We start from the raw sequence: 57671 nt of genomic DNA, 5'->3' as shown, positions 1-57671 counted from the left end.
GGCTACGAGATGCATGTGGCTGCAATGAAAATGGCACACCCCGGGGTGTGGGAACAGAATATAGCCGGAATTATTGAGGGAATCTCATTGTCGAATGGAAATCCTCCTTCTTTTCCGATTATTCTATCACAAAATGGGCAAACCCTCCACAATCACGTTCATTCCAATATATTGGACGAAGGCAGACTTTTATTGGTTGATGCCGGATCGCAAACCAGTAATTACTATGCTTCTGACTTTACAAGAACTTCTCCTGTTGGCGGTAAGTTTAGCCAAAAGCAACGCGAGATTTATGAAATTGTTTTAGCGGCAAATAATCGAGCAACTGAGTTGTCAAAACCGGGAGTCAGTTATTTGTCAGTTCATCTTGAAGCAGCCAAAGTGATTGCTGACGGACTGAAACAGCTTGGAATAATGAAGGGAGATGTTGATGAGGCTGTTCAGGCGGGAGCTCATGCTTTGTTTATGCCACACGGGCTTGGGCATATGATGGGACTTGACGTACATGATATGGAGGATTTAGGGCAAATTTATGTTGGTTACGACCATGAAATCAGGCCAGTGAATCAATTTGGAACTTCGGCTTTGCGCCTTGGGCGCCGACTCCAGGAAGGTTTTGTGATCACCAATGAGCCGGGTATTTATTTTATTCCGGCATTGATCGAAAAATGGAAATCAGAAAAAATAAATGCTGATTTTATCAACTTTAATCGATTGGATGATTATTATAATTTTGGAGGAATAAGATTAGAAGATGATTTATTGATTACCGCTGATGGAGCTGAATTAATTGGAGATCGGATTCCAATTAATCCAGGAGAGGTTGAGAAGATTGTTTGTGAAGGAGCTAAATGATGTAATACTGTACATAAGTCTCTAGTTTATAGCGATTCTATTTTTTTGAAGAAGCCCACAAATCATTGAAATTTTAGTATCTTGTAGTGATTTTTGGCTTGTTTGTGTATGAAAGAAAAAAATAGATTGGCTTACCGGGAGACACTTCAACAAGTTCTGAAAAGTCGGGTTGAAATTGGTAAGATAGAGTATGTCAGGGATTTATTGGCAGCAATGTCGTCAATTATCTGCATTCTGAATGACTATAATCAAGTGGTTTTTTCGAATGACGAGATGTTTGAAAAGTACAACCTTGACCTTGAGAAACATATTTTAGGTGTGCGGCCCGGAGAGATTTTTAAATGCGTGAATGCTGTGAATAATACGGGCGGCTGCGGGACAACTGAAAAATGTCAGTACTGTGGAGCCAAAACAGCATTTGATGATGCTTGGGGAACTAAAGCGAAAATTGTACGCGAGTGTCGAATTGCTTGCAAAGACAATGGTATTTCTCATCAGTTGGATTTTGAGATAACAGCCACCCCAATTCATTTTGATAAAGAATACCTGATTGTTTCGATCAATGATATTACTGAAAAGAAACGAAAAGCCTTACTTGAGCGAATATTCTTTCATGATGTGCTTAATATTGCCGGAGGGTTGAGCGGAGTGCTCGAAGTTCTTCCCATGCTGGAAGAAAAGGAGAAGGAAGAATATCTGGATATTGCTCGTTTGCTGTCCGAACAAATTGTTGATGAAATAAAAAGTCAGCAGCAAATGATAAAAGCAGAAGCCGGAGAACTGCAGTTAGAGAAAAAAGAGGTTAGCATTCAGAATTTAATGAATGAAGTAGCTAGTCAGATTCGATTCAATGATGTTGCTCGGAATAAAAAAATTGATCTTGTTAATGAGGCTGTTAATGAGTTTATTAACACTGATCGTACAGTCTTAATCAGGGTGTTGATCAATATGGTGAAGAATGCGATGGAAGCCATAAAAGAGGGCGAACACATTGTATTGAAAGCTGAAGATTTAAACAGTTCTATTCGTTTTAGTGTTCACAATAAGACCTATATTCCCAGAGAAATCCAAATGCAAATTTTCCAAAGGTCGTATTCAACTAAAGGAAAAAACCGGGGGCTTGGTACTTATAGTATGAAATTACTTGGCGAACGCTACTTAAATGGCAATGTCGGCTTTACCTCGACACACGAAGGAGGCACTTCCTTTTATATCGATTTGAAGCCTGATCATTAGCGACGGTTTGGTTTTTCGGACGAAGCTCTCAGGATCAACCGTAGCGATTGATCGAAAGTGAAGTATTTCCACAGCCAATTGATGAAGATAACCAAACGGTTTTTTACTCCTACAATCGACATCAGGTGAACGAACATCCAGGTGAGCCAAGCCAAAGATCCGCTGAACCGAAAGAAGGGTAAATCAACTACTGCACGATTACGTCCGATTGTAGCCATCGAACCTTTGTCCTTGTATTCGAACTTTATCCAATCTTTTGATTCTTGTTTGTTGATCAGGTTTTTTGACAACGTTGCTGCTTGCTGTAGTGCAACCTGCGCTACCTGCGGATGCCCCTTGGCATACTTTTCGGTCTCCATGTAGGCAATGTCGCCAATTGCGAAAACATTTTCCATTCCTTCAACCTGATTATAACGGTCTACTTTTATTCGATTGCCCCGAACAAGTTTGTTGGCCTCAATTCCTTCCGGCATTTGCCCTTGAACTCCGGCAGCCCAAATAAGAGTTTCTGTCTGGAAATTTTCATGATCTTTCAGTTCAACGGTTTGCCCATCGTAGTTAACGACTCTATGCGAAAGCATTACTTTAATGCCTAAATCTTCGAGGTATTTTTTTGCTTTTGCCCCCGACTCTTTACTCATACCACCAAGTAGTTGGGGACTCGCTTCAATCAATGAGATCTCCATCGAGCTGAAATCCAGATCAGGATAATCCTTGGGCAGGATGTATTTCTTCATTTCCGCCAGAGCTCCGCATACTTCAACGCCAGTTGGGCCACCGCCAACAACCAGCACACTTAATAGCTGCTTCAATTCTTTGGGATCTCGAATGGTGACTGCTTTTTCAAAGTTCAGTAAAATGCGGTTACGCAAATACAATGCTTCTGATACCGATTTCATGGGAACACCATTTTCTTCAAAGCATTTATTGCCGAAAAAATTGGTTGTAGCTCCGGTTGCAATTACCAAATAATCGTACCACATGGTTCCCAGCGAAGTTTCGATGATCTTCTCTTCTGTGCGAATACGCTCAACGTTAGCAATCCGGATATGCACATTTTTTATTTTCTGAAAAACCTTTCGAAGGGGAAACGAGATTGAACTGGGTTCCAGTCCGGAGGTAGCTACCTGGTAAAACAAGGGTTGAAACTGATGGTAATTATTTCGATCGACCAATACGATTTGAAAGTCATTTTTATAGAGCTTTCGGGCAAGTTTTAGTCCGGCAAATCCGGCACCGATAATGACAACTCGTTTTTTTCCTGTTTCTGGTATATTTACTGGCATTGTACTTTTTTGATTTCAGAACAACGCCTTGTTCATATTGTTGAAGGGAATGCCTTAATTTAAAGGAATTTTAACGCTTTGTTTACAGCGAGTTTCATCCTCTTTAAGCCCTTGTAAAATGAAATTCTTATTAGTCGTTGCTCTGATTTCTACTATTGTTTTTCAATGAATTCATTTGCCTTTTGCAAGGCTAAATCAAAGCTTGGCAAGATCAGGCTGTGGTCAAGTAATTCAACGATTTTATTTTGCTTGAGTTCTTTTAATACTTCGGAACGAACGCCGGAGAGTATCACAACAGTATGGGCTTGGTGCAATTCCTTAATAACATCCTTCAAATTGTGAATACCCGTAGAGTCAATAAATGGCACATGCCGCATTCGAATGATTAGTACCTTCGATTTTTGCCCTGTCGTTTTCAGAGTGGAGCAATACTGCTTGGCTGATGCAAAAAAGAAGGGGCCACTGATCTCGTAAATGGCCAATCCGTCGGGGAGCGAACCGTAATTTTCCAGTACGTCGCTGTCTATTTCATTGGAAGTCTGCGTTCCTGCATCTGCCATTCTTTTCATGAATAAGAGAGCCGAAAGTACGATGCCCACTTCAATGGCATAAGTTAAATCGACTAAAACGGTCAGAAAAAAGGTGACCAGTAGAATCAGGATGTCGAAGCCGGATCCTTTCAGAATAGAGACAAACGATCGCCATTCGCTCATGTTGTAGGCAACAACAATCAGGATTCCTGCCAGACAAGACATCGGAATAAGCTTAGCCCACTGTCCCACAAATAGCATGATCAGTAAAAGAGTGATGGCGTGCACTATGCCTGCAATGGGAGTGCGTCCGCCATTTTTAACGTTTGTTGCCGTACGAGCAATAGCGCCTGTTGCCGGAATGCCGCCAAAAACAGGCGTAATCACATTGGCAATTCCTTGTGCAATTAATTCGGTATTAGAACGGTGGTTGCCACCAGTCATCCCATCAGAGACTACGGCCGAGAGCAAGGATTCAATTCCTCCAAGCAAAGCAATGGTAAGCGCGGGAGCCAGGTAGTTGCTTAATTGGCTCAGCTCAATAGATGGAAATGATAGCTTTATCGTTTTGGGAATGTCGCCAAAAACAGTTTCGATGCTTGAAACCGGCAATTCGAAAAACTGAACCAAGGCAGTAATTAGAATGATGGCGACAAATGAGCCCGGTATTTTTGTGGTTACTTTTTTAAAGAAAATGGTAATGAGTATTGTTGAAGTAGTTAGGCCAATTGCCCACGGATTTGCAAGTTCAAGATGGGTAAAGTAAGTTGTCCATTTCGGAATGAACTCAGCGGGCAGTTTCTCAATGGTCAATCCCAGCGCGTCTTTTATCTGAGTTGTGAAAATCACCAATGCGATACCACTGGTAAAACCAACCACAAGAGGGTGGGGAATAAACTTGAGCAAAGAACCCAAGCGCAATAAGCCAAACAAAATGAGGATGATGCCCGCCATCATTGTTGAAATCATCAGACCATCGAGCCCATGGGTTTGCAGAATGCCAAAAACAATGACAATAAATGCTCCTGTAGGGCCACCAATTTGTACCCGGCTTCCACCAAGAGCCGAAATGATTAGTCCAGCGACAATAGCTGTTATCAATCCTTTTTCGGGTGATACACCCGATGCCACTGCAAAAGCAATGGCTAGCGGAAGTGCCACAATTCCTACAATAATTCCAGCAAAAAGATCTTTCGAAAATTGGTGTTTACTGTACCCTTGCTTCAATACACTGTAAAGCTTGGGATGAAACAAATGCTTCATAAAATGAACCGGATTTAAATTTGAAGCGACAAATGTAAAGACAAATGCCTGTGGTTATTCCCGGGAATCGATATATTTTCTGAAAATCGTGAGTTTATAACATTTGATCAATAAAAGAAGGCCATCGACTCTTCGATGACCTTTCAACTGATGTTGGTAAAAGCGGACTAAAACTTCCCGAATTTAAATACCAATCCTGCAGTTAAACCCTCCAGAATCTCCGGGTCGGTATATAGCATGTTAATAGCTGATGTAAATCGATAGCTTGCCGTGGCTGCCATCCGAAAGTGACGCGTGACATTGAACTCTAATTCAACAGCAGGTTCAAATACCCAGTACACTTCGCTTCGGTCGTTGGTTGACCACCAGTAATCCCAGTTGTTATGATGCTCCACATAGGCAATTCCTCCCAATCCGAATAATACCGGGAATGATAGGTGTACCGGTAGTTTTGATCCAAGGATTGGCTCAATAAATAAACCTCCGTAACCACCAGCTAAATTGTAGTTTAAATTATTATCGAATACATTGTCGTAGTTAATGTCGTTTACAAAGCCGTAACCACCCAGCCCGATGGCAAGCGAGTGGTTGATAATCCACGCGCCACGCGCACCCATAATAATAGCGTCTTTATGATCAATTTCGGTATACGAAACGCTGATTGCACCATATCCGCCATTTGATTTTCTTTTCGAAAAAATGGTTTGAATTTCATCCTTATCTTCATAACGGGTGTAGTCTTGCGCAGCAGCCATTTCTGCGATTATGATCATGCTAAAAAGTATAATTAGTTTGTTCATTGTCTGTCGTTTAATTGTTATTTAAAAGATGTATTTGATGGTAAAGGCAAAATCGAACGGGTGGAGTTGGAAGAAATTTTTTCCAAACAGGTTGAAAAAGGGCTTTGCTTCAATCCCAAATGTGAGTGGGATGTCCATCAGGGTGTATTCTACAGCTACTAGTCCATCCAGTCCGGCTACAGGTCCTGTCTTTTTTTCGTAATAATAAGGGCGGTACAACACGTCATCCGGATCGTAGGCATTCCACTTTTCGTATCCTACATGAGCTCCAAATCCGTAGATAAAAACAACATCATTGGAAAAATCGAATAATCCGTATTGGTGAAACTCTTTCAACCCAGTCAGTTGTATTCCATTTTTCCGGGTGCTTAATAGCGCTTTGTACGACACGTATTCATTGGTAAATGCGCGGTATTCAAACCCTGAAGAATAGCCTCCGCGAATACCAACAGCCTGGTCGTATTGTTGCGAAGAAGCCGAAAGCGAAATCAGTAGCGTTAAACTAATGAATAAAAGTTTTCTCATCTCGTTATGAATTTCTAATTATCATTAATTACCCGACCAGATCCTGATATGCTACTTCTGATTTCAGGGGTATTGATATATCGAAGGCTGCCGCTGCCGGAAATTTTCACATCGATCAAATTTTCAACATCAACAAACAAGACACCGCTGCCGGAGATGGTTGCATGGCAGGTGTTTTGCTCCAATCCATAGGATTCAATTTTTCCGGAGCCGCTAATGAGCAAGTCAGAATGGGCGCAAATGCCGGAAATCGTTATTCGTCCGGAGCCGGAAATGTTGGCACTTAAATCATGAGTATTGATCGCTGTTTCGATTTGGCCCGATCCTGAAAGAGCCAGCTTGAATTCGTTGGATGAGAAATGATCAGTCACAACATAGCCGGAGCCACTTAGAGTTACCCCTTCGAGGTGTGGAGTGGTGATGTAAATGTGCATGGGCAAGCTGTTCTGTAAACTGTGAGTGCCGCGTGTACGTATTTTCAGTTTATCCCCATCAAGATCAGTGACAATGTACGGAAGAAGGTTCGATTCGGCAGTAATTTCAATGGCGTAGTCTTCACCCGATATGATTGTCACATTGTAGGATCCACTAATTTTCACCTCGTTAAACGATGCTGTATAACGATCTTCAGTTACCGCATGTCCGTTGCCAATAATCGAAATATCGTCAATACACGACTGGAAACTAAGCAATACGATAACGATAAACGTCCAGTGGGGAGTTTTAATTGTTTTCATAGTTCTCTGTTTTCTGAATGAATAAAAAGTCTGTTTTCGTTTTCTATTTTTAATGACAAACTTTTTTTGGGAGGGTTGCAAATCGGATAAAAGAATGTTGTTTTTTTTTATGGTTGCCTTCTTGTGAATGCGATTTTATTTCACCTTAATAGGAAGACTGACAGTCTGTTGACAGAAAGATGCAATTGATGTTTGAACGCGAAGTCTTCAATACAAAAGAGCTCCCCATTGCTTAACTCGGGTGAGTGAAAATCAGCAATGCCATTGACTAAAATTTTGTTACGGTTGCACAGATTCTTAATTGCTGAAAATGCTTACTTCTCCGGATACTGCGTTAATGTTAAGCTTTTGATCTTCGGCTGTCTTTTTTCCGAAGTATCCTCTACGTCTGCTGATGTCGTTTTTGTCATCCAGAAGCTCTTGGTCTTCTACTTCCAATTCCCGGCCAAGTAATAAGTCGGCTTTTGTTGTCGTAATTTCAAAGTTGAAAACGCTCTCCGGATTGAAATATAAGCTGACATCGGTGTTTTTCGATTCGATGTAAAGGTCAGCGAAATTGGAGGCAATTTTCTCCATTTCCAGGTCGCCGTAGCTAAACCGAAAGGTACCCCGATCAGTTAATTGATTTAGTCTGAATGAAGTAAAACTCCCTTCAGCTTCAATTTGATCTGCTCTGCGCAATCTGAATTTATCGCGCCTTGAGTCGATGATCAACGACTTGGCTTCAATGATTTCAATTTCCGATGACTTGCTGGAGATACGCAGGTTGTCAGTCGATTTTAAATAGAAGTCGCTGTAATTGGTCGTAATTCGTCCGTTAGGCATGGAGTTGATGGAAGCGTCGGCAAAATTTAACTGGATGTTAGCCTTTTGGGTCAGGTCATGCGCTTTCAGTTTACCATTGCTTAAATCAACTTCAATCGGACCATTGTAATCATCGATATAAATGTCGCCAAACTTATTTTCGATTTTTAGTGGATTGCTTGCCGGTAACCATATCTTGTAGTCAATTTCGATGGTGCCATCAGTCTGTAGAAGAGTTTCTTTAAACTTTAGAAATTCGCTTTCTAACTGACTTTGATTTTTATCTGCAATGGTTCGGATAATGAGGTAGTGTGTACTGCTGGTAAAATCAAAGTCGATGTTGTCCAGTTTTTTATCCAGGCGGCTCATTTTTTTTTCTTCCACTTTCATGGTTACGTCCACCACAACCGAATCTTTATCCCAGGTATACAATTCAATTTTCCCATATTTATTGGTAATCTCAATACTCGTTGTTGGAGTAACTGCAAATCGTTTCTGAATTTCCCGGGTTTCAGAAAACTGGGCCTGAGCTTTTCCCACTCCGGCAAGCAGCAGGAAAATCCATAATATATAGCGACTTGATTTTATCATATCCAGTAACTTTTAGCAATTAATTTGTTCTAAAACCTGATCGACAAGTTTCATCCGAAAGCGGTTATTTTCAATCATGGCTTCAATAACTTCCTTGTTCGAAACATTTTCTTTTAAATCAGTTTTCAGGTTATTGTACATCGATTCCAATTCCTGTAAATCATCTTCTACTTCCATTTGCAACTCCGGAATGAGCTGGTAGCATTTCCTGATTTCTTTCAATTTCCCATCTACCTGCTGAGCGTAATACGCCTCTGCTTCAATCAGCTCTTTCATTTCAGGGTCTACTTCCTGCGCAAACTTGTATTGTTGATCCGGCATCATAATTTGGGTGACAACAACTCCCGAACCGAGAATGGCTAATGCAATTACTGCAGCAATTTTAATCCAGTTCAGGTTTTTGGGTTGTTTTATTGATGGTGTTGATGGCGACGTCAATTGTTTATTCAGCTTCTCCCACACCTCTGGCGAAGGACTGTGAATCTCAAAGTCCTCCCGGTTATTTCTCACAAATTCTTCTAAACGATCTTTCTTCATGCTGTTTTCATTTGCTGATTTCTTAATATGTCCTGTACCCTGCGTTTTGCCCGCATAAACTGCGATTTTGAGGTTGACTCGGTGATACCCAGGATTTGAGCAATTTCACCGTGATCATACCCTTCGAGCAGGTAAAGAGAGAAAACGATCCGACCACCTTCGGGCAACTCCTCCATGGCTTTGAGGATATCTTTGCTGGTGAGCTTTACGGCATCCGATTCTTCCTCAGGTGGACGTTGATCGTAAACTTCATCACAATACACCAAATCAAGTTTTCGCTTATTAATGGCATTAATGCATGTTCGTACAGTAATGGTTTTCAGCCAGGAGCCGAAACTGGATTCGTAGCGAAAACTGTCGAGCTTGGAAAATGCTTGCAGAAAAACCTCCTGAAGCAGATCCTCAGCATCTTCGCGATTATTCATCATGCGGTAGCACACGTTAAACATCGCTTTGGAATACAGCTTGTAAATCTCGAACCGTGCATGGTCGCTACCACGCTTACAGTCCTCGATCAGGTGTTGATGTATGAATGCCGCTTTGCCCAATTTTACTCTGTTTTCGCTATTAGTGACAAAAAAAAAATTGCAGGGTTGCAAGTTGAAGTAAAATTATCACATAAAAATGAAAGAAGCTTATTTTTTGTTGTTGGTACGAATAGTAAACAGAGAAGATACCAACTTTATAGTGACACAGAAGTTAACTAAAACTCAATTTTCTGCTTCGAGATAAAAAAAAATGGAACAGGAAGGAGGGTGAATTAAGAAATATTATTTCCTTTGTTTCATCAAATGAGGTTAAATACAATTCATATCGTCCTTGTAGCGGCAGTCGCGGTCATCGTGAGCAGTTAAGGAAGAGTATGGATCTAAAAGATATATCAGTATAAATTGAAGCCATTCTTTGTAACAGGGAATGGCTTTTTTTATTTAAACAGGCTTATGAGTTTAATACAGGAATTTAATATCGCAGCAGTCGCAGCACTTGTCCGTGTGGATTTGATCACATAGGAGCGGGACTGTATTGCATTGTCAAAATCCCTTTCCGGTGTGGTCATCCGGGGAGGGATTTTTTTGTTTGCCATTTTTAATCTTAAATACACCTAATCATGAACAATCATTTTTTAGAAGAGAAGTTATCCGGGCAATACCGAAACATCCCGGTATCGTTTGTTCGAAGTATTTTAAATGTTGCCGGGAAAAAGGAAATGATCTCTTTTGCCGGCGGCTTGCCAAATCCATCGCTTTTTCCGGTTAATGAGTTGGCTGAATCGGCAAAGGCAGTGATGGCAAAAAGTGGACGCACTATTTTGCAGTATGCCGGTTCGTTGGGCTATTATCCGCTGCGTGAGTGGATTGCCAATCGGTGTCGTGATAAATACAACTTGAATATTACCCCTGAAATGGTTGTTATCACTAACGGTTCTCAACAAGCGATTGACATTCTCGCAAAATTGTTTATAGATAAAGGCGACGGGGTTTTGCTTGAGAAACCAAGTTACTTGGGAGCAATCCAGGCTTTGTCGGCCTATCAGCCACAATTTTGTGAGGTAGACTTGGAAGCCGACGGCGCAAATTTGGAACAAGTCGAGTCGTGCTTCATGAATCGAAACATCAAAATGATGTATGTCGTTCCCAATGCGCAAAATCCTTCTGGAGTCACTTATTCTGAAGAAAAGCGGCGGGATTTGGCGATGTTGCTGAGAAACTACAATCAGTTTTTGGTTGAAGATGACCCCTATAATGAAATCTGGTTCGAGGAGCAGTTTCCAGCGCCGGTTAAAAAATATGCACCGGATCATGTGGCTTGGACCGGGTCTTTTTCAAAAATGGTAGCCCCGGGGTTTCGGAATGGTTGGGTGGTTTTGTCTCCCGACTTGGTTCCCCATTTCGATAAAGCGAAGCAATCAACCGATTTGAATCCCAATAATCTGACACAATACATTTTGCATCATTATTTAACGCATTATGATTTGGAAGAGCATTTGACGCGAATTCAAAAGAGGTATGCAGAGCAATGCCGCTTTATGCACGATATGCTGAAGCGCTACTTGCCCGGAGAAGTACATATAACACTTCCCAAAGGAGGCATGTTTATTTGGTTGACCTTGCCCGAGAGATTAAAAGCAGACGAGTTGATTAAACGCACGATGAAAAGAGGCGTCGTTTTCGTCCCCGGCAACTCGTTTTTCACGAATGGAGAAGGTAGTCAACACATTCGAATGAATTTTACAAATGCTGAATTCCCGAATATCGAAAAAGGCGTGAAAATTATGGCTGAGGAGATGAAGAGCTAATAAACCTGAACGTACACAGCAACAAGTCCTCAAATTGTTATGGGAGGCAGGGCTAATTCGCCAGTAAATAGCGGATCAACGAGGTTTTTCTGTTAGAGTAGCTGATAGTTGGATTTATTACAGAGTCATGAAGAAAATTAGAGCACAGTTTTACTTATAATGATGTTGCTCAAATTCGTATTTATTAGTTGTAGATGATCAAAATTAGAGAGCATGTGCTGTAAGTTCCTGAGTATATAAAAAAGGAAGACTAGGTATGGTGTTTCCTGAACTGGGCAGAGCACATGTCTCATTTTTATATATCTTCGTGGGCGAATAATTTAAGATCCTTCCTTGAAAAACGAACGTCAATGGGAAAGGAGAGATAGGGACGATTGAAAATTTGACGTATTGAAAATTGAAAACGAAGATAACGCCCATTTGACCTATAGTTTCTCTGATTATGCAAGTTTTAATAAGATTTTTGACTTGTATTATCCTCGTCTTTGTGCCTATGTTTTTCAAATTACAAATAATTCAAATGCTTCTGAGGACATTGTCCAGGAAGTTTTCATCAGGCTTTGGAACGGACGGGAGAGAATCGTAATACACGAGCACTTATTGGGCTACCTGTTAAAAGCTTCCCGAAATGCCGCTCTTAACTACTTGAGGAGTGAAGCATCACGAAAAAAAACGATGGAAAGCCTTCCAGTAGATATAGAAATCAATGAATCAAATTTGCTTGAAGAACAAGAGTTTATCGATCTTGTAACAGAATGTATTGAAGAGCTACCCGAAAGAAGCAAACAGGTTTTTTTAATGAGTAGATTTGAAGGTCTAAAACAGAAGGAGATAGCCGATAAATTAGGCGTGTCCATAAAAACGATAAAAAACCAAATTTGGAAATCACTTCAATATCTGAAATCTTGCCTTGAGATAAAAGAAGCTCTATAGTAATTATTTTTTTGCATTTGAATAGGACCATTTGTTATTGGATGTGTCTTTCTGGTAAGTAAGCAATTATGAAGCCCGAAGAAGAAAATAGAAACACAATCATTGATCAGCTAACAGGCGAGAAAAGAGCCGAAGTGGAGTCCGAAAGCCGGATTGGTCAAAATAGCGCTTTAACAAAAATATGGGAAGCCGCTGGTTTTATTTCAACGATGAACAGATTCAATAGTTCAGAAGCCTGGAGAGTCGTAAATCAATCGATTGAAAAACAGAACACCCGGAAGATCAGACTTCAAAAAGCTGTTTATGCTATGTCGGGAGTTGCTGCAGCAATTGTTTTAATGTTGGGATTAGCTGTTTTTACCGGCCAATTTTCAATTACCGAAAACAAAATGAGATTGACCACAGCCTATGGAAGCAGAACTGAGCTTACACTCCCTGATGGCTCTCAAGTAAAGCTAAATTCAGGCTCCAATATTGACTATCACTATAACCGGGTAACTGGCATACGCAAAGTAAACTTTGAGGGTGAAGCTTTTTTTGATGTCGCAAAAAGTAAAAAGCCATTTGTTATACAGACTCCTAAAGGAATGCAATTAAAAGTGTTAGGAACCAGTTTTAACTTATCTGCATATCCTGAAGATAAATATTTCGAAGCAACATTGATTGAGGGAAAGATTGAGCTTTCTAATGCCAATGGCGAAAAACTAATCCTTAAGCCCGGACAAATAGGCTCCTATGACCCTTTGTCGTCACACTTGGTATACAAACAAGGCGACCCGTCACTGGAGATGGGGTGGTTAGACAATAAAATTTACCTGGATAACACATCATTGTCTCGTCTTTCAAGACAGCTTGAACGACGGTTTGATGTGCAAATTTCTATGATTCCAGCCAGTATTGGACAGGAGATACACTATACCGGAGTTCTGGGAGAGCAAACCATTACTGATGTTTTAGAGGCATTGACAGAATTAAATGGCGAAATTCGATATCAAATGAAAGGAAAGAATATAACGATTATGAATAAATAAAAAATACGGAGAATGTTTCAGCATCCTCCGTATCAATCAGTAAATAATGTCTAATGCGGTAACATTAGACGTCTTTATTAACTAAAAGCGAATCAAATTTATGAAAAAAAAATGTGAATTGTGGAGTCCTCGTCAGGGACTCACTAAAAAGATTATGCTTATGGCAAAGCTAACCAGTCTATTGGTTTTGATCTTTAGTTTGCACGTATCAGCGAGTGTGTACTCTCAGAACATGCGATTAAGTCTGGATCTAAAACAAAAATCCATTAAGGAAATTTTACAGAAGATTGAGGGTGAAAGTGAATTCCGCTTTATCTATGAAAATGAAAAGATTGATTTGGATAAGAAAGTCAATATCAATGTATCAAATCAAACGATACAAACGATCTTGGACCATTTGTTTGCAGATCAGTCTGTCGAGTATAAAATAACGGAGAGCAATCTCATCTTAATAAAACCGCAACAGGGGGCAACTATTCAGTCTGTAAAAAGGGTTTCTGGAAAAGTAACTGACTCTTCCAACTTACCACTTCCTGGAGTAACAGTTGTAATAAAAGGCACAACCACTGGGACAGTTACCGACTCGGATGGAAGCTACTCAATTGGAAATGTTCCAACGGATGGCACCTTAATTTTTTCTTTTGTAGGGATGCAAAACCAGGAAATGCCGGTAGCGGGCAAAAACGTCGTTAATATTGTAATGGCAGAAGAAGCGATCGGAATTGAAGAAGTCGTTGCGATTGGTTACGGATCAATGAAAAAAAGTGATCTAACAGGTGCTATCGCAATTGTTGATATGGATGATTTTAGAGATAAGTCGAGTACCTCTTTAACACAGGCTTTGCAAGGTGCAGTTGCCGGTTTAAATGTAGGACAGGTGAATACTGCCGGTGAGGGACCATCCATCTCTATTCGCGGACGCACATCTTTGTCTGGTACTCAAAATCCTTTAATTATTCTCGACGGAGTGATTTTTCGTGGTCGCCTTATCGATATCAATCCAAACGATATCAGTTCAATCGATGTGTTAAAAGACAATAGTGCAACCGCAGTTTATGGTTCTCAGGCGGCAAATGGTGTAATTATTATTACAACAACCCGAAAAGACAGCAAAACAAATGGCCGGCCAATTATTAATTATTCGGCAAAATACTCGTTCGATTCGCCTATTAACGAATTAGAACCGGGAGATTCCGATTATTTTGTTGAAAAAATCGCCGAAAACGAGTGGCGTGAAAGTCGCACCGAAGAGTCGGGTTATATTGAGCCAAAGCCAGACTGGGATGTGAGCCCGTTTTTTAAAACAAATCAACAGAGCGAGAATTATCTGGCAGGAAAGTCAACAGATTGGTACAATTTGCTTACCAACGATAACATGTTCACAAACAGTCATAACCTCAGTTTGGCCAATCAAACCGATTTTAGTAACTATTTTATTTCTGTTGGATATACCGATCAGCAAGGTTATATGATTAATGAAGGTTATGAGCGCATCAATGCACGTATAAACATTGATAGCAAGGTAACCGATTGGCTGACTGTTGGTATTCAGTCTTTTTATTCAACTTCTGATTATTCAGGAGTTTCGCCAAGCACAAGCTCGCGCTATGTGATGCCATTTGAGTCAGCTTACGATGAAAACGGGGAGCTCATTCCGATGTTGGAAAACAATGCGTGGTTAAATCCTTTGGTAGAAGCACAGGCCGACAACGAAGATGTAAGGCAAAACTTATTTGGGAATATTTATGCCGAAATTAAGTTTCCATTCTTAAAAGGCTTAACCTATAAGGTTAATTATGCCAACAACCAAACCATGAGGCGTTATTATATTTTCCGCCCCTGGGATGAAAACTTTCAGGGAAGAGGAAGTAAAGAAAATAATCGTCGTGTAGATGTTTCGTTTGATAACAATTTAAATTATAAACATCGGTTTGGCAACGACCACAGTATCGATGTAACCTTTGTGTATGGTATTGAGGAACGTGAATACGAATATACTATCGGAGTTGGGTCGATTTTTATAAATGATGTATTGGGTTACAATGCCCTGCAGTTTGGAGAAAGCGAATTGCAACAAGCCTATTCCGGAGGGTGGAAAGAATCAAGTCTTTTCTCGATGGGACGCTTTTTCTATAGCTTCAAAAACAAATATATGCTAACCGGTACTTTCCGAAGAGATGGATTTTCGGGTTTTAGCGAAAACAACAAATTTGGTTTCTTCCCATCAGGATCCATCGGCTGGGTTGTTTCAGAGGAACCTTTCTTTACTGGTTGGTCTGATGTAATGAACTATATGAAAGTAAGAGCATCATACGGACAAAGTGGTAACCGCACCGTTGGAAGATACCAAACAATGGCTAAAGTTGGTGGAGGTTATAATTATGTTGATGCCAATGGGGCGAGCATTTATACGCAGGAAATTACCAGTTTGGCTAGTCCTTCGCTAAAATGGGAAACAACAACAGGAATAAATCTTGGACTCGATTTTGGTTTCCTTGATTCAAGAATAAACGGATCAGTTAACTACTATAGCAACAATACTTCAAACCTGTTATATACCGTTGATATTCCGAGTATTGGTCGATTTAATCAGTTTCCTGATAACCTCGGTAAAATTCATAATAGTGGTATTGAGCTATCAATTAGTTCGGTTAATATTCAAAAGAATGATTTCAGTTGGACCAGCGAATTTTCATTTTCACGAAACAGGGACGAACTGAAAGAATTGTTAGGAGCTGATAACGACGGAGACGGAGTTGAAGACGACCTGATATCGGAACGACTGTTTATTGGTCATCCGCTGAATACGATTTATGGGTACGAAATTACAGGTGAAATTTATCAGCTGGGCGACGAAATTCCTTCAGGTTATGATGTGGGAACAAATAAGATCGTTGATCAGGTTGAAGGCGACGGAGGAATCAACCCTGAAAATGATATGGTGATTCTTGGTTATTCTGATCCATCTTATCGTTTCGGAATTAGCAACCGTTTACAATACAAAGATTGGTCTCTGAGCTTTTTCATCAATTCAATCCAGGGAGGAAAAAATTATTATATGCAGGCCAACGATTTAAATTACATTCAGTATGACGACCAGTACAACGAAAGTTATCCGAAAGGTTACGATAATTACTGGTTACCTGAAAACCCGGATGCTGAATACCAGAAGAACTCGCTAAGACAGCCAGGCGATATGAAGGGGCGAACCTATGCACAGCGTAATTTCATTCGACTGCAAGATCTCTCTTTGGGCTATAATTTCAACAGCAGTATTCTGAACAGACTTAATATCGAAAACTTACGCTTATTTGTAAGTGGTAAAAACTTATTAACCATTACTGATTGGCAAGGATGGGATCCGGAAACTGGCCAGAGTGTATCACGTGATGGGCGTCCGGTAATGAGAAGCTATACAATTGGACTGAATATTGAACTTTAAAAATGGACATCGAAATGAAACATAATAGAAACAAATTCGCTATAGCAAGCAAAACCTTTATGAGTAGGTTTGCAATTGTAATCATTCTACTCACTCTTGGTTTTTCTTGCGATGAAGAGGAATACTTAAAGGAGGAGCCGGTAGATTTTTTAGCTCCGTCGAACTCGTATGTAACTTACCAGGATTTTGAAGCAGCAGTATATCACCTGCATGTAATTGTGCGGGACCGACTGTGGGGTGAGAGAGGACGAGACGACAATCCTCGTTTTACCTGGTACGGAACTGATTTGGCATTAACTTACTTTGATACTCAGGGTAATAATGATTTCACAGCTCGTTGGGGAGCCCAGGGAAAACAACTGGATTTGTGGAAGATTTTTTATGAAATAATTTACGATGCCAATGTTATCATTGGTCGTTCCGTTGGTGAAGATAGCGAACTAACTGCCGAAGAGCAGATTGAGATAGAAGCTGAAGCTCGTTTTTTTAGAGGATTTGCTTATATGAAATTAGCCCACCTTTGGGGGGGAGTTCCAATTGTTTTAAATGAAACTTCGGAACCTAAAAAGGATTATGTCCGGGCTACGCGCAAAGAAACTTATGAACAAGCTGCAGCTGATTTGGAATTCGCCGCCACAAATTTATCTGATATTGATGTTGCACCTGAATCCAGAATAAATCGCTTGGCAGCAAGTCATGTGTTAACAGAGGTTTACCTGAGTTTAAAAGAATGGGATAAAGCAATTACTGAATCGTCCAAAGTAATCGATCATCCAGGAACAGCCTTAATGACTCAACGTTTTGGTTCGCGCATGAATGAAACGCCTCATCCTGATTATTTCTGGGCAAGAGGCGATAATAAAGACGTTTACTGGGATTTATTCCGTCAGGGAAACCAAGACCGTTCGGTCGGAAATACCGAATCAATCTGGAATTTACAATACAGTTATAATGTGCCAGGTGGAGGCGATCGCAAATATGAACTGGAGCGTTTTGTAGGGCCTTATATAACGAGGGCGACATTGCGCCAAAGCGACGGAACAACGGCTGCAATATGCGTGTTGCCAAGTACCTATTACATGGGCCGTTCGCAAGGTTATGTGCGCCCCAGTGACTACTTCCTAACCACAGTTTGGGAAAAAAGTGGCTGGGACGAAGATATTCGTAATGCTCCTCATAATATTGTTCGCGACGTGAAAGTAAACAATCCGGGAAGTGAATTCCATGGGAAGTGGGTTTACGCTGATAACCTTCCACTTATAAAAGAAACAAATGTGGACTCCATGCGCTATTTTTATCCGATGATTATGAAACTGACTACTCCGGAAAAACATCCGTTGGAATTTTGGGATCCCGATCAGACAATTCCGGGTACCATGTTAGGATCTGCTGAGCAAACCTGGAGAAAACATTATATGATTCGCTTAGCAGATACTTATTTATTAAGAGCAGAGGCTTTTCTCGGCAAAGACGATTTTGACAATGCTGCAGCCGATATTAATGTTGTTCGCAGCAGGGCTCAAGCTCCGGATGTTGCGCCAGAAGATGTCGATATTGATTACATCATGGACGAACAGCTACGCGAATTACATTATGAAAAACTCAGGATTTTCACCTTGGGAAGACTCGGACAACTCGTTGAACGCAATCGTAAAGTTAACCCGATCGTTGGAGCGAATATCGGCGACCACCAGGATTTATTTGCAATCCACTTCAGTGAAATTCAAAAAAATACTGGAGCCGAATTAGAACAGAATCCTGGCTATTAGATTTACAAGTAACGAATGTATAAAAAGAAGCTTGCCTTTTTGGTAGGCTTCTTTTACTCTTTTTTTTAACACATCGTGCTGCTATTGAATTTCCTTGAATTATCTTGATACTTATACAGAGCCGCCGTCTCTTGTTGAAATAGTTTTCTCAAAAATTATATTTATGACAATGTTTCCCCCCAAAGTCAGCAGGGTACTAAAACCCGGAAATAGCTTGTTCCAATTATTTAGAATAGCTCTATTCGTTGGCCTGCTCATCTGCCAGCTACACGTAAAGTCTCAGAATCTCTGTTCGGAGGAAGACGGTTACCGCATGTGGCTTCGTTATGAACGTGTTGGCGATCAGCAATTATTAGAAAAATACAGAAAGCAAATACAAAAGATATCCTTGAATAATGATTCTCCAACGATGCAGGTGATAAGCGACGAACTTTCTCACGGTTTATCTGGATTGCTCGGTACAGATATTGAAAGGACTTTGGAGGTAAATTCAGATGGAATCTTGATTTTGGGAACCCCTGAAAACTCGAGCTCTATTGCTTCTTTGAATTTACAAGGACAACTCGGTAGTTTGGGTGATGAAGGCTTTTTGATTGAAAATAAGTTGCTTGATGGGAACGAAGCAATAGTCATTGCTGCAAATAGTGATATTGGAGTTTTATACGGTACATTTCATTTCCTTAGAATGTTACAAACCCATCGGGATCTTGATGAAATATCAGTCTATAGCTCTCCACATTGTAAACTTCGCCTTGCCAACCATTGGGATAATATTGATCGTTCAGTTGAGAGAGGTTATGCCGGTTTGTCCTTATGGGAGTGGAGTACTTTGCCCAATTACAAACATCCACGATATACTGATTTTGCACGGATAAGTGCCTCAATTGGTATCAATGGGGTCGCGATCAATAATGTCAATGCAGATACTTGGTTTATTACGGACCATTTCCAGGAGAAGATTACCGTATTGGCTGACATTTTTCGACCCTATGGAATAAAGGTATATATTTCGATCAACTACAGTTCGCCGGTTTCACTTGGTGACTTGAATACCGCCGATCCGCTTAATTCTGAAGTTATCGCTTGGTGGAAAAAGAAAACAGAAGATATTTATTCCCGGATTCCGAATTTAGGAGGGTTTTTGGTGAAAGCTGACTCTGAAGGGCAACCGGGACCAAAAACGTATGGACGTGATCATGCCGAAGGAGCAAATATGCTGGCCGAATTATTAAAGCCTTTTGGAGGAGTCGTTATATGGCGTGCTTTTGTATATGGAGAAAGACAGGCTGATCGGGTGAGAGAGGCTTATGACGAGTTTGTACCGCTTGATGGCAGGTTTATGGACAATGTAGTCCTTCAAATTAAAAACGGCCCGCTTGATTTTATGCCACGCGAGCCATTTTCGCCTCTTCTTGGTGCTTTGCCCAAGACGAATACAATGATCGAATTTCAGGTTACTCAAGAGTATTTGGGTAATGGCAATCATCTGGTTTACAAAGGGGGCATGTTTGAGGAAACACTGGATGCCGACACCTATGCAAGAGGGAAAGGTTCAACGGTGGGTAAAGTGTTGGCCGGAGAGGTATTCGATTACAACACGAGTGGAATGGCAGCAGTCATTAACCCGGGTACCGACCGGAATTGGACCAGGCATCCTTTTGTTCAATCAAGTTGGTATGCTTTTGGCCGTCTGGCATGGGATTACAAATTGAGTAGTGAGCAACTGGCCGAAGAGTGGATTAGACAAACCTTTTCAAATGACAAGGAGGCTATTGACATTATGAAAGATTTGATGCAAGTGTCTAGTGAGGCCGGTGTTAATTATAGAGAGCCTTTAGGCCTTACTCATATCGGAACAGGGTTCCACTACGGCTCTGCACCTTGGTCAAATCGTTCGAAGCGGTTTCATCAGGCCGATAAAGAGGGAATTGGCTATGATAGAACCAAAAGTGGATCAAATGCCGCTGAGCAGTATCATTCGCCACTAAGCGAAGTTTTTAATGACATTGACCGCACTCCTGAAATGTATTTGCTCTGGTTTCACCATGTTGACTGGAACCATCAAATGAAATCAGGACGTACGCTATGGGGTGAACTGGTACATAAGTATTATGAGGGAGTAGAATCAGTGCGGCAGATGCAGGCAGACTGGAAGTCGTTGGAAGGGCTGATCGACCAGCATCGTTTTTTGCACGTGAAATCTTTGCTCGAGATTCAGGAAAAAGATGCGGTGAGGTGGGGTAATTCATGTGTTCTGTATTTCCAAACTTTTGCTGGAAAGCCAATACCTCAAGAATTAGAAAAACCAGAACATGATCTGGATTATTACAAAGACCTTGAATCTGAAATATATGTTCCCTAGCTCCAAACCAATTTTTAAGATAAGAAAGATGACTGTCAAAATAATATACTTAGGTCGATGATCAGGCTGAGTCTGATTCTCAATTTAATCGCTTTTACAAGCATACTACTATCATGCACGGCCTCGGTCCAAAAGTTTGCGATCAGGGAAGGGCTTCAAATATATGTCTATCCTGATGAAGCACCGCCTGTGTATGAAGCAGCAGGCGATTTGCAAAGAGATTTAAAAAACGTCTTTGGCGAGACGCCATCTATTGTGGATCAATTGCCTGAATATGGGGGGGGATCGTAGTCGCAACCGACGATCGGTATTCTGGTATTCATCCAGTCGTTACTGGCTGGGAAGCACACCAGATTTATGCCGATCAAGCGAGGGTTGTATTAAATGGTGCAGGTATGCGAGGTACGATTTATGCTATTTACTCTTTCTCTGAGGAGTTTTTATGAATTAGACCGCTTTGGTTTTGAGCCTCTGAGCTACTATCGAGAAAGGAGAGCGTTGAGATTCCCAATGATTTTCACCGTGTTTATGATTCTCTGGACATAAAATTTCGTGCATGGTTCCCCAATGTTAGAGACTTAATTATCCCGTGGCAGAAACTTTCTGAAGAGAATTACGAAGCGTTTTCATTGAAACCATGTTACGGTTGAAACTGAATATGCTAGAAGGCCGAATTGCTGATTCAAATAGCTTCAAACCACCTTATCCGGCAGGAAAAGAAGCCACAACTGCCAAAAGGCACGGGTTAATGGTGACCGGGCATCATATGTTGGTGCTTGGTTCCAGCTATAACGATTGGGATAAGTACTGGGAGAATGTCAAGCAGCAACCCACTCCGCGGATCAGCATTACGGAAAAGGAAAAACTGTGCGAGTTTTGGAGCTTTCATATTGATTTGGCACAACGAAGTGATTTAGACGTCATCTGGCACGTTGGTTTTCGGGGAAACAGGGATATTCCTTTTTGGGAGTTTTTCCCAAATTCACCGACAGATGATCCCTCCCGAGCCAAATTCATTGAGGATATGGTGAACAAAGAAAAGCTGAACATGGAAAATTTGTTGATTGGTACGCGCATGAACGGATGTTTGGAGTGGAAAGGCTGGAGCAGCGATTGAAGGATTATGAAAAAAACAATAAGCCAGCAGTATCAAGAATAAAGCGGTTGAATGTATGTGAGAGTGACCTGATTTGGACAATCGCTTTTTTGCTTCTGGTGGCGAGATGAAGCAGAAAATAGCTTGTCTTTGCAAAAAGCAATATAAATGAGAAAGACTGAGGTAGGCTGATTAAACGCACGATGAAAAGAGGCGTCGTTTTTGTCCCCGGCAACTCGTTTTTTACGAATGGAGAAGGTAGTCAACACATTCGAATGAATTTTACAAATGCTGAATTCCCGAATATCGAAAAAGGCGTGAAAATTATGGCTGAGGAGATGATAAAAACAGTGCAAGAAATAGTTGTCTGAGTATATGGGATACGGAGGTTTATTAAACCTCTGTATTTTTTTATGTGGTTGAAACCGAAATCATCTGACCTTGAAAGGCACTGGAAGCCTCATTGAATCCTTTGTAATGATGAATTGAATCTTTGAAATCATTAATTAGAATGAGTTCAAATTAGTCTAAAAATTATTTATTTAGTAAAATTATATAGTTAGGCATTTGGAATATCTAAGATCATATGTAAATTAGGAGTGTGAAATCAAAATCGGCATTCTTTTAAATGATTACAATCCCGAAAATTTATCTGTCAGTATTGCTTGTATTTTTTGGTTGCACATTATGTTGGTCGCAGTCTGAATGTGAAGTGCTAGACTATACGACTTCCATACAAGTAAAATCAAACAAATTAGTTAAAAAAGAGTCATTCTTGATTCAGATTAACGATAAACGATCCAATTGGATCGCAGATATAAAAATTCCATTTGATAAAAATGACAAACTGGAGATACTGGAAGCGGTTGTCATGGACCTGAATGGGAACATTATTCGAAAATTAAGGAACCACGAGATTACGACACGAAGTGATATTGCTAGAGGAGCATTTTATGAAGATGACTTTATAAAAGAGTTTGAGCTGAAATGGGATGCTTATCCATACCAAATAAAATATAGCTACCAAAGAATTACTGATCGGTTTTTATATATTGCTAAGTGGTATCCAGGCGTCAATGCAAAGGTCTTCACGCACAACGCGACTTTGGAAGTTGAGGTGCCTGATGGTTTTTCAATGAGAATTGACACGATCGGTGGGTTTATCTTTAGAGAGGAAAAATTGAAGAATGCCACCCGTTTAAAATGGCAGAAGAGTGATATCAGCTCATTCAAAAGTGAATATTTTTCGCCTCCCGGTCAAGAAACTGTTCCACATGTGATTCTAATCCCCAATGTATTTAACTACGAATTGAAAGGAAGCTTTGATAGGTGGCAGTCGTATGGCATCTGGCAAGATCAGATGAATGATGGTTTGGATGTACTTCCACCGAGTGAGCAATTGAAAATTGATCGCTTGACATCGGGGATCAAAGATCCGAAAGAGATTATCAAGACGCTATACCATTATCTTCAAGATAATACCCGGTATATTGGCGTTTTTGTTGATGAAGGAGGATTAAAGCCCTATTCCGCTTCGTATGTATGCGAAAACGGATATGGAGATTGTAAGGCGCTGACCATATACCTGAAAGCACTTTTAAACCATGTTGGCATTCCTTCTTTCTATACAAAAATATACTCCGGTGAGAATCCTGTAAGGATTAATCAGGCTTATCCCGGTCAACAGTTTAATCATGTTATTCTTGTGGTGCCCCTTCAGGGAGATACGATATGGTTGGAAAATACGGCCAGTTATTTGCCTTTTGATTACTTAGGAACTTTCACTCAAAACAGATACGGACTTCTTGTAAATGGAGAGAAAAGCGAACTTGTAAAAACTCCAACATTAAGTCAGGCAGACGTTTTGAGAACAACTACCTGTACATTCAACTTAAATTTAGAAGGAACTGGAACTGCTAAAGTTTCTGAAAAATTAAGAGGGGATGATTTCGAGACATGTAAGTATTATCAGACGAGTAGAAGTAAGGAAGATCAGAAGAATTATATAGAGGAATCGATCCCACTCCGAAACTTTCAGATTGAAGATTGGAAATTCTCGCAGGAAAACCGCGATTCCGCTTCAATGTGGTTAGATGTTGAGATGCAGGTGAAAGACCAATTTAGAACTATTAGCGGTATGATTGTTCTGAATCCAAAAACCTTAAGAATGCCGGATATTAAGAAGCCAGACGACCGAAAGAGTCCGGTGAGAATAACATTTCCAATTAATAGATTGGATTCAATTATTTATTATTTACCGTTTTACGACGATTACAAAGTTGAATTCTCCAAAAGTGTTCTGCTGAAATCTGATTTTGGCTGTTACGAAGAGCATTATTTACAAAAAGATAGCGCATTGTTTTTTACCCGTCGTTTTCAGTTATACGATGGGGATTACCCATTAGATCGATATTCTGAGATATATGCTTTTTTTGATTCGATAAAAGATGTTCAACACCGGTCTGCAATTGTATTAAATCCAAATTAAATGAAAATATTTTATCTTTTTCTCTTTCTGATTTTAATCGAACCCAGCGTTAGTCATGCTCAAGAGTATTCACGCGATTTTGGAGTTATTAGCAAAGAAGAGTGGGATCTTAAAACCTATGACAAAGACCCGGAAGCGCCGGCTGTAATTCTTTTTGATCAAGGGAAATCTATATTTTTTGATACGGATGAAGGAGGTTATGATATCCGTTTTACAAGAACAAAACGGATTAAAATACTAAAAGAAGCAGGGATTGATTATGCTGAAATAGCTATCCCGTATTATCAAGATGGTTTTGGAAAGACAGAAGAGGTCGTATCTATTGAAGCTTATACTTATAACTTGGAAGATGGAAGCTTGACAAGAGCAAAATTGGATCAAAACTTAGTTTATGAAGAAAAGAAAAACAACAATTGGTATCGCCAAAAATTTACATTTCCAGATGTGAAAGTTGGATCAATTATTGAGTATAAGTATGTTGTGGAGACTCCATTTCTTTTTAACCTTCCGGGTTGGGTCTTTCAAACCAGCATTCCCACAATCTTTAGTGTATATCAAGTGAGTATGATTCCTTTTTACAAATACGCTTTTTTAGCTCAGGGAATAAAGCATTTTGATTATCGACTTTCAGAGGAGGATCGTTCCGAAAGAACTTTTGGCAAGATCGTTCAGAATTATGGGCAGAATATTGGAAGTGGGGTGGTCTTTCACGACTTAGTTCACACGTTTGCAATGAAGAATGTTCCAGCATTTAACGATGAATCATATATCACTTCGGTTGATGATTATATTATGAAGGTTGATTTTCAACTTTCCAATATTTATTATCCAACGGGTGGGACAAAGGAAATTATGACGACATGGCCCGGCCTATGTGAAAGCCTTAATAAGCATGAAGATTTTGGTAAATACGTAAAAAGTTGTACCCGATCGGCAAAGAAAGTTTTGGAATCTGAAATAGACTTGAACGGGATGAGCCAGACCGAAAAGAGCATTGCTATTATTGAGTTTGTCAGATCTCATTACAGTTGGAATCAGATTAATTCTAAGTATGCGTCGAAGAATTCGAAGCAACTACTCAATGAGAAATCTGGAAATAATGCAGATATAAACTTGTATTTACTTGCGTTACTTCGTACGGCTGGGGTCGATGCTGATCCTGTAATAATTAGCACACGCAACCATGGAAAAATAAAGGCTGACTACCCTTTTGAATACTTTTTCAACTACGTTGTCGTGTTGGTGAAGATTGATAATAAATCCTATTTAACAGATGGAACAAATGACCTGATTGCCTATAATGAAATACCTCCACGTTGTATAAACGAAAAGGGATTATTGGTCGATGACGAAGAGCCTGTTTGGATTAGTTTAGTTAATCATAAAAATTCAATTGACAGTAAGAATATTCGGATTAAGATCGATGCTAACCATTTTGTTGGCGAGGCATCTGTTTCAATTAATACCTCCGTATTTGAGTCATTTTGGTATAAGAACTCTTTTCAAAACGATACTGCGAAAATAAGGGAGTATCTGTTAAAGCGTGGTTTTTCAAAAGTCAATATGGTGAGTTGTTTCAATTTTGATCGGAACAGAAAGCCTTATGTCATCTCATTTGACAGCGAATTTCCTATCGAGCAATTGGGAAATAAACTGGTGGTTTCACCATTCTTGAATTTCCCGATTAGAGAGAATAAATTGAAACAGAAAACACGCTCATACCCGGTTGATTTTATCTATTCGAAAACGGAGAAATATAATTCAATAATTGAAATTCCTTCAGGCTATCAATTAAATTCACTTCCTGACGATTACCATTTTGGTGATGATCTGGTAGATATTGAAATCAAGTTCAAAAATGAAGACGAATTGATTGAAGCGAATGCAAGTTACACATTAAAAAAATCTGTTTATCAACCGAATGAATATACTACGCTAAAGCATTGTTTGGATACAATTGTTAAGAAATTTAATGAGCAGATTGTATTCGAAAAGATCTGATCTTGTGGCTGCTTATTTCCCAGAAGAGAGTATCGAAAGTTGCTTAGATTTCAAACGAAATCCGAAAATCACATCCATTTCTAAAATTAGAACATCCGTAGGCTGTTTTTCCTTTTAGGATTTTGCCGGTGTTGCATTTGGGGCAAGTGCTGTCATCTTTTATTTGAGGGTGAAGTTGGACGGATTGCTCATCAGTTAACAATAGTCGGCCATCCAATTTCAAACCTTCGTAGCTGAATCCTTTAATCAGAGGAGTTTTACCTTTGGCAACCAAGCTTGAAATTTGTTTGTCGGTTAGTTTTTTGTCAAACCATTGAAACGGAATCTTAAAGTGGCATCCGTTATTCCATTCGGAGCAGCCAAAGGCCGATTTTCCTTTTAGGAGTTTTCCTTTTTTGCATTGCGGGCAGGGTAGTTCATCGGGGGCTTTACTTGAAGCTTTCTTTTTCGTATTGGTTTTTTCTTCAGCTTGCGCTTTTTTCTCTTCGTCTTCAAGAATTGTGATTTCCTTTTTTTGCGATTTTTTCACCTGCCAAATTACCTCGGTTACCATGTTTTTCAGGTCGGCCATAAACTGGGCTATCTCCAATTCGCCGGATTCAATTTCACGAAGTTTCTTTTCCCACTGGCCGGTTAATTCGGCCGATTTCAGCAAGTCATTTTCAATAGTATTGATCAAATCCATGCCTGTTGGTGTGGCAACCAATCGCTTGCGTTCTTTGCGAATATATCGCCTGCGAAAAAGCGTTTCAATAATGTTGGCTCGGGTTGATGGACGGCCGATTCCATTTTCTTTCATCAGTTCGCGCAATTCGTCGTCATCCATGTTTTTGCCAGCAGTTTCCATTGCCCGAAGCAGCGTTGCCTCCGTAAAGTAATTGGGTGGTTGGGTTTGTTTTTCCTGTAATTCGGGCTTGTGCGGTCCGTGTTCTCCAGTGGTAAATGCAGGCAGAATATTATCGTCCGACTGGCCTCCTTTTTTATCATTTTTGTACACTTCGCGCCAACCCGGTTTCAAAATCAGTTTGCCTGTTGCTTTAAATTGGTGTTTTTCGATGCTTGCTTCAACGGTGGTGTTGGCAATTTCACAATCAGGATAAAAGGCAGCGATAAAGCGTTTCACAACCATGTCATACACTTTTCGCTCTGCTTCGGCTAAATCAATTCGATAAACTCCGGTTGGAATAATAGCGTGGTGATCAGTAATTTTTTTGTTGTCGAAAACTTTTTTCGATTTTCGGATTTTGCCGGCACTTAATAATGGCTGAGTCAGTTCTTCGTAACCTTTCAGGTTTTTTAAAGTGGCGGGAACTTTTTTATAAATATCGTCCGAAAGGAAAGTGGTGTCAACACGCGGATAGGTGGTTACTTTCTTTTCGTACAGCGACTGAATGGTCCGCAAGGTTTCGTCGGCACTGAGATTTAATTTTCGGTTACATTCAATTTGTAATGAGGTTAGGTCGAACAAACGTGGCGGGTGTTCTTTGCTCTTTTTGGTAGCAATTTTGCCGATGTGTAAATCTTTTTCCGAAATATCTTCCAATACCTTTTGTGCTTCCTCTTTGTTTTCAAATCGCCCGGTTGTTGAGGCGAAAATGGCATCGCGGTAATTGGTTTTAATTTCCCAAAAGGGTGTTGGTTTGAAATTTTCAATTTCAATTTGTCGCTCTACAATTAGCGCAAGGGTGGGAGTTTGTACTCTGCCGATGGAAAGTACCTGTTTGTTTTGCCCGTACTTTAAGGTGTATAGTCGGGTGGCATTCATACCCAAAAGCCAGTCGCCAATTGCACGAGCGCTACCTGCTTCGTATAGCTTTTCAAAGTCGTCGCAGGGCATCAGCTTTTCAAAACCTTCGCGAATAGCTTCTTCTGTTAGCGATGAAATCCAGAGTCGTTTGATGGGTGCTTTGTTTCCGGCTTTCGTCAGCACCCAGCGCTGGATTAATTCTCCTTCTTGTCCGGCATCACCACAATTAATAATTTCATCAGCTTTGCCAATCAAATTTTCTAAAATAGAAAACTGCTTTTTTACGCCTTCGTCATCAATAACTTTAATGCCAAACCGTTTGGGAATCATCGGTAGTTCGTTGATGTTCCAATATTTCCACCGAGCCGTGTAGTCGTGCGGTTCTTTGAGAGTGCACAAATGGCCAAAGGTCCAGCTCACCTGGTAGCCATTTCCTTCGAAATAACCATCGCGCCGACTTTTTGCTCCAATAATTTGAGCAATTTCTTTGGCGACACTAGGTTTCTCGGCAATACAAAGTTTCATGAAAAGTGGAGGTTGTCAGGTGTTGTTTGTTTATTTGAGCAATCTTATGCCATCGTCTTCCAGGCTGATCAAACGGTGTTTGTATAATGCGCCAATGGCTTTTTTAAAATTCTTTTTGCTGATTTGAAAGGTGTTTTTAATCAATTCAGGTGAACTTTTATCGGTCAGTGGAAGAAAACCTTCGTTGGCAGCCAGCTTGTTTAAAATTCCCTGTGAAATCTCATCAATCTTTTCGTAGCCTTCTTTTTGAAGCGAGAGGTCAATTTTCTCATCTTCGCGAACGGTCTTAATAAATCCTTTTAGTTTTTGCCCGACTTTTAAGTTTTGAAAAACCTCATTTTTATAAATCATGCCCCAATGGCTGTTGTCGATGATGGCTTTATAACCTAAATCGGTTTGGCCTGCAATGATTAGGTCTACTTCCTCACCTACTTCATAATCAACCGGAATATTATCGACGCTTTTATCCAATTTCGAAGACGCAGCAATGCGTTGACTTTCATCGTCTAAGTAAACGAAAACCAAATACGAACGCCCGGCTTCCATGGGGTGCTGCTGCTCGCGAAAGGGAACCAGTAAATCTTTTGGCAAGCCCCAATCCAAAAATGCCCCAACAGTTGTTACAGAAACGACTTTCAACAAGGCAAACTCGCCCACCATTGCTTTGGGAGTTTCATTGGTCGCAACAAGTCGGTCTTCGGAGTCAAGATAAATGAATACATTCAGTACATCTCCAGGCTTTGAACCCTCAGGAACATAGCGTTTGGGCATCAGGATCTCTCCATGTGGGCCACCATCGAGATAAATACCAAAATCAACTTCTTTTACAATTTCCAGTTCGTTCATTAAACCAATCGCTGCCATTTCTCCATGTTTTTAGTTAGTCGCAAAGGTACGTTTTCAAAGGAAATATCAGTAATTTCTTTTCGATTTAATATGGAAATCTATAGCGTTCAGAAGAAAAGGTTTATTTTTGACTCTAATTTGAAAAAAGTCAGAAGTAATATGACGCGAAGCAGTGGGATTTTATTACATATCAGTTCGTTGCCTGGAAAATACGGAGTTGGAACCTTAGGAGAAGAAGCATATGCTTTTGTGGATTTCTTGAGAGAGACAGATCAAAAACTTTGGCAGATTTTGCCACTGGGACCGACAGGATTCGGAAATTCGCCCTATCAGAGTTATTCAGCATTTGCCGGCAGTGACCTGCTGATTGGAGTGGATCGATTGGTAAAAGATAATTTATTGAGGAAAAGTGAGCTTGATAAATTGACCGAGTTTTCGGATAAAAAGGTGGAATACGAGCAAGTTGCTCCGGTTAAAACTGCCTTGTTGAAAAAGGCTTTTAAGCGGTTCAATGAGAAATTTGATCTGTACAAAGAGGATTACTTCAATTTTTTGGGCGAGCACTCGTGGTGGTTAGATGATTATTCTCTTTTCCAGTCTTTGAAAGAACAGGAGCCGGACTTGATCTGGAATAAATGGAAAAAGCCGATAAAACAACGAGATCAGCTTGCTGTTGACAAGGCTCACCTTGAGTTCGCTGAGGCAATCAATTACCAACGTTTTATTCAATTTATATTCTTCAAACAATGGTTTGATTTGAAGAAATATGCGAACAATCATGGCGTGCAGTTATTTGGCGACATGCCTTTGTATGTATCGCTCGATAGTGCAGACGTATGGGGAAATCAGGATATCTTTCTTTTAGATGATAAGGGTAAACCAACTCATGTTGGAGGAGTACCGCCAGATTATTTCAGTGAGACAGGTCAGCTGTGGGGCAATCCGGTATTTGACTGGGAGCGATTGGCTGAACGCGATTTCGACTGGTGGATTGCACGTTTGCATTTCAGCTTTAAAATGTATGATTTAATCCGGATTGACCATTTTCGTGGTTTGGAGTCATTTTGGTCAGTAAAAGCCGGCGAGAAAACAGCTATAAAGGGCGAATGGGTTCCGGCAAAAGGTCTTGAATTGATGAAACTCCTGAAATCTCAAATTGGAGAACTGCCTGTTATTGCCGAAGATTTGGGGGTTATTACTCCTGAAGTTGAAAATCTTCGGGATGAATTTGAATTAGCAGGAATGAAAGTCCTTCAATTTGCTTATGCGTCGGACGAGACAAACGAACATTTACCTCATAATTTTGGTGAAAACTTTGTGGTTTACACCGGGACGCATGATAATGATACAACATTAGGATGGATAAAATCTGCCACTATTGACGAGCGCCAGAATCTTAAATGCTATTTTAATGAGGGAGTCGCAAAATTGCCGGATCGGATTATTGAAGCGGCATGGGCGTCGGTTGCAAGGATGGCAATTGTTCCGATGCAGGATTTGTTGGCTCTTGATTCGAAAGGCCGCATGAACGTTCCGGGAACTGCAGTTGGAAACTGGGAATGGCGTTTTAAGTGGGAACAGTTAAAAAGCTCGAAAAAGGAATACTTGAAAGAGTTAACGAAAAGGTATAACCGATTATAAATCGACCGTATTTAAAAATACAGGAGAGCTATTCTAAATCTTCAATTCGATTTTGGAATGGCTCCTTTTTTTGATGAAATTATTTTGCTTTGAAGCATGCAATCGGCGGGCTACAAAGCACGGCTGGTTAGTTTTCAGCATGTTCTCCGCCATCATTGGCATACAATGACGGAAGTGAAATATTGAAATGAATGACAATTAACCTTAGAGCAATGATGAATAGTACCGGTATGATTTGAAGAATTGGATTCGCAACATTTAATCGAAATAGAACGAGATAGAGGCTTGCACCTAAAATGCAGACAGTTGCATAAACTTCTTTTTTGAAAATAACAGGCACTTCATTAACCAGGATGTCACGCAAAATACCTCCAAATACTCCGGTAATTGTTCCAAGAATAATACAATTTACGGACTCCAAATCATATTCAAGTCCGATTTGTACGCCGGTAATTGTATAGAGCCCTAACCCAATGGCATCGAAAAATAGTAGTGGACGGCTAATGTTATAAAGACGTGATTTAAACACGATGGCAAAAATAGTCCCGGCCAAAATAAAATAGATATAAGATGTTTGAGTCATCCAGAAAACGGATTTCCCGGTTAGTAAAATATCACGAATTGTTCCTCCACCAATCGCTGTAGCAAAAGCAATAATTAGCACTCCAAAAGGGTCGAAACGCTTGTGCATAGCTGTAAGTGCTCCAGATATGGCCAAAACAAACGAACCAATAAAACTGATGTAGTTGACTGCAAGTTCCATGAAATTTATTTTTCGGAGACAATGATACGCATTTTAAAGTTGATTGCTAAAACGCTTGTGAGTGATTCCGGGGAATGAATTTTATTCAGTCTTTTTTACCCCGATACGGAAGCGAGAGTCCGGAAACATCAATGCTTCCCTTTAGGGATTAAGGATGAGAACTTGATTTTCTTTCAATTTGAATAGTTTTATACAGTAGGTTTAAAGCAGCAAATTGAAGAATTTCATTTTAGAACATTCTTCTGGTTGCTTTCAATAAAGATTGTAATTTTGATGGATTCAAAAATTTACCCCATGCAGATGAATGAAAAACTGGAAGCTTTTGGCAAGTTGTTAGAAATTATGGATGAACTTCGCGAGAAGTGTCCGTGGGATCGTGAGCAAACTTTTGAGTCGTTACGCAAGTTAACGATCGAAGAAACCTACGAATTGGGTGATGCCATTTTGCAGGCCGACTCGCAGGAGATCAAAAAGGAATTGGGCGATTTGCTGCTGCACATTGTATTTTATGCGAAGATCGGTTCAGAGAAAAATGCTTTCGATATTCAAGACATCATTTCTGAATTGAATGAAAAATTGATTTATCGCCACCCGCATATTTATGGAAATGTTGATGTTGATAATGCCCGCGAGGTTGAGCAAAATTGGGAAAGCTTGAAATTGAAGGAGAAAGGCAGGAAAAAGAAAACGGTTTTGGAAGGAGTGCCATCGTCGTTACCTGCTTTGGTAAAAGCTGATCGCGTGCAGGAAAAGGTGAGTGGTGTGGGGTTTGATTGGGATCGTCCGGAGCAGGTGTGGGATAAGGTAAAAGAGGAAGTGAACGAGCTGCAGGATGAAATTGCGGCAAATGATAAGGATAAAATAGAAGCAGAGTTTGGCGATCTGTTTTTTTCATTGGTAAATGCTGCCCGGCTTTATGGTGTCGATCCGGAGGCTGCTCTGGAACGCACAAACCTGAAGTTTATTAAGCGGTTTAACTATCTCGAAAGTCAGACCCTGAAAAAGGGAAAGGATCTTAAAAAAATGCCCTTGGCTGAAATGGATAAATATTGGGACGAAGCTAAAAAGCTGGAGTCTTAGCACGACCGAGCATTGCTTTTTTTCACCTGTTATTACTTAATTCCGCTCTATTCGAAGATCGTACTTTTGAAGTAAGCCGGCTAATCCAATTTCACTGAAACGAGCTTTTTTCATCCTATTTTGGTCCGGATCAAATGAAAAATCAATGGCAGTTCGAAAATCAGCTTTTTCAAGTCTGGTGCGAAAAAAGGTCGCTCCGGTAAGTGTACAATTATCAAAAACGGCTTCGGTTAAATCACATTCTGAAAAATCAACTTGAATTAAAGAGCCGCCGCGAAATTGCACTTTTTTCATTTTCTTTTGAGTAAACAAAGCGTAGTCAAGTTGGCAATCGTCAAATGCAACTTCAAACAAAAAGTTCTGGCAAAGACTAAAATCAAAACCAACCAATTTGCATTGTTTGAACTGCACATCTTTCATGCCGGTATTCGCGATTTGTACCATTGCCAGATTGCAGTTTTCAAACTTGCATTCAATGAACTCACAATCTGAAAGGTCACAATTCGCAAATGAACACTCAACGAACCGGCAGCTTTGAAATTCTTTACCAGCAACGGTCTCTTGCGAAAAATCTACTTGTTTATATGTTTTTTCGTCGTTCGAAATATCAATCATGCTTGTCTTCCTTTTTCTGCAAATTTAGATAACAATAAAACCAATAATCGATTTTTAATCAAAATAGTTTTGTACATTCCTGCTAAATTGAAAAAGAGACTGTCCCATGAAATATAGGAACAGTCTCTTTTTATTTTCATAGAGCAAAGATTAAACCTCTAATACAAATTCTTCTTTTGGATTCCGGACTTTTTTCATGCTTGCCAGCCAGTCGGATTCGTTATCTCGATACCCCAATGGCAATAAAGTCACACTTTTCAGCCCTTTTTTATCTAATCCAAGTAGTTTGTCCAGCTCTTCGGGAGAGAAGCCTTCCATTGGGGTACAGTCTACTTTTAGCTCAGCTGCTTGCGCCATTGATAAACCGAATCCAATGTATGCCTGACGTGCCGTGTGTACAAAGTTTTCCTCAGCAGTTTGGGGCAAATAAGATGCTTTTAGCTTGTCTGTATATGAGCCAAACCGTCCGCGAGGCAAGCCTCTTTCATCAGTTGTGTAATTGTATACCTTGTCTATTCGTTCTTCAGTATACCGATCCCAGGCAGCAAAAACCAACAAATGCGAACATTCGGCTACAATTTCCTGCCCCCAAGCAATCGGAACGATTTTTTCCTTTAATTCCTGATCTGTAATTACAATAACCCTGAACTGTTGCAGGCCTGATGAAGTTGGAGCTAAACGAGCAGCTTCAACAATTTTATCGACATCTTCCTGGGCAACTTTTTTTGTAGGGTCGTACTTTTTGGTGGCGTAGCGCCACTGTAAATTCTCTAATAATGACATTTTCTTCTCTTTTTTTATGATACTAAAACTAAAATTATGCATACAATAGTAGGTGTTGCCTACACAAGCAAAAGTTTTCATTTAACACGTTAATCCACCATATATTCAGGCAATGCTAACACATCCTAAAAAAAGAAGTGATAGTACTCCGGCAGCTGTAGTTAGCATACTGGTCAAAAGTTGTATTACGAGCACTTGGTTTTATTTAAAATCTTCATTACAATTTCCTTCAACTCTAATAATTCTTCACTGCTAACGCTCATGGCTTCAGCCACTTTTTGAGGAATAAGCACTGCTTTTGATTTTAACTCATGACCATTTTCTGTAAGTCCGATTTCTACCACGCGCTCGTCGCTGGGCTTACGTGTTCTGGTAATAAATTTTTTTAATTCCAACCTTTTTAATAATGGCGTGAGTGTGCCACTGTCGAGATAGAGCTTTTTGCCGATCTGGTTCACCGTTTGAGGTTCTTGTTCCCACAGCACCATGAGTACCAGATATTGTGAATAAGTGATCTCCAACTCATCAAGAAACGGGCGGTATTGGTGAATAATCTCCCGAGACAAGGTATAAATAGGAAAACAAACCTGACTTTTTAAATTTAAAATTTCATCCATGGCCGATTACTTTAGACGACAAATATAATATGAATATATATATATTGTGCACAATCTAATAGTGGAAAATTAAATGAAATAAGGAATAATTTAACTTTGCTTTAATAAATCGCGCAAAAGAAATTAGCTAAGTTCGTAATGGTAGACTTGTTTAGGTCGCCAAAAGTTAAGATACTTGTAGCTCAATTATAATTTTCCTGTGAAGAAAACTCAATCAATTCTATTGTTCATGTTTTTGCCGTTTATCTTATCGGCTCAAATTGACACATTGCGTATTAATCGCTCCTTTGCCGGCAAGTGCTGGCAAGATACCAAAACAGCGTTTACGGCTCCGGCTCACTGGGATAGCCGCGACTGGACAACATTTGGTGTCGTTACCGCTTCAACGGCCAGTTTGTTTTTGGTTGATGAACCCGTGCGGGATGTTTTTCAAAACTGGAGCGAGGGGTGGGGGAGTTCGGGTGAGCACTTCACTTCTAATTTTCTGGAACCCTGGGGCGCAAAATATTCATTGGCCTTAATCGGTGGTTTTATGGGGTATGGCTTATTGACCAAGGATCAGAAAAGCCAATCGACAGCTTTGTTGGCAACCGAGAGTTTTATTTTGGCCAGCTTAATTGTACGGGTTCCCAAAACGTTAATTGGTCGAGCCCGACCCGATGCAGAACCTGATATTTCAGCACTTAGGTTTGAAGGGCCAATTAATGGAACCAGTTTACCATCGGGTCATACAACAGCTGTTTTTGCAGTGGCATCGGTTATTGCTAATCAGTATCGTGATCATCTGATTGTTCCAATTATTTCGTATTCTATTGCAACTGCAACCGGTTTATCGCGCATTTATGACAATAAGCATTGGCTTAGCGATGTGGTGGCAGGTGCGGCTATTGGAATAACTGTTGGCAACTTGGTTAGTGGGCGAAAAAATAAAGTTAAGAAACTTGCCGTGATTCCATTTTCGACCGGCAGATTGCAGGGAGTTAGGTTGGCATATAACTTGTAAGATCAACTGAAATCAGTTAAACAAAAGCTCTATTGACTCAATAATATTTCAACAGATATGAAGTGAGCATGATTAATTTAACCATTAAACGCATACGAGCATGATAAAATTAATCTTGGGAGTTTCATGTGATACATTAAAAACAAACAATTTGATCAGATGAAAAAATGGATTTATTTAATTGTACTTACTTCGTTTGCGATGGCATGTTCGTCGGGACAAAGGGCGTTGGAAAAAGGAGATTATATTTCGGCAATTGAAAAGGCAGCTAGCCGGCTGAGCAACGATTCGGATAACAAAAAGGCGAAACGGGTGATCAAGGAAGGTTATCCATTGGCGATTCAGTATTACCAGGAAGAAATTGATATGGCTTTGAGTGGGAATGATCCGTTGAAGTGGAGCAATACCCTGGATGTGATGTATCGAGTTAATCATTTAAGTGAAGAAATTCGCAGAATACCGGCAGCACGAAAGCTGGTTAGTTCGTTGAAGATTTACACGTCAGAATTAGAAGATGTTAAGAAGCGAGCAGCGGAAGAACACTACCAGTCAGGTCTACAGCTACTGGAGCGCGGCTCACGAGAAGATGCACGAGAAGCCTATTTCCAATTTAGGCAGGTCGATGATTTGATACCATCGTATAAAAATGTTGTGAGCAAGATTGATGAGGCTAAAGAGTTGGCAACATTGAATGTGATTTTAGAAACGATTCCTCTGCCTTCAAGGCGATATCAGTTATCATCCGAGTTTTTTTACGAGCAGCTAATCAATCGTATGAAACAACGTTTTCCAAACTCAGGTTTTGTTTCATTTTACACACCGGATGAAGCTGAAGATAGTGGCTTGAAATATCCTGACATGGTAGTGCGAATGGAGTTCTACGATTTTTTTATCGGGAAACCACTTCATTTTGAAAATGTTGAAAAACTAAGCCGTGTTGTTGAGCGCAATGTGGAAGTGAAAGTTAGTCGTGATTCAACCCGGATTGAGAAGCGGCAGGAACGCCTGAATGGGAAAATAAAAATAATTACAGACGAAGTATCTTCCCAGGGAGTTTTAAATGTTCGGATAGAAGAGTTTCAGACCCAGCGAACTATTTTGGATGAACAGGTGCCCGGAGAGTTTGTTTGGCGAAACCAATATGGCATTTTTGTTGGCGACGAAGGTGTTTTGACCGATCAGCAGATTTACATTTTAAATAACCGTGCTGTTCCACCTCCTGCTCCGCAAGATTTGTTCGTCGAGTTTACGCAGCCCATTTTCGAGCAGCTAACAAGTCGGCTGACCAATTATTTCAAAAAATACAACTAGTATTTTGGTAAAGCCCGGTAGCGCGCCAGACCTCCTTTACTGGTTTCTTTGTAATTAGAGGAAAGGTCTTTGCCTGTTTGAAACATGGTTTCCACGACTTCATCAAAACTTATCCGATGATCGCCATCGCTCATTAAAGCATAGGTATTATGGGCCAGAGCGCGCTCGGCAGCCAAAGCATTTCGCTCGATACAAGGAATTTGAACCAGACCGGCAACCGGATCGCAGGTTAGTCCGAGGTGGTGCTCCAATCCCATTTCTGCTGCGTATTCAATTTGTTTTAAATTACCTCCCATCAGTTGGGTAGCGGCAGCCGAAGCCATCGCGCATGCCGTTCCAACTTCTCCCTGACAGCCAACTTCAGCCCCCGAAATGGAGGCATTGTGTTTCACCAGGTTTCCAATCAGTCCGGCTGTCGCAAGTGCATGATAGAGTTGTTTTAAATCGGTTCGGTACACTTTTCGGTAATACTTTAAAATAGCAGGAACAACCCCGCACGCTCCACAAGTTGGTGCAGTTACAATTAGTCCGCCTCCGGCATTCTCTTCGGAAACGGCCAGTGCAAACGAAAATAGCTGCGATCTCTTTTTAAACGGCCCGGTGAAATTCGCAGCCTTCAACTTAAATGAAGATGATTTGCGTGGTAGCATCAGACCTCCGGGTAATGTGCCTTCGGTTTTCATTCCCCGTTTTATCGAGTCGTCCATCGTTTTCCAAACTACAGCCAAATGATCCCATATTTTTTTGCCCTCGTGAATCTCAACATACTCCCACAGCTGTTTTCCATTCCGAAGGCACCAAGTCAAAATATCATCCAGCTTATCATGAGGATAAATACGTTTTGTGTCCACATTCTCTCCTTCTTCAACAATTGCCCCACCTCCAACACTGTAGTAGGTTTTTTCGTTGAGCTTTTTGCCGTCTTCTGAATAAGCTTCGAGGCTTAGTGCATTCGGATGGACGGGGAGAAAAACATCCGGTTTCCAGATAATTTCGAGCGGGTATTGTTTAAAGACTTCATCAACAACAAAATCGGTAAGGTGCCCCTTTCCGGTGGCAGCCAAGCTTCCGTAAAGTGTACATTTAAAATGCTTTGCTGTTTTATTGGTCGATAGAAATTTTTCTGCGGCTTTGCGGGGGCCCATCGTGTGACTACTCGACGGACCATAGCCTATTCTGTAAATATCCTGAATTGAATGCATGCGATTTTCGTTTGAGTCAAAAGAATAACCTTTTTCAAAATATAGAACTATGCAAATGTCAGTGTTTCGACGAAATTACAATTGTTTTACAAGTTATTCATTGATTAAAAAATAGGTCTGGCAAATATCTATTAACTTTGGTCATTGTTTTTAAATTGAAAATCGCTTTTTCAACATCAAAATAGAATTGAGCTATGAAGAAACTGGAAGGCCTGAGGCCGCAACCACTTTGGGATTATTTTGAGGAAATTTGTCAAGTTCCGCGTCCGTCAAAAAAAGAAGAAAAAATTCGGAAGTTTTTGCTCGAGTTTGCAGCTGCAAATGGATTAGCTGCAAAGACTGATTCTATCGGAAATGTATTGATTAGTAAATTGGCATCTCAGGGGAAAGAGCATGTTCCAACGGTTATTCTTCAATCGCATATGGACATGGTTTGTGAGAAGAATAGTGATAAAGTTTTCAATTTTGAAACCGATGCGATTGTGCCTGTTGTTGATGGCGAATGGGTGAAAGCTGATGGAACAACGCTGGGAGCCGATGATGGAATTGGTATTGCCGCTCAGCTTGCGATTTTAACATCAAAGGATATTTCGCATGGTCCAATAGAATGTTTGATTACGGTTGATGAAGAAACAGGGCTAAGCGGAGCATTTGCCTTGCAGCCCGGGTTTTTGACCGGGAAAATTCTGCTTAATCTGGATTCGGAAGACGATGGTGAATTATTTATCGGTTGTGCCGGAGGAATTGATACCCTGGGGACTTTTACTGTTGAAAGGGAAAAAACTCCGGGTAAATCATTTGCCATGAAAATTATGGTGAAGGGATTGATGGGAGGACATTCAGGCGATGATATTCATAAAGGAAGAGGAAATGCCATTAAGATTTTAACGCGGTTTTTGTGGCAGGCTGTTCGTCAATTTGGTGTTCGAATTGCTGACTTCGATGGCGGAAATTTGCGTAATGCAATTGCGCGTGAGGCCACGGCAACCGTTATTGTGCCGAATGTACAAAAAGAACAGTTGGTGGCTGAAATCAATATGTTTTCGGCCGATGTTGAATTTGAGTGCGAACGCACAGAGCCTAATCTGGTGGTTGATCAAAGTTCAACGGTTTTGCCTGCAAAAGTACTAACACAAGGCAGTCAGCAAAAGTTACTCAATTTGCTATATGCCTGTCCGCACGGGGTGTTGGAAATGAGTACTCGAATGAACGACATGGTTGAAACATCTACCAATTTGGCATCGGTAAAGACTTTGGATGATACCCGGTTGTTGATCACGACAAGCCAACGTAGTGAAATCGAAAGTCGGAAGTATTACGCATCGGAAATGGTCCGTTCTGCTTTTGAACTGGCTGGCGCTGAGGTGAAAACGTCAGATGGCTATCCTGGATGGGCTCCCAATCCTGCCAGTCCAATCGTGAAAGTGGCTGTCGATTCCTATGTCAAATTATTTAATGAGAAACCAATTGTTCGCTCTATTCATGCTGGATTAGAATGCGGCTTGTTTTTGGAAAAATATCCGGAACTAGATATGGTTTCTATTGGTCCAACAATAAAAGGAGCCCATTCTCCCGATGAAAAAATCAATATCAAAACGGTCGATAAATTTTGGAAACACTTGGTTGATATTCTTGAGAATATATCCTGATTGTTTTTTCAAATTAGGTATTCAGCCATTTGATGGCAGTTTCTTTCTCCGAGAATATTTTAATGTTATACTTGGGTGTTTTCATGATGTCTTTCAGGAGCATGGCCAAAGCAATTCCCAGTGGGTCGGAACTGACGTAAGCTAATTTTATTTCCTTAAATTCTGCGAGATAGTGATTATAGATCTCGGCAAGTGAATCCAGCTCTGTCGGTTTTAAAACAGGGGTCGATTGTTGGTGATCGTGCAAGATCTTAATCTTACTCGAAAGCTCCATCTTTTTTAAATGTTGAAGATATTCTTCAAATACACTTAAAGGTGTTTTCCCGTAGAAAGAGGCATGTATGATGCCCATTTTCTCTTCTAAACTAAATACATTCATTTTTTGCGCGGTTTCAAGCATTGCAAAAGTATCTATTTTTTGTAAAAATCATTAGAATGAAAAGGAAATGTATAAAATATATGTTTATATTCCGAGGTAGTGCGCAGCATATTAGGAGGTTGAAGAAAGGCTAACAAAAGTTAAATCTTTGGAGTGTTAGATATTTTCACAACTATTATTGTTCGTTAGCCCCTTATTGCTTGCATGCTATTTGGCTGTTGTTTATAATGTTATAAGAAACAGACGGTTTGGTCTGTTTCTAAATTAATTCCTTTGTTGCATTTATTGTTTGGAAGAAATTAAAATGTTCCTATGTTTGTGCTACTAAAACAGTAGGAAAGGTAGGATGATATGAAAACAACATTTAAAAGGTTGATGGTGAGCACTCTAGTTGTGCTGTTAGTGGTTATTCATAGCCTGGCATTTGCTCAGGTTACATATAAAGTTGAGTGGAATAAAAGTTCGGTATTTGTTAGTGGTACTTCAACAATACATGATTGGGAAATGAAAGTTGAGCAGCTTCAGGCGAGCTTTGAGTTAGCCGAAGCTGGCTCTCTTCAGACATTAAAAAATGGACGAGTCAGTGTTGAAGTAGAATCGATCAAAAGTGATCGTAGTTTGATGAATAAAAAGACTTATGAAGCGTTAAAGTCTAAGAAAAACCCAACCATTACAGTGTCGTTAGATGAGGTGAATGTAACAGGAGAAAAAGGGGTTGCCAAATTCACATTGAGCATTGCAGGAAAAAAACAGCAAATATCTGACGACTTCACGTTGGAAAGCCTGGCTGATGGACAAATTCGGATTGAAGGCGAATTAGATTTAAAGATGTCAAGCTATGACGTTGAACCTCCTGTTGCCTTAATGGGAACCATAAAAACGGGAGACGAAGTCAAAATTGACTACAATTTAGTTTTTAAACAGCAATAACTCGGGGCTCTGAAAACGAATCCGCTTCGAGTATTATTTAATCAATTTAATTATATCAAAATGAAAAAGGTTTCTTTGATTTTTGCCATATTCGCTATGGCCTTGATAACATCTGCTCAAAATTTCGAACAACCTAAGGTTTCCAAGGATTTTGACGGTGTTAAAGTGAAAGTAGGAGGAGATTTTGCTATTCAACTTCAGTCATTGGATCATGAAGCGCCGGTTGAACTGATCGACCTTAAGCATAACTTCAATTTACCAACTGCAAATTTGAGTTTGACTGCAAAATTGGCTCCTGGAATTCAGTTGTACATGAACAACTATTTGTCTTCTCGCCACCACAACGAGGCGTGGGTTGAAGGTGGTTACCTGACAATTGATCAATTGCCATTCTTGCCTGCAGCCAACAGTATTATGGAATACCTAACCATTAAAGCAGGTGTAATGAACCCAAACTATGGTGATGCTCATTTCTACCGCAGTAACAATGCAGCAGTTTTGAACAACCCATTCGTAGGGAACTGGATCATGGACAACTTCACTACTAACCCTGGAATTGAGTTCATGTACCGTAACAAAGGCTTCCTCGCATTGGTTGGAACCAACAATGGTCGTATGAACTATGGACGTGGTAATGATATTGGTGAAGACTTGGTTTTCAACTGGAAACTGGCTTATGATACTGATATCAACGAAGACCTAAGAATACGTGCATCCTTTTCTGGGTACCACGTTGGCGAAGGGCACAGCGGATCTTACTTGTGGGATGGCGACCGTGCTGGTGCGCGTTACTACAATGTGATGCAAACAGCCGATGCCGAAGGTGATAATTTCCGCTCAGGACGTTGGAGTCCAGGCAGCGGGCAGTCAGAAATGAACAGCTACATGGCTAACCTTTTTGCGAAATTTCATGGTTTGGAAGTATTCGGGATTTATGAAAACATGAAGGGCGTTAAAAGAGATGAGGATCAGCATTACACACAAACTGCACTGCAAGCCATTTACCGGATTGGAAGCTTCTATGTTGGAACTCGTTTGAATAAGGTATCTGACAATGAAGACTCAAAGGTGACTCGCACGAACATTGGTGGTGGTTGGTACATGACTAACAATGTGTTGGTTAAACTTGATTACGTGAATCAAGAGTATGAAGGACCTGCCCATGGAGCGATTGACGGTGGAAACTTTAATGGATTAGTGCTGGAAGCAGCCATATCCTTTTAAATAATTGGTTTAGTTAGATCAAGCTGCCCCGGTAAAAAGGGCAGCTTTTCACTTTTTTATTTCACATTTAATGAAAATTCGATCAATATATTTCATAGTCTTTTTGCTTATGGTGATCCAAACTGTTGACGGACAGATGGCTGCCAGAAAGGAGACTTTTAGTCGGTATATGTTTGATCAGGTTCACATTACCGGGAAAACAAATGTGAACGATTTTCATATGGAGTATCGGGATGATGAATTCTGCAGGATGCCCAGTACATTTAGTTCAGATGAGGCAACGATACAAATTAACATTCCGGCAGAAGAAGTCGAAGCTGATTCTAAAATCATGCTGAAAGACTTCCTTGATTTGATTAACTCCGACGAATATCCAAATATCACGATTGAAATTGCAAAGGATGAAATTGACTTTGCTTCACCAGATACTGAAGGAAAGAAGACCATCGAATTAAGTATGAATGGACTTACGAAGAAGTATCAGTGTGAAACTGTTTCAGCGTCTTGTTTTGTAGATCAATGGTGTATGACAGGACAATTGAAGCTTAAACTAACCGATTTTAATATTGAGCCGCCTCATAAGTTTTTAGGTTTGGTAAAGGTTCGGAATGAAATATTTATTAATTTTAGAATCTTGTTTTCGTAGAACCAAAAAAACTAACTTTTGAAATTTAGTACCAAAACCCGGTATGGTATTCGTGCTATGCTTGAAATTGCGAAAGACGAATCCCAAAGCGGTGTCTTCCAGAAAGACATAGCCGCAAATCAGAAGATATCTGTCAAATACTTGGACCAAATTATTCATGCCTTAAAGGCTGCTGGTCTGATTATCAATTTGCGTGGAAAGAAGAGTGGTTACATCTTAACCCGCCAACCTTCAGAAATTACGATACTGGATATTCACAGTGCTTTTGAACCTGGAATTTGTGTGATCGATTGCTTGGCTCAAAGCTTTCATTGCGACCGCGAAACTACTTGTCGCGTTAAAGGTTTCTGGGGAGAACTAAATCGAATGATTGTAGACTATTTCAAAGGCGTTACCCTCGAAGATTTATGCAAAGGGCGCATAAATCTGGATCAATAAACTTCTATTGCTGGCTCAAAAATAGAAATAGCGAATCAGTACCAAAAGAACACCGCCGACATACAAAATACCCAAAATAGTCTTGGTGTTCCTAGCGATCCAATTGGGGAGGAAGATATCAAAATTGTCATTTTCGGAAATATAGTTGCATGCCATAATATCAATTGGGCAGGTCCGCTGGTAGAATATAAAATAAACGCCTTTAGCATAACTAGGGCAATGGCTATCCAGGTGAAAGAGGTAATTTGATTCGTAATGCCTGCCTAGTCAATAAAGAAAATTAAGGAAGCAAAAAATATCCAAATTACCGTGTGTAGCAACTTGAGTCGATGATTGACTTGTTTCATTGCTTCTTGAAAAAGAAAGCCCAGTCAAATCTGGGCTTTTATTGTTGTTAGTATTCCATTTCTAAATCAGTATCGTGAATTTCGTGCCATGGAAGTCCGTGTTGGTTTAGCGCTTCCATAAACGGATCTGGATCAAATTCTTCGACATTGTACACGCCGTCTTTCTTCCAAAGTCCTTTCAGGTACATCATTGCACCAATCATTGCAGGCACCCCGGTGGTGTAGCTAACTGCCTGTGTTCCGGTCTCAGCAAACGCAACTTCGTGATCACAATTGTTATACACGTAGTAGGTTTTTTCCTTTCCGTCTTTTAAGCCTTTAATACGGCAGCCAATTGATGTTTGTCCTTTATAGTTTTCACCCAGATCGCCCGGATTTGGTAAAACAGCTTTTAGAAATTGGATCGGAACAATCTCTTTCCCTTCATACATCACCGGTTCAATTCCTGCCATGCCGATGTTCTGAATCACGCGCAAGTGAGTCAGGTACTCCTGCCCAAAGGTCATCCAAAAGCGAGCTTGCTTAATGGTTGGAAAATTTTTAACCAATGATTCCAATTCCTCATGAAAGATCAAATATGATTCTTTTGGGCCAATGTTTGGATAATCCAGAGGCTTGTGAATTTCATGGGGTTCTGTTTCTACCCATTTGCCATCTTTCCAGTATTTTCCTTTTTGGGTGACCTCGCGAATATTGATTTCCGGGTTGAAATTGGTTGCAAAAGCTTTTCCGTGGTCGCCGGCATTACAGTCTACAATATCCAGGTATTGTATTTCGTCGAAATGATGCTTAGCCGCATGAGCAGTATAAATACTTGTTACACCCGGGTCGAAACCGCAACCTAAAATGGCTGTAATTCCCGCCTCTTTAAACCGGTTTTGATAAGCCCATTGCCATTTGTATTCATATTTTGCTTCGTCTTTTGGTTCGTAGTTAGCAGTATCCATGTAGCTAACTTTAGTTTCAAGACAGGCATCCATAATCGGCAGATCCTGGTATGGAAGTGCTACATTCACAACTAAATCAGGCTTAAAACTTCTGATCAGTTCAACGAGTTGTGGAACGTTTTCAGCATCAACCTGAGCTGTTTTAATCCGGTTTCCACCGATTTTATTTGCAATTTCATCGCATTTGGATTTTGTGCGACTAGCCATCATGATGTCTGTAAAAACCTCTGGAAGTGCAGCCATCTTGTGAGCAACAACAGTTGCCACTCCTCCTGCACCAATTATCAAAACTTTTCCCATTAATATGTTCTTTTTATATGAAGTTATTCTTTTCAAAGGAACTAAATTTTTTAAAATCAATAAAGCCCTTTTTATTCGAATTATTTTAAAACAGTGATTTTATAAATTCTTATTTTTTAGTGTTTTCTGTTTGAATGCATTATTTGTCTTCAAACAAAATGGGCGCTAAAACGTATTTTGTGAAGCTTTTAATTCTATTTCGTTTGTAACGAATTAAGTGCTACTTGCTGTAAGAGTAACGATTTAAATTTAAACTTGTTTGAAAATGATTATTTTTGTAGCGAGAAAGAAGAATTAAAGAAAGAGGACAAAGCATGGTTACAAAGCAAACCGCAGATCAGTTGAACGCTGAGTTTAATGAAAAGGAAATTGTTGAAGCACTAAAACATATAGCAAGCCAGTTTCCGGGGAAAGTAGTATTTACGACTAGTTTTGGAATTGAAGATCAGGTAATTACCGATTATGTTTTCAAAAACGGAATTGATATTAAGGTAGTGACTTTAGATACCGGACGTTTGTTTGAAGAAACCTACAAGGTGTATAACCGAACGCTGGAAAAGTATCAAAAGCCCATTCAACCGTATTATCCAAAAAATGATGAATTGGAGAGTTTTGTTGGCGAAAAAGGACCCAATAGCTTTTATCTTTCCGTAGAAAACCGGAAGCAATGTTGTTTTATCCGTAAGGTAGAACCGCTTGGTCGGGCTCTGGATGGGATGGAATGCTGGATTACCGGGATTCGTGCCTCTCAATCGAATAACCGCGAAGATATGCTGCTTTTTGAGTGGGATGGCGGGCACGAAATTGTAAAATACAATCCTTTGCGGGACTGGAGTTTGGAAGATTGCAAAGCATATGTCAAGGAAAATCAAGTGCCATATAATGTTTTACACGATCGTGGATTTGTGAGTATTGGTTGCTCTCCTTGTACGCGTGCAATACAACCAGGAGAAGATTTCAGAGCCGGACGCTGGTGGTGGGAAAGTAACTCCAAGAAAGAATGTGGACTACATACACATCAATAAAAATGGTGAACAACTAAAATACTGTAAGCAGGTTATGATGACCTGCTTTTTTTAGTCTATAATTCTACGACCAAAAGGGGTCAAGGCCAGGCTCATCAATTTAAAATGTTGTTTGGCAAATGGAAGCCCGATAATGGTGATTGCAAAGAGTAACCCGAATGCCAAATGAGTTAGGGTAATCCAGATACCACCGACAAAAAACCATAGTATATTCATAAGGGTTGAAAGGCAGCCCGGAGCATAGTCCATATATTCAATTCGTTTGCCAAAAGGCCACAAAGCCAGCAACGATAACTTAATGCTTTGCAATCCGAACGGGATACCAACAATTGTCAGGCAGAGTAAAAGTCCTCCAATCAGGTATTCCAGAAAAATAAAGAAGCCTCCAAATACAATCCAGATAACATTACCGAGTGTGCTCATTTTTTTTGTTTGAATGTTTGGTTTTTCGTTGATCCGAATATACTCTTTTTGCTTCGATCCAGTATTCGTTTTTCGGTGAACAGGGAAAATTTCTGGATGAATGAATTACATGCTACTTTTTTTGCTTTCGACCAGGCAATAGAGTGCTCTAAAAAAAATGAACGACCATAGCCGATCGCTGTCTTTTTTTTTATATTTCGAAGTTGTGGTTCATATACTGGTCTGGAACTAGCTTTTAGTGAAGTTGAGTTTTAATCCAGTCTAAAATTTGATGACGGGTAGTTGTTGAAATCCAGTGTTCATTCACAGGAGTTATCAACGATTCTTTATCGCAATTCAATGTATTATAAATGATGTAGCTGGTTGTTGGAGGACAAACATTGTCGTTGTAGCCCCAAGTCATAAAAACAGGGACTTTAATCAGCTTCGCGAAATTGACCACATCATAATAAGCCATCGTATTGATTTTTTCGGGGGTGTCTATTCCATCAAAATAAAGTGAGAAATGAGGATATCCCCCTGCACGTCCGGCTTTAAATCCGGCCATGTCGCTTAGCGCCGGATGATTGGCAGCACATGCTGTTACTCGGGTGTCAAGTCCCGTTGTAATTAAGGCTAGTGCTCCGCCCTGACTTCCTCCCTGAGCAATTAGGTTTTTACCGTCCCATTCAGGTAAACTGGTTAAAAAATCTAAAGCCCGAACGCAGGATAGGTACACTTTTTTCATGTAATACGAATCTTTGTTGTCTAAACCATTAACCAAATAACTATTATTCCCCTGCCCAAAAGCCTGACTAATTTCGCGATAGGTTTCACGGTCTAAATTCGGGCGAATACCGTGAATCTCCATATCGAAACGAATACAGCCTCCTTCAGCATAAAAGATATCTTTCATCGGATCCATGGGTTTGATTCCAGCACCCGGAGGTGAAAACACGACCGGGAATTTCCCTTCTTTTTTAGGCAAAGTAAGGTATCCGTAAACATATTCCTTTTTTTTGAAGGCCTGCAGTTTTATAAGATAGCAGTCAACCTTATTGCTCGAGTATTCCGGCACAAATGTTTTTTCGATTTCCATAGGACAATTTGCTGCTTCTTCCTTGGCTTCTTTCCAAAAGTTGACAAAATCATCAGGAAGTTGAGTGTAGGGCTTTAATTTTTCCGGTGCAAAACCTACTTTAGTATGATGTTTATATTCCACACCATTCAGCTCAATCTCAAGCTTACAGTCTCTGAATCCGGGTTGTGACATGGTTCCAACTGGTATCTCAGCTTTTCCGTTTTTCAGCGTGACTGTTCCGCTTTTTTCGCTCGGTAAAAGTTCCGGGCCAACGTGGTATTCAATTTCAATATTGTCTTGCAATACGCCATATTCGTAAAGGGAGACAGTTATTCTGGCTTCTTCATTTAATTGATAAAGCCAGTCGGAGTTGCTCGGTGTGGTTACCCATAACACGTTACTACGATAAGGGTAGTTTTCTGCATACCCGGAGCAGATAATAAGCAAAAGGAGGCTGAGAAATGATATCTTTTTCATAATAGACAAAAATACAATATTGAATTAAAATAGCGTCTCTGTGCTGATATAAAAGCGAGGATTTTTTTATTTTGATTCACTTGTGCCTGCTCTGATTAAAAGGTCAAAACAGGCGGTTTTTAGGTGTTGCAGATGATTGTGTCAATACCATTTTATAAAAAAAAACAGGCATTTGGAGTGCGAAGATATAAGCTGGAGGTTATATATTTACGGTTCATTTTATGGTGCGCTTATCGAAAAATATGGATACAAATATCTGGCTTTACTTGCTTTTCACTTTTGATAAAAAGGCGATTTACTATTGTATTTTTTTTATAATGGTTCTAATCTGATCGGATAGAGTTTCCTCAGCAGCTTTTGGGCACATAAACAACGATCGGCGCGAGAACAATAATCATCATGAAAAGTCTTTTTTTGTTGAAAGTCAAAATGACAGCGCGTTTATCATTGATGATCCAACCTTTTGAAAACATTTCATTTTTGTGCTTTTGTGTCGACATCAATTCAATTTGAATGAACTTGACAGGCTTTTTACTGTTCATTACAACAGAGAAAAAAATAGAAATGAGAAAATTGGCTGCCCTTTTGTTGGTATTTGTTGTTGCATCTTGTAGTCTCAGAACAACCGAAGATCCGATAAACAAATCCCAAACCATTCCCCCGGATCAGATATCGCTAGGGGGTGTACTTGCTGAGTTCGCTAACATAAAACAGATCGATCAGCATGCTCATTCGAGTTCGTCGCTTTTTACTGACAATATTCGTAGCCTGCAATCCAACCTGGACGTAATAAAGAAAGAGCAAAAGGAACTGGATGAAGCTTTGTTGGATGAATGGAATATCCTGAATCAGAAGATAACACAGAGCTTTGAAAGTTTATCGAAAAACGATGTGAATGCCTGGGTAACTTTAAATGACAGTTTATTGAAATATACGCAGGAAGTTCGTTTTGCTGATGCTTTGGAACGCATCGCATACAATCCGGTTGGCAACAATCAATTATCCAAAACGCAATTAAAATCCTTTTACTACACCCGATTGTACGATCGGATTTATTTCAATGTGTTCGGAAGTTCCAGCCTTCAATACGAGCATACCACAGGGGGAAGTGTGCGCTTGGTTCAGGCAACTGATTATCCGTTCGATAACCGGATTTCGATAAAAGTTGAATTGCAGGATACCCGCTATCTTGATCTTTATATCCGGATACCTGAGTGGGCAACAAACTCCTCTGTAACGTCAAAAGGAGTGAAGTATAATGTTATTCCGGGGCAATATACCGAGATTGCGAAAAAATGGAAAAATGGAGAAGAGGTTGAAATAATAATAGGAATTGAACCGGAAGTTGTCGAAAATAATGATTCTGCTTTTGCACTAACTTATGGGGCTTTATTTCTAACTCATCTTAATTCATCAATAAATCAGCTCACATTTCGTAAAGAATATCCTATCGATTATTTAAAAATGGTCTCACCGGTCGGTAAAATGCCAACTTTTACCTTTACCGGTATTGAAGATACCACTTTGGTTTTGCAACCTTACTTTTCAGAAGCGCAGGATACCGTTGGTCGAACAGCATGGATTCAATACAGATAAATGTTTTTACTATGCGTGTAATTGGCTGTAAATCAGTTTAGATTTCCTTTAAAGGCGAGATGGCGCATACAAAATCATTAAAGATCGGCCGATGAGCTGATTAAATATTTTCTACAACATTCCTTGAATATCAGACCAAAATAAATTGGTATATTTGCATACCAGAACAGAACAGATAAAACCAACTAAAATGAAAAATCTAATTTTAATGCTAGCCTTTGCTATAGGCTTGTTTCTTAATGCTTTTGCTCAATATGAGTATCCTTTTCAAAATCCAGATCTTCCGGTTGCAAAGCGAGTAGATGATTTAGTTTCCCGATTGACCGTTCAGGAAAAAATCGATCAAACTCTTTATCAGTCACCGGCGATTGAACGTTTAGGGATTCCGAAATACAACTGGTGGAATGAATGTTTGCATGGAGTTGCTCGAGCTGGCTATGCTACGGTCTTTCCGCAATCAATATCTATCGCTGCTTCATGGGATAAAGAATTGATGCACAAGGTTGCTTCAGTTATCTCTGATGAAGCTCGGGCCAAGCATCACGAGTTTATTCGTCAGGGGGAGCGTGGGATTTATCAGGGCTTGACATTTTGGTCACCCAATATCAACATCTTTCGTGATCCTCGTTGGGGAAGGGGCCACGAAACCTATGGAGAAGATCCGTATTTGACAGGCCAAATGGGAAAGGAATTTGTACTCGGATTGCAGGGCGACGACTCGGATTATCTGAAAGTTGTTGCTACCGCTAAGCATTACGCAGTTCACTCCGGCCCGGAACCTTTGCGGCACGAGTTTGATGCTCGTGTTAGTGAACGAGACTTGCGGGAAACTTACCTGCCGGCTTTTCGAACATTGGTGGTTGATGGCGAAGTGCAATCGGTGATGGGAGCTTACAACCGGTTTCGTGGTGAAGCAGCTTGTGCCAACACTGAACTATTTGGTATTCTTCGTGACGAATGGAATTTTGATGGTTATGTTGTATCCGATTGTGGGGCAATCTCGGATATCTGGAAGTATCATAAAGTTGTGCCCGACGCTGCTTCTGCCGCGGCGCTTGCAATCAAAAAAGGATGTGATTTAAACTGCGGAAGCACTTACGAAGCATTAACTGAAGCTGTTGAATCAGGAATCTTAACAGAAGAAGATCTGGATGTTGCTGTGAAACGCTTATTTGAAGCCCGGTTTAAGTTGGGTATGTTCGATCCGGTGGAACAAGTAGCATACGCCCAAATTCCATATGAGGTAAACAATAACCCGGCTCATGACCGTTTAGCTCGTGAAGCTGCGCAAGCAAGTATCGTACTCCTGAAAAACCAAAGTACACTCCCGTTATCAAAATCATTAAACACCATTGCGGTTATCGGGCCAAATGCCGATGAAGTGCAGTCGCTATGGGGAAATTATAACGGTATTCCGTCCAACCCGATTACTGTTTTACAAGGCATTAAAAATAAAGTAGAACCACGTACGAACGTGTTATACGCTCAAGGAAGTGATTTGGCTGAAGGAATACCTACCATGGAAGTAATTCCTTCGGTTTATTTGCAGACAGCTGACGGAGAACAAGGTTTGAAAGGCGAGTATTTTGATAATAGTAAATGGGAAGGTCAGCCATTGTTCACACAGCTTGACGATAACGTCGACTTCATTTGGGATCTGGGAACACCTGATCCTCGCCTGGAAACCGGGCAGTTCAGTATTCGGTGGACTGGATATGTGGTGGCTCCCAAAACCGGATTATATCATTTCAGTGATTGGGGAAAACCATATATGAAAATCACCTTGAACGGTACCGAAGTAACCGGAGGTAATCATGTTCATCATGCAAATATCAAACCAGTGGATGTAAAAATGAATGCAGGTGAGCGGTATGAAATTTTAGTTGAATATCAAAATTACTATGGTGATGCTACCGCAAAGCTTCTTTGGTCGGTGCCTGAAGAAAACCGAATGGAAGAGGCTGTTCATATTGCACAACAAGCTGATGCAGTTATTCTGACTTTGGGTTTGAATGAACGATTGGAAGGGGAGGAAATGTCAGTGGAATTGGAGGGATTTTATAAAGGAGACCGCACCAATCTAAACCTACCTCAAACACAGGTTGATTTGATGAAAGCAATCGTTGCAACCGGTAAACCGGTCGTGTTGGTGTTGATCAATGGAAGCGCTCTATCCATCAACTGGGCCGCAGAGCACATTCCTGCAATTTTAACAGCCGGGTATCCCGGGCAACAAGGTGGCAATGCCATTGCTGATGTGTTATTTGGAGACTACAATCCAGCGGGGAAACTACCGGTAACCTATTATAAATCGGTTGAGCAATTACCACCTTTCGAAAACTATGAAATGAAAGGCCGGACGTACCGCTATTTTGAGGGTGAACCTTTATATCCGTTTGGCTACGGGTTAAGTTACACTTCATTTAAATATAGCAATTTGAGCTTGCCCGATCAGGTTGAGATGGAGAAACCTTTAGTTATTGCTGTGGACGTGACCAATACCGGAGACAGGGATGGAGATGAAGTGGTTGAGCTGTATATAACTGATGAAAAAGCGACAACTCCACGGCCAATTCGCCAATTGGAAGGTTTTAAACGAATCCATTTGAAGAAGGGAGAAACGCAAACTGTTCAGTTTACCTTGGAACCTCGCCAATTGTCAATGATCAATAAAAAAGATCAGCGGGTAATTGAACCCGGGTGGTTTACCGTTGCGTTAGGAGGAGAACAACCTGGATTTGAAGGGAGAGCCGACGCCAGCACAACATCAACTATTTCCGGCCGTTTCCAGGTGAAAGGGAAAGTAAGGCCAATTCAATAAGCAAATTATAAGCATGATAAAGAATCCCGGCAGTTTTGAATTACCGGGATTCTTATTGATGAAAATACTTTTTGTCTGCTTTCTTTATTGATTGGGAAGCCGATCTTGCATCTGACGCTGAACCATCCATCCCGGGTATTCGGGCGTGAGTGCGCTAATCTCATCAAGTTGATTAATTTCATCCTCCGTAAGTTGCAGTTGTGTCGAAGCCAAATTGTCATTCAACTGATCTGGTTTTTTCGCTCCGATAATGATACTTGTTACTGCCGGTTTACGAAGCATCCAGGCCAATGCGATCTGGGCTGCCGAAACCTGATGGTTCTTCGCAATCTTTAACATGACATCGATAATGTCGAAGGCTTTTTCTTTATTTAGCGGAGGGAAATCAAAATCATCCCGTCGACTATCTCCGGCCTTTTCTTTTTCTCTGGTATATTTCCCCGACAGAAATCCGCCCGCAAGCGGACTCCAGGGCATAAGTCCCATACCTTGATCCTCGATCATGGGAATTAGTTCACGCTCAATGTCCCGCGATGCCAGGCTGTAATAATATTGACCGGCACAAAACGGTGTCCATCCATTTTTTTCGGCAATGGCATTTGCTTTTGTAACCATCCATGCCGGATGATTGCTGATTCCGATGTATCGAACTTTTCCGGCCCTGACGACATCCTCCAGTCCTCGCATTGTTTCCTCGAGTGGAGTAAGCGGATCAACACCATGAATATACAGTAGGTCGACATACGACAAGCCCATTCGCTCCAGACTATCATTCACCGAGTCAATAATATGAGCTCTGGTCAGTCCAACTTGGTTTGCTCCCGGGCCCATTCTAATCCTGACTTTGGTCGCAATAACAACTTGCTGCCTGTTGATTCCAAGGTCGGTAAGCGATTTACCAAGCATTTTTTCCGATAGTCCTTCTGAATAAGCATTTGCGGTGTCAATAAAATTGATTCCGCCATCAAGGGCAGTCTTCATTAGTTTGTTGACTTCGTCCTGAGGTACTTTGCCAATAGCTTCCCAAAAACCTCTTCCGCCAAATGTCATTGTTCCGAAGCATAATTCAGAAACTAAAATCCCGGTATTTCCTAATTGATTGTATTCCATAACGTTTGTTTTAGTGGTTCTTCTTGAATGAACATTTCAGCATGCTTATGGTTGGTTAAAATATGTTAATAGGGCAGAAAGTTCAACCGTTGGTTGAAAATTAATTGTATTGGAAAAGATTAAAATCATTAAAAGGTGGAAACAAATTTTTATAAGCTCAAAGCGACCTCATTAGACGGAAAGGAAATTGATTTTTCAAGTTACGCAGGTAAAGTTATTTTAGTTGTAAATACGGCGAGTAAATGTGGTTTTACTCCTCAATATGAAGGTTTAGAGAAACTCCATAAAACCTATAAAGACCAAGGGTTGGTCGTTTTAGGATTTCCCTGCAACCAGTTTGGAAAACAAGAGCCCGGAACTGAAAAGGAAATTGCAGAAGGTTGCCTTGTAAATTATGGTGTTACCTTCCAAATGTTTAAAAAGGTTGAAGTGAATGGCGATCAGGCACATCCGGTTTTTAACTTTCTGAAACATAAATTAACCGGAGTTTTAGGAAGCCGTATAAAATGGAATTTCACCAAATTTTTGATTGACAGAAACGGAAATCCCGTGAAACGATTTGCCCCGGTTACAAAACCCGGGAAGATGGAAGAAGACATAAAAGCATTATTGTAGCTTATTCTGTGGTGACTTGTCAAGACTCTGATCTAATGACAGAAAAAGCTAGTTGACCAATTAGAGTAGGAAGTAAAGGTGTTTTTTACTTGCGAATCCACTCGGTTTTATCCTCAGCTGAAATTCGTGTTCGTCGTGGGCGCTGAAAAGCTTCATCGGGCTCTCCTAAAATAAAAAAGCCAATCGGGGTATCTTCTTTTTCCAATGCCAGAAAGTTATGCATTTGTTCCGAATAGCAAATATCTCCGGTGCTCAGGTACCCGCCAATGTTGAACGCCTCCAGACTTAAGTAAATATTCTCAACTGCACAGGCCACCGAAACGATATCCTCTTGCACCGGGAAGCGTTTGTGAGGATCTCTTTTTGCAATGATGGCAATGATATGGGAAACCCGTTTCCACTTTTCGCTGTAGGCATCATACTTGAAATCGAAAAACTTCTCAGCTGGGGTGATCTCTTTGTAAATTTGTTGTTGGACATTGAAAAAGCGTTTTACCCCTTCATCGGCAAATACTTTAAACTGCCAGGCTTGCACCAATCCGTGCGATGGAGCCCAGGTGGCATTTTCCAGTAGTTTCTCAATAATTGAATCGTCAATTTTACCACCTTCTTTCAAGCCATTTACAAAGGTCGATTTCCGGTTTTTTATCCATGCTGATATTTCTTGTGAATCTTTCATGCTTGTAGCTTTTCTGATTTGTTTTAGTAAACAAGTAATCGTCCTTCAGGTTTAGTACAAAAAGCTCTTTCGGAGAAACCGGGTGTTGGGTTAATCGCTGAAGTTTCATCAATCTGGATACGATTTTCCGTTTAAGTGCAGATTTTCTCTATTTTTGTGAGCAACTCTTATTGTGACAGAAAATTATGAATGACTCACTCGAACAGGTTAAAGATCTTATTGAATCAAACAAATTAGATGAAGCACAGCAGCTGATTCATAAATCGTTGGATTTGGATTCCTCGGCGGAAGCATTGTATTTTTATCTTGGACAGATTTACTACAGACAACAAAAATGGGGTGAAGCAATTAATGCGTATCACAAAGTGTTGGAGTTGAACCCGGACCACAAGGAAGCACAATCCAATATCGAGATGGCAAAAAATATCTTAGGGTATTTCACGCCCGACATGTTTAATCCTTAATCATGATTTTTCCTTATGGCTTAGGCTATAGGAATGGAAAAAGCGATTGTTGTTCCGTTTTTCATGTCACTTTCAACCCATATTTCGCCATGGTGTCTGTCGATAAACTCTTTGCAAATCATTAATCCTAAGCCAGTGCCTTTTTCTCCCTGCGTTCCGGCTGTTGTTATGGAATGGTCGATCTTCATTAGTTTCGTTAAGTTGTCTTTTGAAATACCAACTCCGCTATCGCTTACAGAAACCACTACAGCCTTATCGTTTCTTGTTGTATGCACAATAATTTCCGAATTATGATGAGAAAATTTAATCGCGTTTGAAATTAAATTTCGTAAAACAGTCGCTATCATTTCCTTGTCGGCAAATACCTCAAGTTGTTCATCTGCCTTGTTGATTATTGATATTTGCTTTTCTTTAGCAGTCGATTTGTAGAGTTCAATAACTGTATCGCATGAATCTCTCAGGAAAATCTGTTCTGGTTTAAAAAGTGTTCTGTTGGTATGAGCCCGGGCCCACTCCAATAGATCAATAATGAATTTGTATACTTTTTTGGACGATTGATTCAATGTTTGTGCGTACTCTTTGCTATCTTCCATGTTCCTGTTCTGTATCGATTCAACCAGTAATTCGCTAAATCCAAGAATATTATTGAATGGAGATTTCAAATCATGAGCGACGATCGAAAAGAATCGATCCTTAATTCGATTTGCTTCCTGAAGCTCGTCGTTGAGGTGTTCTAGTTTCTTTTTCGACGTTAACAGATTTTGCTTCAACTTAAAATTTGAATAATGGATTGAATATCGCGAATAGCCCAGCAGAAATGATGCGACTATTCCGAAAAGAAAAAATAATCCACCTTGAGCAAGTAAGGTTTCGATATCAAAAATACTGTAGAGAGAATAAAATAAAATGTATTCACTAATAAGAATCAGGTTTAAAAGAAGAATAGTTTTTTGTCGGACGAGCATTATAAAGTATGGCCAGAAAAGGCTTGCTACTACGATATTCAAATTCCAGGATATCAATAGAAACTCGGTTTTAAGTACCGAAGCACCATATGCAAAGAACAGGTAGAAAACACTCATAAACGCAATGAATGCAGTTTGATTGGAAAGCTTTTTCGCTTTGTTTAGAAACAATAAGACCAGACCAGTCAGGCAGACTATCGATCTCATGACTAGAAAGCTTTGCCAGTGTTCGGGAATCATATAGTAGTCGAAAACACTAAAGCCCATATCCCCGATGATGCTTCCATATATGAAAATGGGGAAGAATCTATCATTTAATCCGTTGAACTCTGCAGACCATTCAGGCGTTGGGTACTGCTTGGTGTTTTGGTTTATCGCATTAATCATATCCTTTCCCTTTCATTGGTTTGCGCAATTAGTAAGCTTTACGCAAATACTCTTCCCGTCATTATTGCTGCTTGTTCGTGGACAAATGATTTGCACATTTACAATAGTACTAATTATTAAAGGTGTTTAATGTGTTTTAAAACAATAATAGGATCAGCTTGGTGTTGGTTTGCAATCAGCACTTCATAACTGCCGATCATCAATCCGGCCTATTCTCGTCACCGCTGGCGTTAAGACGGGGGAGGTGAGGCTTGTAGAAAAAAATGGAAAGTCCATAGCAAAGCTCCTGTGCTCCGGATTGTGGTTCAACCGGCGCTAAAAGCTAGGCACTTCGTGCCGCATAAAGCACTATTTAGTCAATCCTTAAAAACAAAATAAATCACTGGTTATCAACAGGTAGTGTGAATAAAATCCGTGATTTCAAGGTGTTAAATTGCAAGGTTATTAGTAAATTAGGGAAAAAGCTTGCAGAAA

The 57671-nt window shown here is 40.2% G+C and carries 48 protein-coding genes (1 of these 48 running past the window's edge); 26 read left to right on the top strand and 22 right to left on the bottom strand.

The window, feature by feature from the left end; all coding sequences use genetic code 11:
- Both GR929_RS08930 and GR929_RS08925 read left to right on the top strand, forming a co-directional pair.
- Nucleotides 1-855, top strand: the 3' portion of a protein-coding gene (locus tag GR929_RS08930) for an aminopeptidase P family protein (protein WP_159518931.1). It extends 543 nt beyond the left edge of the window; 855 of the gene's 1398 nt are visible here — the last part of the coding sequence; its start codon lies beyond the left edge, outside the window; the stop codon is at nucleotides 853-855.
- A 108-nt stretch (nucleotides 856-963) separates the two neighbouring features.
- Nucleotides 964-2091 (top strand): sensor histidine kinase, encoded by a 1128-nt coding sequence (locus GR929_RS08925; RefSeq protein ID WP_159518929.1) that lies wholly within the window; start codon nucleotides 964-966, stop codon nucleotides 2089-2091.
- On the opposite strand, the gene GR929_RS08920 is transcribed toward GR929_RS08925, so the two are convergent.
- From GR929_RS08920 to GR929_RS08885, 8 genes are all read right to left on the bottom strand, one after another.
- Nucleotides 2088-3377, bottom strand: a complete 1290-nt coding sequence (locus GR929_RS08920) for an NAD(P)/FAD-dependent oxidoreductase (protein WP_159518927.1) — start codon at nucleotides 3375-3377, stop codon at nucleotides 2088-2090. The genes GR929_RS08925 and GR929_RS08920 overlap by 4 nt on opposite strands.
- A 152-nt stretch (nucleotides 3378-3529) precedes the next feature.
- Nucleotides 3530-5170, bottom strand: a complete 1641-nt coding sequence (locus GR929_RS08915) for a SulP family inorganic anion transporter (RefSeq protein ID WP_159518925.1) — start codon at nucleotides 5168-5170, stop codon at nucleotides 3530-3532.
- A 167-nt stretch (nucleotides 5171-5337) separates the two neighbouring features.
- The gene (locus tag GR929_RS08910) at nucleotides 5338-5970 is read right to left on the bottom strand and encodes a hypothetical protein (RefSeq protein WP_159518923.1); all 633 of its coding nucleotides are present in this window, start codon (nucleotides 5968-5970) and stop codon (nucleotides 5338-5340) included.
- 21 nt (nucleotides 5971-5991) lie between these two features.
- A complete protein-coding gene (locus GR929_RS08905; protein WP_159518921.1) occupies nucleotides 5992-6495 on the bottom strand; it encodes a hypothetical protein in 504 nt (167 codons plus the stop codon).
- A 14-nt stretch (nucleotides 6496-6509) separates the two neighbouring features.
- The gene (locus GR929_RS08900) at nucleotides 6510-7232 is read right to left on the bottom strand and encodes a head GIN domain-containing protein (RefSeq protein ID WP_159518919.1); all 723 of its coding nucleotides are present in this window, start codon (nucleotides 7230-7232) and stop codon (nucleotides 6510-6512) included.
- 297 nt (nucleotides 7233-7529) lie between these two features.
- Nucleotides 7530-8627 carry a hypothetical protein gene (locus GR929_RS08895; RefSeq protein ID WP_159518917.1) on the bottom strand — a complete coding sequence of 366 codons (1098 nt, stop codon included), beginning with the start codon at nucleotides 8625-8627 and terminating at the stop codon, nucleotides 7530-7532.
- A gap of 12 nt (nucleotides 8628-8639) precedes the next feature.
- Nucleotides 8640-9164 carry a hypothetical protein gene (locus tag GR929_RS08890; protein ID WP_159518915.1) on the bottom strand — a complete coding sequence of 175 codons (525 nt, stop codon included), beginning with the start codon at nucleotides 9162-9164 and terminating at the stop codon, nucleotides 8640-8642.
- On the bottom strand, nucleotides 9161-9712 hold the full coding sequence (locus GR929_RS08885; protein ID WP_201300946.1) for an RNA polymerase sigma factor: 552 nt from the start codon (nucleotides 9710-9712) through the stop codon (nucleotides 9161-9163). The genes GR929_RS08890 and GR929_RS08885 overlap by 4 nt, the downstream gene beginning before the upstream one ends.
- A 560-nt stretch (nucleotides 9713-10272) precedes the next feature.
- On the opposite strand from GR929_RS08885, the gene GR929_RS08880 reads away from it, so the two are divergent.
- The 10 genes from GR929_RS08880 to GR929_RS08835 all read left to right on the top strand — a co-directional run bounded on the left by GR929_RS08880 (nucleotide 10273) and on the right by GR929_RS08835 (nucleotide 26582).
- Entirely contained in the window at nucleotides 10273-11460 is a 1188-nt protein-coding gene (locus GR929_RS08880; RefSeq protein WP_159518913.1) for an aminotransferase-like domain-containing protein, read from the top strand.
- Nucleotides 11461-11850: 390 nt separating this feature from the next.
- Nucleotides 11851-12393 (top strand): RNA polymerase sigma factor, encoded by a 543-nt coding sequence (locus GR929_RS08875; protein WP_159518912.1) that lies wholly within the window; start codon nucleotides 11851-11853, stop codon nucleotides 12391-12393.
- A 68-nt stretch (nucleotides 12394-12461) separates the two neighbouring features.
- Nucleotides 12462-13424 carry a FecR family protein gene (locus GR929_RS08870; RefSeq protein ID WP_159518910.1) on the top strand — a complete coding sequence of 321 codons (963 nt, stop codon included), beginning with the start codon at nucleotides 12462-12464 and terminating at the stop codon, nucleotides 13422-13424.
- Between the two features lie 100 nt (nucleotides 13425-13524).
- Nucleotides 13525-16866 (top strand): TonB-dependent receptor, encoded by a 3342-nt coding sequence (locus tag GR929_RS08865; protein WP_159518908.1) that lies wholly within the window; start codon nucleotides 13525-13527, stop codon nucleotides 16864-16866.
- 14 nt (nucleotides 16867-16880) lie between these two features.
- Complete coding sequence (locus GR929_RS08860) at nucleotides 16881-18635, top strand: RagB/SusD family nutrient uptake outer membrane protein (protein WP_159518906.1); 1755 nt, start codon at nucleotides 16881-16883, stop codon at nucleotides 18633-18635.
- Nucleotides 18636-18798: 163 nt separating this feature from the next.
- Nucleotides 18799-20997 (top strand): alpha-glucuronidase family glycosyl hydrolase, encoded by a 2199-nt coding sequence (locus GR929_RS08855; RefSeq protein WP_201300945.1) that lies wholly within the window; start codon nucleotides 18799-18801, stop codon nucleotides 20995-20997.
- Between the two features lie 637 nt (nucleotides 20998-21634).
- Nucleotides 21635-22114: a glycosyl hydrolase 115 family protein gene (locus GR929_RS08850; protein ID WP_159518904.1), complete on the top strand. Its 480-nt coding sequence runs from the start codon at nucleotides 21635-21637 to the stop codon at nucleotides 22112-22114.
- Nucleotides 22115-22296: 182 nt separating this feature from the next.
- Nucleotides 22297-22464: a hypothetical protein gene (locus GR929_RS08845; protein WP_159518902.1), complete on the top strand. Its 168-nt coding sequence runs from the start codon at nucleotides 22297-22299 to the stop codon at nucleotides 22462-22464.
- A gap of 404 nt (nucleotides 22465-22868) precedes the next feature.
- A complete protein-coding gene (locus tag GR929_RS08840; protein WP_159518900.1) occupies nucleotides 22869-24581 on the top strand; it encodes a DUF3857 domain-containing protein in 1713 nt (570 codons plus the stop codon).
- On the top strand, nucleotides 24582-26582 hold the full coding sequence (locus tag GR929_RS08835; protein ID WP_159518898.1) for a DUF3857 domain-containing protein: 2001 nt from the start codon (nucleotides 24582-24584) through the stop codon (nucleotides 26580-26582).
- 43 nt (nucleotides 26583-26625) lie between these two features.
- Here the strand turns inward: GR929_RS08835 and GR929_RS08830 are convergent, their stop codons facing one another.
- Together GR929_RS08830 and GR929_RS08825 are read right to left on the bottom strand one after the other, a co-directional pair.
- Nucleotides 26626-28854 (bottom strand): type IA DNA topoisomerase, encoded by a 2229-nt coding sequence (locus GR929_RS08830; protein WP_159518896.1) that lies wholly within the window; start codon nucleotides 28852-28854, stop codon nucleotides 26626-26628.
- 30 nt (nucleotides 28855-28884) lie between these two features.
- A complete protein-coding gene (locus tag GR929_RS08825) occupies nucleotides 28885-29718 on the bottom strand; it encodes a CvfB family protein (protein WP_159518894.1) in 834 nt (277 codons plus the stop codon).
- A gap of 6 nt (nucleotides 29719-29724) precedes the next feature.
- Here GR929_RS08825 and malQ point away from each other — a divergent pair, with 6 nt between their 5' ends.
- On the top strand, nucleotides 29725-31341 hold the full coding sequence (gene malQ / locus GR929_RS08820; protein ID WP_317162832.1) for a 4-alpha-glucanotransferase: 1617 nt from the start codon (nucleotides 29725-29727) through the stop codon (nucleotides 31339-31341).
- Nucleotides 31342-31468: 127 nt separating this feature from the next.
- Here malQ and GR929_RS08815 read toward each other — a convergent pair whose 3' ends face one another.
- Nucleotides 31469-32104, bottom strand: coding sequence for a trimeric intracellular cation channel family protein (locus tag GR929_RS08815; protein ID WP_159518890.1), 636 nt, complete (start codon nucleotides 32102-32104; stop codon nucleotides 31469-31471).
- A gap of 273 nt (nucleotides 32105-32377) precedes the next feature.
- Between GR929_RS08815 and mazG the strand changes: the two genes are divergently transcribed.
- Nucleotides 32378-33184, top strand: a complete 807-nt coding sequence (gene mazG, locus GR929_RS08810) for a nucleoside triphosphate pyrophosphohydrolase (RefSeq protein WP_235934221.1) — start codon at nucleotides 32378-32380, stop codon at nucleotides 33182-33184.
- Between the two features lie 36 nt (nucleotides 33185-33220).
- Here mazG and GR929_RS08805 read toward each other — a convergent pair whose 3' ends face one another.
- The 3 genes from GR929_RS08805 to GR929_RS08795 form a co-directional block, all read right to left on the bottom strand.
- The gene (locus tag GR929_RS08805; protein ID WP_159518888.1) at nucleotides 33221-33799 is read right to left on the bottom strand and encodes a pentapeptide repeat-containing protein; all 579 of its coding nucleotides are present in this window, start codon (nucleotides 33797-33799) and stop codon (nucleotides 33221-33223) included.
- 150 nt (nucleotides 33800-33949) lie between these two features.
- Nucleotides 33950-34582, bottom strand: coding sequence for an NAD(P)H-dependent oxidoreductase (locus GR929_RS08800; RefSeq protein WP_159518886.1), 633 nt, complete (start codon nucleotides 34580-34582; stop codon nucleotides 33950-33952).
- A 185-nt stretch (nucleotides 34583-34767) separates the two neighbouring features.
- Nucleotides 34768-35199 carry a MarR family winged helix-turn-helix transcriptional regulator gene (locus GR929_RS08795; RefSeq protein WP_159518884.1) on the bottom strand — a complete coding sequence of 144 codons (432 nt, stop codon included), beginning with the start codon at nucleotides 35197-35199 and terminating at the stop codon, nucleotides 34768-34770.
- Between the two features lie 199 nt (nucleotides 35200-35398).
- Between GR929_RS08795 and GR929_RS08790 the strand changes: the two genes are divergently transcribed.
- Both GR929_RS08790 and GR929_RS08785 read left to right on the top strand, forming a co-directional pair.
- The gene (locus tag GR929_RS08790; protein ID WP_159518882.1) at nucleotides 35399-36202 is read left to right on the top strand and encodes a phosphatase PAP2 family protein; all 804 of its coding nucleotides are present in this window, start codon (nucleotides 35399-35401) and stop codon (nucleotides 36200-36202) included.
- A gap of 159 nt (nucleotides 36203-36361) precedes the next feature.
- The gene (locus GR929_RS08785; RefSeq protein WP_159518880.1) at nucleotides 36362-37513 is read left to right on the top strand and encodes a hypothetical protein; all 1152 of its coding nucleotides are present in this window, start codon (nucleotides 36362-36364) and stop codon (nucleotides 37511-37513) included.
- Here GR929_RS08785 and GR929_RS08780 read toward each other — a convergent pair.
- A complete protein-coding gene (locus GR929_RS08780) occupies nucleotides 37510-38715 on the bottom strand; it encodes an L-serine ammonia-lyase (protein WP_159518878.1) in 1206 nt (401 codons plus the stop codon). The two genes, GR929_RS08785 and GR929_RS08780, sit on opposite strands and share 4 nt — an antisense overlap.
- A 194-nt stretch (nucleotides 38716-38909) precedes the next feature.
- Between GR929_RS08780 and GR929_RS08775 the strand changes: the two genes are divergently transcribed.
- Nucleotides 38910-40364 carry an aminoacyl-histidine dipeptidase gene (locus tag GR929_RS08775; protein WP_159518876.1) on the top strand — a complete coding sequence of 485 codons (1455 nt, stop codon included), beginning with the start codon at nucleotides 38910-38912 and terminating at the stop codon, nucleotides 40362-40364.
- Nucleotides 40365-40377: 13 nt separating this feature from the next.
- On the opposite strand, the gene GR929_RS08770 is transcribed toward GR929_RS08775, so the two are convergent.
- Nucleotides 40378-40743 carry an STAS/SEC14 domain-containing protein gene (locus tag GR929_RS08770; protein WP_159518874.1) on the bottom strand — a complete coding sequence of 122 codons (366 nt, stop codon included), beginning with the start codon at nucleotides 40741-40743 and terminating at the stop codon, nucleotides 40378-40380.
- A gap of 351 nt (nucleotides 40744-41094) precedes the next feature.
- Here GR929_RS08770 and GR929_RS08765 point away from each other — a divergent pair, with 351 nt between their 5' ends.
- The 4 genes from GR929_RS08765 (at nucleotide 41095) to GR929_RS08750 (ending at nucleotide 43981) form a co-directional block, all read left to right on the top strand.
- Nucleotides 41095-41673 (top strand): YceI family protein, encoded by a 579-nt coding sequence (locus GR929_RS08765; protein ID WP_159518872.1) that lies wholly within the window; start codon nucleotides 41095-41097, stop codon nucleotides 41671-41673.
- A gap of 60 nt (nucleotides 41674-41733) precedes the next feature.
- Nucleotides 41734-42897: a hypothetical protein gene (locus GR929_RS08760; RefSeq protein ID WP_159518870.1), complete on the top strand. Its 1164-nt coding sequence runs from the start codon at nucleotides 41734-41736 to the stop codon at nucleotides 42895-42897.
- 109 nt (nucleotides 42898-43006) lie between these two features.
- On the top strand, nucleotides 43007-43543 hold the full coding sequence (locus tag GR929_RS08755) for a YceI family protein (protein ID WP_235934218.1): 537 nt from the start codon (nucleotides 43007-43009) through the stop codon (nucleotides 43541-43543).
- A gap of 18 nt (nucleotides 43544-43561) precedes the next feature.
- A complete protein-coding gene (locus tag GR929_RS08750) occupies nucleotides 43562-43981 on the top strand; it encodes an RrF2 family transcriptional regulator (protein ID WP_159518866.1) in 420 nt (139 codons plus the stop codon).
- A gap of 394 nt (nucleotides 43982-44375) precedes the next feature.
- Here the strand turns inward: GR929_RS08750 and GR929_RS08745 are convergent, their stop codons facing one another.
- The gene (locus GR929_RS08745) at nucleotides 44376-45575 is read right to left on the bottom strand and encodes a saccharopine dehydrogenase family protein (RefSeq protein ID WP_159518864.1); all 1200 of its coding nucleotides are present in this window, start codon (nucleotides 45573-45575) and stop codon (nucleotides 44376-44378) included.
- Nucleotides 45576-45889: 314 nt separating this feature from the next.
- Here GR929_RS08745 and GR929_RS08740 point away from each other — a divergent pair, with 314 nt between their 5' ends.
- Nucleotides 45890-46600, top strand: coding sequence for a phosphoadenylyl-sulfate reductase (locus tag GR929_RS08740; protein WP_159518862.1), 711 nt, complete (start codon nucleotides 45890-45892; stop codon nucleotides 46598-46600).
- Nucleotides 46601-46651: 51 nt separating this feature from the next.
- On the opposite strand, the gene GR929_RS08735 is transcribed toward GR929_RS08740, so the two are convergent.
- Entirely contained in the window at nucleotides 46652-47023 is a 372-nt protein-coding gene (locus GR929_RS08735; RefSeq protein WP_159518860.1) for a YccF domain-containing protein, read from the bottom strand.
- Between the two features lie 235 nt (nucleotides 47024-47258).
- On the bottom strand, nucleotides 47259-48560 hold the full coding sequence (locus tag GR929_RS08730) for an acetylxylan esterase (protein ID WP_159518858.1): 1302 nt from the start codon (nucleotides 48558-48560) through the stop codon (nucleotides 47259-47261).
- Between the two features lie 564 nt (nucleotides 48561-49124).
- Here GR929_RS08730 and GR929_RS08725 point away from each other — a divergent pair.
- Nucleotides 49125-50156: a glycoside hydrolase family protein gene (locus GR929_RS08725; protein ID WP_159518856.1), complete on the top strand. Its 1032-nt coding sequence runs from the start codon at nucleotides 49125-49127 to the stop codon at nucleotides 50154-50156.
- Nucleotides 50157-50346: 190 nt separating this feature from the next.
- The gene (locus GR929_RS08720) at nucleotides 50347-52977 is read left to right on the top strand and encodes a glycoside hydrolase family 3 protein (protein WP_159518854.1); all 2631 of its coding nucleotides are present in this window, start codon (nucleotides 50347-50349) and stop codon (nucleotides 52975-52977) included.
- Nucleotides 52978-53061: 84 nt separating this feature from the next.
- On the opposite strand, the gene GR929_RS08715 is transcribed toward GR929_RS08720, so the two are convergent.
- Nucleotides 53062-54087: an aldo/keto reductase gene (locus GR929_RS08715; protein ID WP_159518852.1), complete on the bottom strand. Its 1026-nt coding sequence runs from the start codon at nucleotides 54085-54087 to the stop codon at nucleotides 53062-53064.
- A 135-nt stretch (nucleotides 54088-54222) separates the two neighbouring features.
- Between GR929_RS08715 and GR929_RS08710 the strand changes: the two genes are divergently transcribed.
- A complete protein-coding gene (locus GR929_RS08710; protein WP_159518851.1) occupies nucleotides 54223-54702 on the top strand; it encodes a glutathione peroxidase in 480 nt (159 codons plus the stop codon).
- An 85-nt stretch (nucleotides 54703-54787) separates the two neighbouring features.
- Here the strand turns inward: GR929_RS08710 and GR929_RS08705 are convergent, their stop codons facing one another.
- Nucleotides 54788-55381 carry a nitroreductase family protein gene (locus GR929_RS08705; protein ID WP_159518849.1) on the bottom strand — a complete coding sequence of 198 codons (594 nt, stop codon included), beginning with the start codon at nucleotides 55379-55381 and terminating at the stop codon, nucleotides 54788-54790.
- Nucleotides 55382-55566: 185 nt separating this feature from the next.
- Here GR929_RS08705 and GR929_RS08700 point away from each other — a divergent pair, with 185 nt between their 5' ends.
- The gene (locus GR929_RS08700) at nucleotides 55567-55845 is read left to right on the top strand and encodes a tetratricopeptide repeat protein (protein ID WP_159518847.1); all 279 of its coding nucleotides are present in this window, start codon (nucleotides 55567-55569) and stop codon (nucleotides 55843-55845) included.
- A 20-nt stretch (nucleotides 55846-55865) separates the two neighbouring features.
- On the opposite strand, the gene GR929_RS08695 is transcribed toward GR929_RS08700, so the two are convergent.
- Nucleotides 55866-57197 carry a sensor histidine kinase gene (locus GR929_RS08695; protein ID WP_159518845.1) on the bottom strand — a complete coding sequence of 444 codons (1332 nt, stop codon included), beginning with the start codon at nucleotides 57195-57197 and terminating at the stop codon, nucleotides 55866-55868.
- Nucleotides 57198-57671: the final 474 nt, after the last annotated feature.

This window comes from Sunxiuqinia indica (assembly GCF_009847015.1).
In the GTDB taxonomy this organism is placed as follows: domain Bacteria; phylum Bacteroidota; class Bacteroidia; order Bacteroidales; family Prolixibacteraceae; genus Sunxiuqinia; species Sunxiuqinia indica.
The sequence above is the reverse complement of the archived record's forward strand: the minus strand, read 5'-3'. Positions and strand labels throughout refer to the sequence as shown.

What these genes read in the sequence shown, in the direction of transcription:
- GR929_RS08795 (WP_159518884.1), bottom strand. Translation starts at nt 35,199, where the DNA reads ATGGATGAAATTTTAAATTTAAAAAGTCAGGTTTGTTTTCCTATTTAT.
- GR929_RS08765 (WP_159518872.1), top strand. Translation starts at nt 41,095, where the DNA reads ATGAAAACAACATTTAAAAGGTTGATGGTGAGCACTCTAGTTGTGCTG.
- GR929_RS08845 (WP_159518902.1), top strand. Translation starts at nt 22,297, where the DNA reads ATGAAAAGAGGCGTCGTTTTTGTCCCCGGCAACTCGTTTTTTACGAAT.
- GR929_RS08770 (WP_159518874.1), bottom strand. Translation starts at nt 40,743, where the DNA reads ATGAATGTATTTAGTTTAGAAGAGAAAATGGGCATCATACATGCCTCT.
- GR929_RS08925 (WP_159518929.1), top strand. Translation starts at nt 964, where the DNA reads ATGAAAGAAAAAAATAGATTGGCTTACCGGGAGACACTTCAACAAGTT.
- malQ (WP_317162832.1), top strand. Translation starts at nt 29,725, where the DNA reads ATGTTTTTAGTTAGTCGCAAAGGTACGTTTTCAAAGGAAATATCAGTA.
- GR929_RS08835 (WP_159518898.1), top strand. Translation starts at nt 24,582, where the DNA reads ATGAAAATATTTTATCTTTTTCTCTTTCTGATTTTAATCGAACCCAGC.
- GR929_RS08785 (WP_159518880.1), top strand. Translation starts at nt 36,362, where the DNA reads ATGAAAAAATGGATTTATTTAATTGTACTTACTTCGTTTGCGATGGCA.
- GR929_RS08905 (WP_159518921.1), bottom strand. Translation starts at nt 6,495, where the DNA reads ATGAGAAAACTTTTATTCATTAGTTTAACGCTACTGATTTCGCTTTCG.
- GR929_RS08735 (WP_159518860.1), bottom strand. Translation starts at nt 47,023, where the DNA reads ATGAGCACACTCGGTAATGTTATCTGGATTGTATTTGGAGGCTTCTTT.
- GR929_RS08700 (WP_159518847.1), top strand. Translation starts at nt 55,567, where the DNA reads ATGAATGACTCACTCGAACAGGTTAAAGATCTTATTGAATCAAACAAA.
- GR929_RS08830 (WP_159518896.1), bottom strand. Translation starts at nt 28,854, where the DNA reads ATGAAACTTTGTATTGCCGAGAAACCTAGTGTCGCCAAAGAAATTGCT.
- GR929_RS08760 (WP_159518870.1), top strand. Translation starts at nt 41,734, where the DNA reads ATGAAAAAGGTTTCTTTGATTTTTGCCATATTCGCTATGGCCTTGATA.
- GR929_RS08800 (WP_159518886.1), bottom strand. Translation starts at nt 34,582, where the DNA reads ATGTCATTATTAGAGAATTTACAGTGGCGCTACGCCACCAAAAAGTAC.
- GR929_RS08780 (WP_159518878.1), bottom strand. Translation starts at nt 38,715, where the DNA reads ATGCATTCAATTCAGGATATTTACAGAATAGGCTATGGTCCGTCGAGT.
- GR929_RS08850 (WP_159518904.1), top strand. Translation starts at nt 21,635, where the DNA reads ATGTTACGGTTGAAACTGAATATGCTAGAAGGCCGAATTGCTGATTCA.
- GR929_RS08910 (WP_159518923.1), bottom strand. Translation starts at nt 5,970, where the DNA reads ATGAACAAACTAATTATACTTTTTAGCATGATCATAATCGCAGAAATG.
- GR929_RS08730 (WP_159518858.1), bottom strand. Translation starts at nt 48,560, where the DNA reads ATGAAAAAGATATCATTTCTCAGCCTCCTTTTGCTTATTATCTGCTCC.
- GR929_RS08815 (WP_159518890.1), bottom strand. Translation starts at nt 32,104, where the DNA reads ATGGAACTTGCAGTCAACTACATCAGTTTTATTGGTTCGTTTGTTTTG.
- GR929_RS08870 (WP_159518910.1), top strand. Translation starts at nt 12,462, where the DNA reads ATGAAGCCCGAAGAAGAAAATAGAAACACAATCATTGATCAGCTAACA.
- GR929_RS08740 (WP_159518862.1), top strand. Translation starts at nt 45,890, where the DNA reads ATGGTTACAAAGCAAACCGCAGATCAGTTGAACGCTGAGTTTAATGAA.
- GR929_RS08755 (WP_235934218.1), top strand. Translation starts at nt 43,007, where the DNA reads ATGGTGATCCAAACTGTTGACGGACAGATGGCTGCCAGAAAGGAGACT.
- GR929_RS08715 (WP_159518852.1), bottom strand. Translation starts at nt 54,087, where the DNA reads ATGGAATACAATCAATTAGGAAATACCGGGATTTTAGTTTCTGAATTA.
- mazG (WP_235934221.1), top strand. Translation starts at nt 32,378, where the DNA reads ATGGATTCAAAAATTTACCCCATGCAGATGAATGAAAAACTGGAAGCT.
- GR929_RS08855 (WP_201300945.1), top strand. Translation starts at nt 18,799, where the DNA reads ATGACAATGTTTCCCCCCAAAGTCAGCAGGGTACTAAAACCCGGAAAT.
- GR929_RS08895 (WP_159518917.1), bottom strand. Translation starts at nt 8,627, where the DNA reads ATGATAAAATCAAGTCGCTATATATTATGGATTTTCCTGCTGCTTGCC.
- GR929_RS08860 (WP_159518906.1), top strand. Translation starts at nt 16,881, where the DNA reads ATGAAACATAATAGAAACAAATTCGCTATAGCAAGCAAAACCTTTATG.
- GR929_RS08805 (WP_159518888.1), bottom strand. Translation starts at nt 33,799, where the DNA reads ATGATTGATATTTCGAACGACGAAAAAACATATAAACAAGTAGATTTT.
- GR929_RS08720 (WP_159518854.1), top strand. Translation starts at nt 50,347, where the DNA reads ATGAAAAATCTAATTTTAATGCTAGCCTTTGCTATAGGCTTGTTTCTT.
- GR929_RS08725 (WP_159518856.1), top strand. Translation starts at nt 49,125, where the DNA reads ATGAGAAAATTGGCTGCCCTTTTGTTGGTATTTGTTGTTGCATCTTGT.
- GR929_RS08900 (WP_159518919.1), bottom strand. Translation starts at nt 7,232, where the DNA reads ATGAAAACAATTAAAACTCCCCACTGGACGTTTATCGTTATCGTATTG.
- GR929_RS08695 (WP_159518845.1), bottom strand. Translation starts at nt 57,197, where the DNA reads ATGATTAATGCGATAAACCAAAACACCAAGCAGTACCCAACGCCTGAA.
- GR929_RS08920 (WP_159518927.1), bottom strand. Translation starts at nt 3,377, where the DNA reads ATGCCAGTAAATATACCAGAAACAGGAAAAAAACGAGTTGTCATTATC.
- GR929_RS08880 (WP_159518913.1), top strand. Translation starts at nt 10,273, where the DNA reads ATGAACAATCATTTTTTAGAAGAGAAGTTATCCGGGCAATACCGAAAC.
- GR929_RS08825 (WP_159518894.1), bottom strand. Translation starts at nt 29,718, where the DNA reads ATGGCAGCGATTGGTTTAATGAACGAACTGGAAATTGTAAAAGAAGTT.
- GR929_RS08775 (WP_159518876.1), top strand. Translation starts at nt 38,910, where the DNA reads ATGAAGAAACTGGAAGGCCTGAGGCCGCAACCACTTTGGGATTATTTT.
- GR929_RS08745 (WP_159518864.1), bottom strand. Translation starts at nt 45,575, where the DNA reads ATGGGAAAAGTTTTGATAATTGGTGCAGGAGGAGTGGCAACTGTTGTT.
- GR929_RS08705 (WP_159518849.1), bottom strand. Translation starts at nt 55,381, where the DNA reads ATGAAAGATTCACAAGAAATATCAGCATGGATAAAAAACCGGAAATCG.
- GR929_RS08890 (WP_159518915.1), bottom strand. Translation starts at nt 9,164, where the DNA reads ATGAAGAAAGATCGTTTAGAAGAATTTGTGAGAAATAACCGGGAGGAC.
- GR929_RS08915 (WP_159518925.1), bottom strand. Translation starts at nt 5,170, where the DNA reads ATGAAGCATTTGTTTCATCCCAAGCTTTACAGTGTATTGAAGCAAGGG.
- GR929_RS08865 (WP_159518908.1), top strand. Translation starts at nt 13,525, where the DNA reads ATGAAAAAAAAATGTGAATTGTGGAGTCCTCGTCAGGGACTCACTAAA.